At 45.7% G+C, this 57671-nt stretch carries 53 protein-coding genes and 1 tRNA gene (1 of these 54 only partly in view); 39 read left to right on the top strand and 15 right to left on the bottom strand.

Going from position 1 to position 57671, the window contains the following annotated elements; all coding sequences use genetic code 11:
* The 9 genes from Q4E40_RS08715 to thpR all read right to left on the bottom strand — a co-directional run.
* A protein-coding gene (locus Q4E40_RS08715; RefSeq protein WP_303411466.1) for an ABC transporter ATP-binding protein crosses the window boundary here: on the bottom strand, positions 1-103 show its beginning. It extends 1718 nt beyond the left edge of the window; only the first 103 of its 1821 coding nucleotides appear in the window; it begins with the start codon at positions 101-103; the stop codon falls past the left edge of the window.
* Between the two features lie 321 nt (positions 104-424).
* On the bottom strand, positions 425-1876 hold the full coding sequence (locus Q4E40_RS08720; RefSeq protein WP_303411468.1) for a sodium:solute symporter: 1452 nt from the start codon (positions 1874-1876) through the stop codon (positions 425-427).
* 50 nt (positions 1877-1926) lie between these two features.
* Positions 1927-2943, bottom strand: a complete 1017-nt coding sequence (locus tag Q4E40_RS08725; RefSeq protein WP_303411470.1) for an MBL fold metallo-hydrolase — start codon at positions 2941-2943, stop codon at positions 1927-1929.
* A 158-nt stretch (positions 2944-3101) separates the two neighbouring features.
* Positions 3102-3755: a hypothetical protein gene (locus Q4E40_RS08730; RefSeq protein ID WP_303411471.1), complete on the bottom strand. Its 654-nt coding sequence runs from the start codon at positions 3753-3755 to the stop codon at positions 3102-3104.
* A 253-nt stretch (positions 3756-4008) separates the two neighbouring features.
* Entirely contained in the window at positions 4009-5838 is a 1830-nt protein-coding gene (locus tag Q4E40_RS08735) for a M61 family metallopeptidase (RefSeq protein ID WP_303411473.1), read from the bottom strand.
* Positions 5839-5896: 58 nt separating this feature from the next.
* Positions 5897-6550 (bottom strand): class I SAM-dependent methyltransferase, encoded by a 654-nt coding sequence (locus Q4E40_RS08740; RefSeq protein ID WP_303411475.1) that lies wholly within the window; start codon positions 6548-6550, stop codon positions 5897-5899.
* Positions 6551-6779: 229 nt separating this feature from the next.
* The gene (locus Q4E40_RS20410; protein ID WP_368411165.1) at positions 6780-6899 is read right to left on the bottom strand and encodes a GIY-YIG nuclease family protein; all 120 of its coding nucleotides are present in this window, start codon (positions 6897-6899) and stop codon (positions 6780-6782) included.
* Positions 6900-6954: 55 nt separating this feature from the next.
* Positions 6955-7446, bottom strand: coding sequence for a CinA family protein (locus Q4E40_RS08750; protein ID WP_303411477.1), 492 nt, complete (start codon positions 7444-7446; stop codon positions 6955-6957).
* A 33-nt stretch (positions 7447-7479) separates the two neighbouring features.
* Positions 7480-8052: an RNA 2',3'-cyclic phosphodiesterase gene (thpR, locus tag Q4E40_RS08755; RefSeq protein ID WP_303411479.1), complete on the bottom strand. Its 573-nt coding sequence runs from the start codon at positions 8050-8052 to the stop codon at positions 7480-7482.
* Between the two features lie 90 nt (positions 8053-8142).
* Between thpR and Q4E40_RS08760 the strand changes: the two genes are divergently transcribed.
* From Q4E40_RS08760 to Q4E40_RS08780, 5 genes are all read left to right on the top strand, one after another.
* Positions 8143-8850, top strand: coding sequence for a phosphatase PAP2 family protein (locus tag Q4E40_RS08760; RefSeq protein WP_303411480.1), 708 nt, complete (start codon positions 8143-8145; stop codon positions 8848-8850).
* A 124-nt stretch (positions 8851-8974) separates the two neighbouring features.
* Positions 8975-9056: transfer RNA gene (locus Q4E40_RS08765), tRNA-Leu, on the top strand.
* 884 nt (positions 9057-9940) lie between these two features.
* A complete protein-coding gene (locus Q4E40_RS08770; RefSeq protein WP_303411482.1) occupies positions 9941-10651 on the top strand; it encodes a phosphatase PAP2 family protein in 711 nt (236 codons plus the stop codon).
* A 468-nt stretch (positions 10652-11119) separates the two neighbouring features.
* Positions 11120-13996, top strand: coding sequence for a tetratricopeptide repeat protein (locus tag Q4E40_RS08775; RefSeq protein ID WP_303411483.1), 2877 nt, complete (start codon positions 11120-11122; stop codon positions 13994-13996).
* A gap of 168 nt (positions 13997-14164) precedes the next feature.
* A complete protein-coding gene (locus Q4E40_RS08780; protein ID WP_303411484.1) occupies positions 14165-14725 on the top strand; it encodes a SixA phosphatase family protein in 561 nt (186 codons plus the stop codon).
* 3 nt (positions 14726-14728) lie between these two features.
* Here Q4E40_RS08780 and Q4E40_RS08785 read toward each other — a convergent pair whose 3' ends face one another.
* From Q4E40_RS08785 to Q4E40_RS08795, 3 genes are all read right to left on the bottom strand, one after another.
* Positions 14729-15160 (bottom strand): RDD family protein, encoded by a 432-nt coding sequence (locus Q4E40_RS08785; RefSeq protein ID WP_303411485.1) that lies wholly within the window; start codon positions 15158-15160, stop codon positions 14729-14731.
* A 96-nt stretch (positions 15161-15256) separates the two neighbouring features.
* On the bottom strand, positions 15257-15760 hold the full coding sequence (locus tag Q4E40_RS08790) for a methylated-DNA--[protein]-cysteine S-methyltransferase (protein ID WP_303411486.1): 504 nt from the start codon (positions 15758-15760) through the stop codon (positions 15257-15259).
* Between the two features lie 104 nt (positions 15761-15864).
* On the bottom strand, positions 15865-16872 hold the full coding sequence (locus Q4E40_RS08795) for a c-type cytochrome (RefSeq protein ID WP_303411487.1): 1008 nt from the start codon (positions 16870-16872) through the stop codon (positions 15865-15867).
* A gap of 411 nt (positions 16873-17283) precedes the next feature.
* Between Q4E40_RS08795 and Q4E40_RS08800 the strand changes: the two genes are divergently transcribed.
* The 4 genes from Q4E40_RS08800 (at position 17284) to Q4E40_RS08815 (ending at position 20801) form a co-directional block, all read left to right on the top strand.
* On the top strand, positions 17284-17739 hold the full coding sequence (locus Q4E40_RS08800; protein WP_303411488.1) for a MarR family winged helix-turn-helix transcriptional regulator: 456 nt from the start codon (positions 17284-17286) through the stop codon (positions 17737-17739).
* A 166-nt stretch (positions 17740-17905) separates the two neighbouring features.
* Positions 17906-18565 carry a YceI family protein gene (locus Q4E40_RS08805; RefSeq protein ID WP_303411490.1) on the top strand — a complete coding sequence of 220 codons (660 nt, stop codon included), beginning with the start codon at positions 17906-17908 and terminating at the stop codon, positions 18563-18565.
* 508 nt (positions 18566-19073) lie between these two features.
* Positions 19074-19736 carry a YceI family protein gene (locus Q4E40_RS08810; RefSeq protein WP_303411491.1) on the top strand — a complete coding sequence of 221 codons (663 nt, stop codon included), beginning with the start codon at positions 19074-19076 and terminating at the stop codon, positions 19734-19736.
* 303 nt (positions 19737-20039) lie between these two features.
* Positions 20040-20801, top strand: coding sequence for a DUF6503 family protein (locus Q4E40_RS08815; RefSeq protein ID WP_303411492.1), 762 nt, complete (start codon positions 20040-20042; stop codon positions 20799-20801).
* A gap of 221 nt (positions 20802-21022) precedes the next feature.
* Here Q4E40_RS08815 and Q4E40_RS08820 read toward each other — a convergent pair whose 3' ends face one another.
* A complete protein-coding gene (locus Q4E40_RS08820; RefSeq protein WP_303411493.1) occupies positions 21023-21913 on the bottom strand; it encodes a flavin reductase family protein in 891 nt (296 codons plus the stop codon).
* Between the two features lie 340 nt (positions 21914-22253).
* Between Q4E40_RS08820 and Q4E40_RS08825 the strand changes: the two genes are divergently transcribed.
* The 30 genes from Q4E40_RS08825 (at position 22254) to Q4E40_RS08970 (ending at position 55592) form a co-directional block, all read left to right on the top strand.
* Positions 22254-23042 carry a polysaccharide biosynthesis/export family protein gene (locus tag Q4E40_RS08825; protein WP_303411495.1) on the top strand — a complete coding sequence of 263 codons (789 nt, stop codon included), beginning with the start codon at positions 22254-22256 and terminating at the stop codon, positions 23040-23042.
* A 21-nt stretch (positions 23043-23063) separates the two neighbouring features.
* A complete protein-coding gene (locus tag Q4E40_RS08830) occupies positions 23064-25421 on the top strand; it encodes a GumC family protein (RefSeq protein ID WP_303411496.1) in 2358 nt (785 codons plus the stop codon).
* An 88-nt stretch (positions 25422-25509) separates the two neighbouring features.
* Positions 25510-26820: a nucleotide sugar dehydrogenase gene (locus Q4E40_RS08835; protein WP_303411497.1), complete on the top strand. Its 1311-nt coding sequence runs from the start codon at positions 25510-25512 to the stop codon at positions 26818-26820.
* A gap of 110 nt (positions 26821-26930) precedes the next feature.
* Positions 26931-27926 (top strand): SDR family oxidoreductase, encoded by a 996-nt coding sequence (locus tag Q4E40_RS08840; RefSeq protein ID WP_303411499.1) that lies wholly within the window; start codon positions 26931-26933, stop codon positions 27924-27926.
* A 66-nt stretch (positions 27927-27992) separates the two neighbouring features.
* Entirely contained in the window at positions 27993-29042 is a 1050-nt protein-coding gene (gene rfbB, locus Q4E40_RS08845; RefSeq protein ID WP_303411501.1) for a dTDP-glucose 4,6-dehydratase, read from the top strand.
* Between the two features lie 15 nt (positions 29043-29057).
* On the top strand, positions 29058-29621 hold the full coding sequence (rfbC, locus tag Q4E40_RS08850; protein ID WP_303411502.1) for a dTDP-4-dehydrorhamnose 3,5-epimerase: 564 nt from the start codon (positions 29058-29060) through the stop codon (positions 29619-29621).
* A gap of 105 nt (positions 29622-29726) precedes the next feature.
* The gene (rfbA, locus tag Q4E40_RS08855) at positions 29727-30590 is read left to right on the top strand and encodes a glucose-1-phosphate thymidylyltransferase RfbA (protein WP_303411504.1); all 864 of its coding nucleotides are present in this window, start codon (positions 29727-29729) and stop codon (positions 30588-30590) included.
* An 18-nt stretch (positions 30591-30608) separates the two neighbouring features.
* The gene (locus tag Q4E40_RS08860; RefSeq protein WP_303411506.1) at positions 30609-32051 is read left to right on the top strand and encodes a lipopolysaccharide biosynthesis protein; all 1443 of its coding nucleotides are present in this window, start codon (positions 30609-30611) and stop codon (positions 32049-32051) included.
* A complete protein-coding gene (locus Q4E40_RS08865; RefSeq protein WP_303411509.1) occupies positions 32048-33115 on the top strand; it encodes a DegT/DnrJ/EryC1/StrS family aminotransferase in 1068 nt (355 codons plus the stop codon). The genes Q4E40_RS08860 and Q4E40_RS08865 overlap by 4 nt, the downstream gene beginning before the upstream one ends.
* A 17-nt stretch (positions 33116-33132) precedes the next feature.
* Positions 33133-34449, top strand: a complete 1317-nt coding sequence (locus Q4E40_RS08870) for a polysaccharide pyruvyl transferase family protein (protein WP_303411510.1) — start codon at positions 33133-33135, stop codon at positions 34447-34449.
* Positions 34450-34454: 5 nt separating this feature from the next.
* On the top strand, positions 34455-35156 hold the full coding sequence (locus Q4E40_RS08875) for a WbqC family protein (RefSeq protein WP_303411511.1): 702 nt from the start codon (positions 34455-34457) through the stop codon (positions 35154-35156).
* 68 nt (positions 35157-35224) lie between these two features.
* On the top strand, positions 35225-35626 hold the full coding sequence (locus tag Q4E40_RS08880; RefSeq protein WP_303411513.1) for a GNAT family N-acetyltransferase: 402 nt from the start codon (positions 35225-35227) through the stop codon (positions 35624-35626).
* Between the two features lie 3 nt (positions 35627-35629).
* On the top strand, positions 35630-36517 hold the full coding sequence (locus Q4E40_RS08885; protein WP_303411515.1) for a glycosyltransferase family 2 protein: 888 nt from the start codon (positions 35630-35632) through the stop codon (positions 36515-36517).
* A gap of 83 nt (positions 36518-36600) precedes the next feature.
* Positions 36601-37485: a glycosyltransferase gene (locus Q4E40_RS08890; RefSeq protein ID WP_303411517.1), complete on the top strand. Its 885-nt coding sequence runs from the start codon at positions 36601-36603 to the stop codon at positions 37483-37485.
* Between the two features lie 189 nt (positions 37486-37674).
* Positions 37675-38742 carry a glycosyltransferase family 2 protein gene (locus Q4E40_RS08895; protein ID WP_303411518.1) on the top strand — a complete coding sequence of 356 codons (1068 nt, stop codon included), beginning with the start codon at positions 37675-37677 and terminating at the stop codon, positions 38740-38742.
* Positions 38743-38769: 27 nt separating this feature from the next.
* Positions 38770-40308, top strand: a complete 1539-nt coding sequence (locus Q4E40_RS08900; RefSeq protein ID WP_303411519.1) for an aldolase catalytic domain-containing protein — start codon at positions 38770-38772, stop codon at positions 40306-40308.
* A complete protein-coding gene (locus tag Q4E40_RS08905; protein WP_303411521.1) occupies positions 40305-41003 on the top strand; it encodes an acylneuraminate cytidylyltransferase family protein in 699 nt (232 codons plus the stop codon). Before Q4E40_RS08900 ends, Q4E40_RS08905 begins: the two co-directional genes overlap by 4 nt.
* Positions 40981-41619 carry an HAD family hydrolase gene (locus Q4E40_RS08910; protein WP_303411523.1) on the top strand — a complete coding sequence of 213 codons (639 nt, stop codon included), beginning with the start codon at positions 40981-40983 and terminating at the stop codon, positions 41617-41619. The genes Q4E40_RS08905 and Q4E40_RS08910 overlap by 23 nt, the downstream gene beginning before the upstream one ends.
* Positions 41616-42356, top strand: a complete 741-nt coding sequence (locus Q4E40_RS08915; RefSeq protein WP_303411524.1) for a glycosyltransferase family 29 protein — start codon at positions 41616-41618, stop codon at positions 42354-42356. Before Q4E40_RS08910 ends, Q4E40_RS08915 begins: the two co-directional genes overlap by 4 nt.
* Before the next feature lie 20 nt (positions 42357-42376).
* Entirely contained in the window at positions 42377-43636 is a 1260-nt protein-coding gene (locus Q4E40_RS08920; RefSeq protein WP_303411526.1) for a glycosyltransferase, read from the top strand.
* 3 nt (positions 43637-43639) lie between these two features.
* Positions 43640-44746, top strand: coding sequence for a glycosyltransferase (locus Q4E40_RS08925; RefSeq protein ID WP_303411528.1), 1107 nt, complete (start codon positions 43640-43642; stop codon positions 44744-44746).
* A gap of 59 nt (positions 44747-44805) precedes the next feature.
* Positions 44806-46002: a glycosyltransferase gene (locus Q4E40_RS08930; protein ID WP_303411530.1), complete on the top strand. Its 1197-nt coding sequence runs from the start codon at positions 44806-44808 to the stop codon at positions 46000-46002.
* A gap of 135 nt (positions 46003-46137) precedes the next feature.
* Positions 46138-47100, top strand: coding sequence for a GNAT family N-acetyltransferase (locus Q4E40_RS08935; protein ID WP_303411531.1), 963 nt, complete (start codon positions 46138-46140; stop codon positions 47098-47100).
* Positions 47101-47205: 105 nt separating this feature from the next.
* Positions 47206-48327, top strand: a complete 1122-nt coding sequence (locus tag Q4E40_RS08940) for a hypothetical protein (RefSeq protein ID WP_303411532.1) — start codon at positions 47206-47208, stop codon at positions 48325-48327.
* 90 nt (positions 48328-48417) lie between these two features.
* Positions 48418-49401 carry a polysaccharide deacetylase family protein gene (locus tag Q4E40_RS08945; RefSeq protein WP_303411534.1) on the top strand — a complete coding sequence of 328 codons (984 nt, stop codon included), beginning with the start codon at positions 48418-48420 and terminating at the stop codon, positions 49399-49401.
* Positions 49402-49437: 36 nt separating this feature from the next.
* Positions 49438-50607, top strand: a complete 1170-nt coding sequence (locus Q4E40_RS08950) for a glycosyltransferase family 4 protein (RefSeq protein ID WP_303411535.1) — start codon at positions 49438-49440, stop codon at positions 50605-50607.
* Positions 50594-51217: a sugar transferase gene (locus tag Q4E40_RS08955; protein ID WP_303411536.1), complete on the top strand. Its 624-nt coding sequence runs from the start codon at positions 50594-50596 to the stop codon at positions 51215-51217. The genes Q4E40_RS08950 and Q4E40_RS08955 overlap by 14 nt, the downstream gene beginning before the upstream one ends.
* Positions 51218-51573: 356 nt before the next feature.
* Positions 51574-52182 (top strand): acetyltransferase, encoded by a 609-nt coding sequence (locus Q4E40_RS08960; RefSeq protein ID WP_303411538.1) that lies wholly within the window; start codon positions 51574-51576, stop codon positions 52180-52182.
* A complete protein-coding gene (locus tag Q4E40_RS08965) occupies positions 52179-53312 on the top strand; it encodes a DegT/DnrJ/EryC1/StrS family aminotransferase (protein WP_303411540.1) in 1134 nt (377 codons plus the stop codon). The genes Q4E40_RS08960 and Q4E40_RS08965 overlap by 4 nt, the downstream gene beginning before the upstream one ends.
* Before the next feature lie 348 nt (positions 53313-53660).
* A complete protein-coding gene (locus Q4E40_RS08970) occupies positions 53661-55592 on the top strand; it encodes a polysaccharide biosynthesis protein (protein WP_303411541.1) in 1932 nt (643 codons plus the stop codon).
* A gap of 136 nt (positions 55593-55728) precedes the next feature.
* Here Q4E40_RS08970 and Q4E40_RS08975 read toward each other — a convergent pair whose 3' ends face one another.
* Positions 55729-56094, bottom strand: coding sequence for an endonuclease domain-containing protein (locus Q4E40_RS08975; RefSeq protein ID WP_303411542.1), 366 nt, complete (start codon positions 56092-56094; stop codon positions 55729-55731).
* Positions 56095-56268: 174 nt separating this feature from the next.
* On the bottom strand, positions 56269-57540 hold the full coding sequence (gene fahA, locus Q4E40_RS08980; RefSeq protein ID WP_303411543.1) for a fumarylacetoacetase: 1272 nt from the start codon (positions 57538-57540) through the stop codon (positions 56269-56271).
* Between the last annotated feature and the right edge of the window lie 131 nt (positions 57541-57671).

Raw genomic sequence — 57671 nt, forward strand, 5'->3', positions numbered from 1 at the left:
AGCTAAAGATCCTGATGCCGCGACGAAAGCTGTCCTTACTGATTTTCTTTCTGCCTTCTTTCTCCTGTGTGCTGTCGTTTAGCCCGATTCCGCGTTTTGCCATTAATGAAATCTATACTTAATAATAGGGGGTGCTGGCTTATAACAGCCAGACAGCACTAAAAATGCCACGTACCCGAAAAATCTTCCAAAGGTAAGCAAAGTATAGGATATAAACGTCAGAATCGGGATTTACAGGATTTAAGAACGCTCCTGGCCACGGATTATCAGGATTCTATTTGGCCTTTGTCAGGATGTTGTAAGAACAGGTCGCGACCTACCCGAATCATTCCCTTTCAATCCTGCCTGTTTGAGCACCAGAGTAACACCCGAGTATATATGCAGGTGCCGGATACCAGGTGAGCGGACAGATTACGAACTGTCCCTACACATGAACCACTCTTTTATACGACACTGCCCATAACCCCACAAACGTCAGAAGTCCGTTCAGGATCAGTACCTCAAAACCGAACTGATAGCCATTGAACCAGGCGGCGGAGTTGGCGCTGATGATGTAGGTGAGGAGCGGGGCCGCAAGGCAGATCGCCGGCACAAAGCGGTCGCGTACCTGGCGGCGGGTAAAGAGGCCGAAGCTGTAGAGCCCCAGCAGAGGCCCGTAGGTATAGCCGGCCACCTGCAGCACCGTCGCAATCAGGCTCTGGCTGTTGAAGGCGTTGACAGCGATGATGACCAGACCGATCAGCAGGGAAAACCCGATATGTACCATGTAACGCTGCCTAACCCGTTCGTGCTCACTTTTATCCTTGAAATTGAGGAAATCTACGCAGAAAGAGGTGGTGAGCGAGGTGAGTGCCGAGTCTGCGGAGGCGTAGGCGATGGCAATGATGCCGAGGATGAACGCAATGCCTACCACTGGCGGGAAATGGTTCAACGCCAGGTATGGGAATACGTCATCACCCCGCTCCGGCAATGCTATACCTTTGGCGGAGGCGTACAGGTAGAGCAGGGCACCCAGCGAAAGGAACATGACAATGACCACCGTTAAAATGCCAGTGAACCAGAACATGTTCTTCTGTGCTTCCCCGAGGTTCTTGCAACTCAGGTTTTTCTGCATCATGTCCTGGTCCAGGCCCGTCATGGCGATGGTGATGAAGGCGCCTGCGAAAAACTGCTTCAGAAAATACTTGTCGTCCTTAAAATCCCAGGTAAATACGTTCGAATAATCGCTGGCAGCTATCGTGTCGACCATCCCCTGAAAACCGAGATTGAGTTCGTCAGATACCACCCAGATACTTACCCCGACTGCCGTAAGCATGGCCGCGGTTTGGAAAGTATCGGTCCAGATAATGGTTTTCATGCCACTCCGGAAGGTATAGACCCAGATCAGCAGGATGGTAACGGCCACGGTTACGGCGAACGGAATGCCGATTTCGTCGAAGACAGCCAGCTGTAATACGCTTGACACCAGAAAAAGGCGGATGGCCGTGCTCAGTGTGCGTGACAAGAGGAAGAAAGCAGCGCCGGATTTATAAGACCAGAAGCCAAAGCGCTGCTCCAGGTAGGTATAGATAGAAACCAGGTTGAGGCGGTAATACAGCGGCAGTAGCACCGTCGCGATCACAATATAGCCGGCTATGTAGCCCAGCAACAGCTGCAGGTACGAAAACTGCGCAGCGCGCACCATGCCCGGCACCGACACAAAGGTCACACCCGAGAGCGTAGCGCCGATCATCCCGAAGGCCACCACGTACCAGGGCGACTTCCGGTTTGCCAGGAAAAAGGTATAGGAATCCGTATTCTTACCGGTGAGGAAAGAAATCAGGACCAGGATGAAGAAATAGCCGACAATGAGGCTGAGGATGAGCGTTGCAGACATGTGAAATGCGGAAAACGCTGCAAATATAGCACAGCCTGCCGGTTTTCGGGCTATACCAGTTCCCCCAGCAGCACCGGTTCGCCAATGGCAGGTATACGCAGACCCTGCATCATACCCGAGGCCGCTATCTGCTCGAGCAGGCGCACCGGCTCACCCGCCGGTTCATCCGACAGGTCGAAGGTACCGTAGTGCATCGGTATAAAGGTGCCACCGCGCAGCACATTGTAGGCCCGTACCGCTTCATGCGGATTCAGGTGGCTCTTCTGCATCAGAAAGCTCGGGCGGTAGGCACCCACCGGCATCAGGCACACATCCATCGGACCAAACAAGGACTCTATTTCCTCGAAATGCCCGTTATAGCCCGTGTCGCCGGCAAAGTAAAGCTGCATGGTCGGCGTCTTGATCAGGAAACTTCCCCAGAGCACTTTGTTCATGTCGAACATGCCACGACGGTGCCAATGCGAGGCCGGTAGAAAGTAGATCTCTATACCTTCCGGCGTGAGGTCGAATTTTTGGTACCAGCCCGCCTCCTGGTAGGGCAGATGCGGCTCAGCGCTTCGAAGCAGGTCGCCGGCATGCAAAGGTGCAAGGGCCTTCATATCCGGATTCTGGCGGTAGAGCGTTTTAATGGAGCGTTCGTCGAGGTGGTCGCGGTGGCCGTGCGAGAACAGCACGAGGTCTATACCTGTGAGTTGCTCCGGCGCGCAGGGCAGCCCGATGCGGCGCTTGATCATGGGCAGGTCGTAGAACACGGGGTCGGTGATCATGGTTAGGCCGTTTACCCGGATCAGGAACGTGGCGTGCCCAAGCCAGACCACCATATCTTCCTTCGATTGGATGAAATCGGTGCCGTAAAGGACGGGCGGCACATAAGTATCGGCCTTTTTCTCCTCGCGCTGTGGATTGCGGGAGGTTTTCCAGCGCAGTACCTTGCTCAGTTTAGGGTTAAAGAGCTCGTCGCCGTTCACAAACTGTCCGTTAATGGTCTTGTTGCCGCGGAAATCTGGTTTCACCACGGGCAGTTTGTCGTTTTTCAGATGTCTTACTGTTTCGTTCTTCTGCCTCAAAATCTGAATAAGCTTGTTTCAGGGATTATTAACACGATAACGCGCACGAAAGTTGAAACGTGTGCGGGTAATTAATTTAAATACGCCAACAGGCATTAAAAAAACGCCTTCTCCTTACGGAAAAGACGCTTTGTGATTTTTTATCCTACCCCGGTAGTCTAGTACCAGAAACCTCCGCTTCGGCCCACAGACACCGGGTGGTGAAATGGACTATAGAACGGGGAGGCGCCTTTGGAGTAGCGCATAGCACCGGTCACCGAAAAGTGCTCGGTAATTTTATAGGTCGCCCGCATGTCCATGCCCTGACGGCCCGGGTTCATAAAGTTCATGTAAGCCGGGTTCTGAGCCGGGATGTCCGAGAAATCTTTCCATACGCTGCCACTCAGGATCAGACGCTCGTTTACCAGGTAATCGGCACCCACGTGCGCAATGTAATGACTGCTGGGGTTGGTGCGCATGAGGGTGGTGCCACCGTCAGAAGTAGGAGCGGTATAGTGGCCCGGCATCACCGACATATAGGTCAGGCTGCTGAAAACGCGCAGGCGTGGATTGAGCTGGTAGCGCACGGTTGGTTCGAGGTAAGTAGCGCCAAAGCCGCTACCAAAGCTGGCGCCGGCTGAAAGACTGTAGCTGAGGCGCTTGGCCGGCATCTCAAATTTTGTAGGCCTATCTTCCTCATTGGCTGGGGCTGCTCGCTCCTGCCGAGCCGGGGCGGGCGCCGTTTCCAGACTGGCTTTCTGGCCTGTCTGTGCCATGGCGCTCCCTGCGAAAAGCAGGCTGCAGGTCAGGAAAGTGCTCAAAAATATTTTCACGTGAAAAAAATCAGTTGAATGTGGTACTAAGTTACAGCGCAATTGCTTCAGAAACAAGCCGGTGTCTCTTTCCAAACGGGCACACAGGCCTTTTGTTGTCACCAGCTATGAGCTTGTTTTTGCTCCACAAGCCAGGTATACGCTTGCTCAAAAAGCCAGCTGAAAGCTCAAGCCCGGTAAAAACAGTCAGTTTCAGGTATAGGCTGTCATCATTAAAGCTGAAACGAGCCTCCGCGAGCAAAAAGGAGGGAGACTACTTTGCCTTTGACCCCAACCAGGCTTCCCGGAAGGTTTTCATGGCAGGTGTGAGCTCTTTGCCTGCGCTCTCAAAATGTTCGATCATCAGCTCCGGCATCTCCTCCAGCACAATCTGGGTACTGATGATCGGGGCCTGTTCGTTGCTTCGGTAGGTGATCGGCACACTGTGCGTTGGCTTTAGTTTGCTCAAGATTTTCTCCAGATCTTTCTCGCTGGTCACTTTCTTGCCATTGAGCGTCAGGAGGATGTCGCCCCGGTCCAGACCGGCTTTGTAAAGTGGTGAGGTCACATAAGTGCCGCTCATAAGTTTCGCGCCGTTCTTGCTGAACTCGAATTGTGCAGGTCCCAGGCTGGCTTTGCCGGGTTCGGCTTTGCGCAGCTGCAGACCGGCTTCGGCCAACAGGGCGGCGTAGTCTGGCAGTTCGCTGCCGTATACCTGCCGTCTGAAAAAGTCGGCTGCCCAAGCGGTGTCTTTGGTCACTTCAGCCAGCGTGCGCTCCAGATCAGCCATCGTGTAAGGCTTTTCGGTTTTGCCATACTTCTGCCAGAGCGCCTGCATGTAAGTGTCGAGAGTGGAGTTGAAGTCTCGGCGCAATGTCAGGTCCAGCCCCATGCCCAGCATGCTGCCATAGGTATAGTACGAAATAAAGGTGTTGTGGCGGTTATTGGGATCCACGGAGCGGGCCGCATCGACAAAGGGCGCCTGCATGCTCATCTCCACCAAGCTATGGTAGTGTCTGCCCGGTGTGAGCAGCACATAGTTCAGGTCGCGGGCAACGTTTTTAACATCATTTATACCAAGGCGGTACATGGTCAGGGCACCATAGTAAGAGGTGAAACCCTCGGCCAGCCACAGGGCCTCCGTCATGTTGGCCCGTTGAAAATCGAAAGGTTCGAGACTCTTCGGGCGCAGGCGCTCCACGTTCCAAGCATGGAAAAACTCATGCGACACGGTACCGAGCAAGGCCGGGGTAGAAGTGCCGAGCGGACGGGAGCTCGACACGATGGTGGAGTTGCGGTGCTCCATGCCGTCGCCGATGGCCTGCGGACCGTAGCAGGCAATGAAGGTATAGCGGCCGAAATCAAAGTCGGGCAACTCGCCGAAAACCGCTTGCTGCTCGGCCACAATCTGCTTGGTTTTCGCTACGTACTCATCAAACTGCGCCTTGTTGCCGTGGTGGTGCATGGCTACCTGTATGGTTTTGCTTTTGCCGCGGTCCTGCACGGTCCACTCTGCCAATTCGAAGTTGCTCAGTTCGGTAGGGCTGTCCATGAGGTACTGGAAGTCGGGCGAGGTGAAAGTAGAGTCATTTTGAGGTTTCAACTGCGTGGCTACTTTCCAGTTGCTGCCCTCAGGTATGCGAAACGTAACACGGGCGGGCACTTTCTCGAAGCCTCGGGCATACATGAGCGTGGCCGGCATGTTCAGGTGCGCGTGCGTCTCGTCAATGCCGGTATAGGTGCCGTCGGCGTGGGCGCCAAACAAGGTATAGCTCAGCGTGATCTCTCCCTGATGACCGCTCACATTCCACTGATGCGGATTCGGACGGCTGATGGTAAGCGGCTTGCCTTTGCTGTCGGTCGCTTTCACGCTGTACACGTTTTTGGCAAACTCGTGCAGGGCATAGCGCCCCGGCGAACTGCGGGGCATGAGCACCTGTAGGGTGTCGCTCTTTATACCTGTAAACGTGACGCTGATCTGTGCCTCGTGGTGCACGGCGTTCGGGAAGGAGAGGTGGTAGCTAACTTGCTGTTCCTGCGCCAGCAGCGGTGTAAACGACAGCGACAGGGAGGCACACAGGGCGCCAAAAAGTCTCATGGACATAAGGGAGTGTTTGGTTCGAAACTAAAAGTAGGAATTTTACAGCTACCGCGCAAAGTGGCTATACCTTTCGGAAGGCCCTGGCCTGTACCAAGCCGCCGTAAAAAGCTGCGGAGGCCTGCAACTGCAGCGGTTGTCTGGCAAAATGCTCACTAAAGTCAGGTAGTCGGGAGGCTTTCACGTCGCTCACCAATCCGAAAAAACCATACATGCTTTTGAGCAGTAAGCGCTGCCAAACCGGGGCCGGCGCTTGGGCTGGCCATAAATCACTGAAAAGCCAGAGCCCCTGCGGGCGCAATGCTGCGCACAACCGATCCATCAGGTATAGCAGACGCTCATCCGGGAAAAGATCGAGCAGGAAAGGCGTGAGGATCACGTCGAACCTTTCATTGGGCTGCAGGCCATTTTCGTCGCCTAAGCGAAAGTCTATCCTGGGGAGATCAGAAGTTTGATTCGCTACGCGCCGCTGGGCCAGTTGCAGCATTTTAGGCGAAACTTCCAGGTAGGTCACTTTCACCAGCGGCTGCCGTTTCAGCAACTGCTCCAGCAGCCACCCGGAGCCTCCTCCGATCAGCAATACTTTTGCCTGTTCAGGTATAAGAGACAAGTGTTCTGTCTGAGCCCGCCGCAACGCATTGCCAAATACTAGCCGCGAAAGGCCATCGTAGACTGGGGCAATGCGATCGAAATTGGTGTTGCTTGCGGTCCTTGTCATTTCGAACGCTAGTGAGAAATCTGGGAGGATAAAAAGTTATTCATTCCAGTCTTTAACTTCATCATTTAGCTGAGTCCATTCAGGATTGAAACTACGAATTAATTCCTCCTTTTTCCTTCTACCCCATTTCTTTAATTGCTCTTCACGATCAATGGCATGTTGCACATAGGTGAAACGTTCATAGTAGACAAGATGGTAACAAAAATAACGTCCTGCAATAGAATTTGGATTACTGGCACGTCAAAACGTGCTCATCCATTCTACGTGGGAGATCATTGGTCATGCCTATGTAAAGCGCAGTCTTCTTGGGGTTTGTAGTAATATAAACAAAATAATTGTGGCTAATCATGCACTTGTTTTTCACTGCAGATTTCTCACTTGCGTTCGAAATGACAGAAAAACGATCAGCGATTATAATGCTCCTCTACAATTCCTTTGAGCTTTTCGAGCACGTATTCGGTAAATTGTTTCAACATACTTTGGCCGTTGCCTTTGAACACTTCCCGGAACTCCTCCGCTTTGCCATCATACAGGAAGGAAACGAAAATGGTGCCCACTGGCTTTTCCGACGTTTCGGAGCCTCCGGCACCGGCAAGCCCCGTAGTGGCGACACTGATATCAGCATTCAGCGCTTTCTTCAGCCCCATCACCATCTCGTTGGTTACCTGCTGCGACTCGGCGGTGTAAAGGTTGAGCGTGTCCTGCTTTACGCCCAGGAGTTTTTTCTTGGCTTCGACATTGTATACCACCAGGCTACCGATCAGCACATCGCTGCTGCCTTTGGCTTTTACCAGTTCAGAGGACAGCATGCCAGCGGTGCAACTCTCGGCAAAGGCGACGGTCAGGCCATTGTCTTTCAGCATCTTGGTCAGTTCGGTGAGATCCGTTTGATTCATAGGGTTATATTGACTTCAGTTTAGGGGTGATTCTCATACTGTTTTGCCGTCCGGGGGGTTACCTGTCAGTGGGTAGCGCTGCAGGATGCTGTAGCGGGGATGCGGCGATCCTAGCTCTGAGTGCCAGACTGCGATTTCGTCCACCCGCAGCGTGATTGGTTCATCGGGGCTGAACGATTCGAGGGGATGGGGCGCAGGACGGTCCTTGCGAAAGCGGGCGAGTGTGATGTGCGGTTTAGGCTCACGGTTGAGGGGCGGCTCCTCAGAAAGTGCCACCGTGAGGCTACGGCTCAGTTGGGCGAAGGCATCATGGCTCTTGAACCTGGCCCAGATGAGACGTGGGGAGCGGGGTTTGGGGCCCGGCTCTATGGCCTCGAGGTGCAAGTCAAACGGGGCGAACTGCCTGGCTATGTGGGCGGTGACATTTTGTATAGCGGCTAGCTGGCTGGCAGGTACGTTGCCGATAAAGTAAAGCGTCAGGTGCAGGTTCTCCGTGGGAACTTGCCGTATGGCATCACTTTTATACCTGTTGGCCTGCTCGGTTAAATACTGCTGGAGCGCGTCAGGAATTGGCGCCGCAATGAATAGTCTGGTGGTTTGGCCCATGCGCTGTCGTGTCTATACTGTATGGCTTCGCATACGTAATTACAGGGCAGGCGTATACTTAGCCTAAATCTGAACCAAGACCCAGTCTATATGATACGAAACTTCTATAAAAAGCTGGCAGCGGGCTTTGCGTTGTTCACCCTCGAGCTGCTCTTTGTGATGGTGGTTTTCCTGGCCTGTGTGCTGGTCTTCCTCTATGTGAGCGCACAGGTGGTGGAAGCGTCCGGCCCGATCAAGTTCGACGAAGCAGCCTTTGCCGTGGCTGCCGACCTGCGAAGCGATGGCTTCACCCAATTTATAGAGTTTATTACCTTTTTCGCCTCCCGCCACTTCATGACGGCAGCGGGACTGTTGCTTATCGCTTATTTTCTGTTCGTGCGGCGGCACAAGTGGTATTCGCTTAAAGTGCCGGTGGTGGCGCTGGGCAGCATCTCGCTCAACCTGGTGCTCAAGTTCTTTTTCGACAGGGCACGGCCCACTATGCCCTTGGTCGATGCCTCCGGCCTGAGTTTCCCGAGCGGCCACTCCATGATCGCCGCCTCATTCTACAGCTTGCTCATTTACCTGACCTGGCGACATGTGGAATCGAAGCCGCTTCGAAATTTTTTAGTAGCCCTGCTCGTTATTTTTATTCTGCTCATCGGGTTCAGTAGAATTTACTTGCGCGTGCATTATGCGACGGATGTGGTGGCAGGTTTTGCTGCTGGTATTCTGTGGGTTATCATCGGTATCTGGCTGCTGCGCCGTATCGAGAAGTATACCCGCAAAGAGATTGCACCGGTGGTAGAAGAGGAGTGATTCTTTGTGAGAGGAATTTTTTTTCGGGTGAGGTATTGCAGATAATAATTTCTGTTATACCTTTGCAATCCCAATCAACAAGGGTTAAAGGGTTTTGGGAAACACATTTTGAATAATACCAAATGCGCACGTGGCGAAATTGGTAGACGTGCAGGTCTCAGAAGCCTGTGCCTTCGGGTGTGGGAGTTCGAGTCTCCCCGTGCGCACTGATTCAAAATGTAAAAAAAGCCGGCTGCAAAGCCGGCTTTTTTGTTTTTATACCTTTCAGGAGTGAAATTCAATTAAGTATTGAAGGGTATGATGGCGCGAGCGTCATCTCTAGTGTTTGCTAAGTGGGGCCTCTGGCCCAGGCATAGGTATCTGGGGCTATACCTAAACTTGTAGTAGCTTAAGCCTTCCTATCCCTAACCATTTCTGTTCTATAGCTTGCCCTGGCCGGGCGGGCCCTACTTTTTTCCTTGATGAAAAAAGTAGGCAAAAAAATCAAGACGCTCCAAACTCGCTGACCGCTCAAACAGTGGAGCGCCGAAAAGTGCACCGGGCACCGCTTTCTGCTGCGTAGTTAGCGTGCAAGTTAGTCTTGCTATACCTGCCAGTGGTATGTGAAAGTGACTATAGGGCTTATACCTTGAATTGGCAGTTATAGGTTCCCCGCCTTGGATAAGGAGGGGTCAGGGGTGGTTGGACCCGGTATTGTTTAGAAAGTCACAACGAAGCTTATTCCTGTGAAGTAGTAGCGGCTGCAATTCCCCTCTCAGGAGGGGCAGGGGTGGGTATAATCCATGGGAGTAATTAAAGACTGTTGCTGAGAAGCTATACCTAAAAACCGACAGTAACGGAGAGTCCCACTCCGTAGGGTGCAGGTGGATGACAATCGTTCCCCAAATCCCTTAAGAATAAGGATCCTCTACGGAGAGAGCAGCGGGAGAATGTTGATTGTGTCTCTATATTCTGCAGCCACAACAGCTATACCTGTTGAATGGCAGCAAAAGACTCTCCTTCGAAAATCACTGAGGGTTAATACTCAACAAACCCACCAAATGCACACCAGCGCTACATTTTCCCGTAAAGTGGGCAAAATGCATGCGCCATGAAAAGCCTTACCAAGCGGTTTCTGAAACTTCTGACGCTTCTGTCGGCCGAAGCGGTGCTGGTGGCGCTGGCTTTTATTGCCTGTCTGCTTGTGTTCGGCTACATGACCCGCGAAGTTTTCATTCAGCAGGACACCGATTTTGACCATGCCATGTTTCGTTATGCCGCGACGCACCGTTCCGAAAGCATGACCCGCCTGATGCGCTTCTTCTCTTTTTTCGCATCTGCTGACTATTTGCTGGTCGCGCCTGCCCTTATCGTGCTGGTCATGGCTTGGTTTCATCATCTGCGCTGGTATGCCCTCAAGGTGCTGGTGATCGCCTTCACCAGTACGATGCTCAATCAGTTGCTTAAGCGTTTATTCGAGCGACCCCGGCCTATGACGGCTATGCTCGAGCAGTCAGGCCTCAGTTTCCCCAGCGGACACGCTATGATTGGCAGCTCATTTTACGGACTACTCATTTACATCGTGTGGCGTGAAGTGAGGAGCCCTTTCTGGCGCTGGTTATGGGTAAGTCTGCTTTCTGTCTTGCTGTTGCTCATTGGGTATAGCCGCATATACCTTAACGTGCATTACACCACCGATGTACTCGCAGGCTATGCAATGGGTATTATCTGGTTATTGATTGCTGTTTGGCTGATGAAAAAACTGGAGCGATGGTATTTTGGGGGGTTAGAAAATATGGAAGGGAGGAAGTTAGAAAGTTGAAGTTCGTTGTGTGGTCAATTTGCTACTTCATGCAGTCAACTTTAGCAATTAGAAGACGCTGATCCGCGAATATTTATCAGAACCCGAAACAGGGCCTCCAAATCCGTATCTGTCAGCGCGTGGGTATGTGGACATCCCCAGCAGTCAACTTACGGATCTGGAGATCCGGAAGAGCGGTTAGGAAGTGCACGAAGAGGAATTTGAACTATAACCAATGCGGGAGAATAATTCAGATATCTCATGATATTCGAGATGACAGTTTAGCCCTTATCCATGGAGTTGCATGTATCATGTTACAACCTGCCTAATCGTGCACCGGTAACAATTAACAATCAGCAATTAACAATTCAACCAATTAACAATTTAACGATTCAACCATCCAACAATCAACAATTAAAAATTTCCCTTTGTCTTCAGAATAAGGCAGCTTAATTTAGGGTGATCAATCGCCTTGCCAAAACAGAAACTATGCCGCGCCTCCTGATTGCCTGCCTTTGCTATACCTTGTTGTGCCTTTCTATACCTGCCCTCGCCCAACAGCCCGACCAGATTGCCGAAGTGAAGGCCAGATTGGAGAAAGAGAAAAGCGCCCTCCGGGAGAAAGGTACAAGACCGTTGCCTGAGAGGGCAGACCGCATGCTGGACCTGGGGATGTGGCAGGAGGCCGAGGCGCTGCTGAGATCAGCTACTCCCTCTACTACTGTTAACTTAGCGAAGGCCCGGCTTGCCATGTTGCGCCATGAATACCAGGCGGCCGATGCGTTGGTGGGAGGGGTACTGAAGCAGGAGCCCGCCAACAGAGCAGCCCTGATATTGCATGGCAAATTGCAGATTCAAGCCTGGGAATTGAAGGAGGCGCTGGCCACTACTCAAAAACTGCTGCGTGTCAATCCGAAAGATGAAGAGGCTACCCTGCTGGCAGGACGCATCCTGATGCTGCAGAAAAAGTACAACGAGGCCTTGGCGCAGGCACTGAAAGTGCAGCGCTGGAACCCCAGCAATGCGGCCGCTTACCTGCTGGAGTCTGATGTGCTATTCTGGGACCAAAAGCCCGAGGAGGCCGAGAAGCCCCTTGTCAAAAGCCTGACTCTTGACCCATTCGATGCGGATGCCCGTTTCAACTACGGCTATGCCATCTGGCGCCGGGTAGACGCCACGCAACTGAACGCCATGGCTGCGCAGTGGGAACTGGCACTGGAACTCAACCCACTGCACTATGTTACGCACTGGCACTGGGGCAATGGCCACACCAACCTCACCTATGCCGATTATGCCCAGCCGGAAGACGAAGCTGTTCGTAAAGCCCTGCAACCCGCTGATCAACTTATTTCTCAAAACAAACTGCAGGAAGCCCTGGCTGAGATCCGCAAAGTGCAGCAAGCCTACCCGGCTTCGGTACTGCCCGACATGCTGCGCGGCTCTGCCTATTACATGGCCTTCGACTTGCCGCGCCAGCCGCGTCTCGACTCGGCGGAAGTTATTTTCCAGCGCATCCTCCGCAATAAACAGCACTATGGTCCGGCGCACAATGCCCTGGCTGCTGTCATCAAGCAAAAACAGCTCGTATACCTGGCCGCTTATGATTCACTCTCGCAGGTGATCTGGCAGACGGAGGTCAAGGACCCGGTCAACTTTGCCCGCGTTTTTCCGGATGTAACCTACTATCCCGGAGAGACCGTGCAGAAAATGGTCTGGTCGCAGCTCTACGCCAGCACGGTGTATTTCCCTTTCCTATCTCGGCAGGGCGAAAAGTTCGTGATCCCGCCCCTGCACATCGACCTGGCCATTGCCATGAATTCGCCTTACTTCCGGCAGGCCACCACCTTCGACAACCGCCAGTGGATGGACATCCGGGGAGTAGGAAGCGGGGCGGCCGCCATTGAGTACGTGATCCGGGGAGCTTACCTGGAGCGGAACGTGGTGCTGCACGAGTATGTGCACCTGTTTCACGGACGTGTGTTTACAGACGCTGAAAACCGGGCTGTGCGCCAGCTTTACCACAATGCCATGAAAGAGGGGCGCACGCTCGATTATTACTCGGCCAACAACGAGCATGAGTACCTGGCCCAGACCTATCCGGCTTATTTCGAGCCCGTGAAAGTGCATCCGCTCAACCACAAGTCCATCAACACCACCGGCGACCTGAAGGCAAAGGATCCGGCGCTCTATACCTTCCTGGACGAGCTTGTGAAAAGGCAGCAAGCCTACCTGGCCGGCAACAAACAGGCCATGGCCAGCAACTGGGCACAGGTATATCTGAACCTGGCCGATCGCGAAACCAGAGCACAGAACTACCCCAAAGCCGCCGCACTTCTGGACTCAGCTCTCACCTGGGATGCCAGCTACCAACCTGCCCTGATAGCCTATGCCGGTCTGAAGCAGAGACAACTGGCCTTCGACGAAGCGCAGCAGTGGCTGCAGCGGGCACAAAAAGTAAACAAGGACTATGCACCGATCTATACCGCAGAGGCAGATTTGTTCGAAGCGCGCCGCAGAGCCGGACAATTGTCGGTTCGCCGGGCAGTGCAGGAGCAGCAGTCGCGCTACGACCAGGCCCTTTTGCTCGAGGATGACCTGCTGACCCGTGCCCGCATTAACCAAGCTTTCCGGGAGATGTATGCATCCTATGGACGTCTTTCAGAGGCTATTGCGGTAGGAGAGCGCTACGTGCAGGAAGCACCGACCATCTCCACCTATCTGCGCGATCGTCGCGACGAGGCACAGGCTTATACCAGCTGGCTGCGCGGCACAGCCGCCCCATCGCAGGAGGCGGAGCGTACGTTGGCGACACTGGTCGCCCGCAAGCCGCAGCATTACGAACTGCGCCAGCAGTATGCAGAAGTTTTGGCCACACAGGGCAAGTATACCGAAGCCATCGCTACCCTCGCAGAAGCGCAGCGCATCCTCACGGCTGCAGGTACGCCCCGACCGGGCTACATGGTGCGCATGGCGGCCTGGCAGTTGCAGTTGGGAGATAAAGCCGCCGCCCTGCAATTGCTGGAGCCAATCAACAACGGTAAAATGCGTGCCCGCAGCGAAGCCACCTTGCTAGCCAGGGTATACGCCGGACTAGGAGACACTCATAAGGCACAGGAAGAACTCAAGAAGCAACCCGTACAAAACACGCCTGCCGAATTAGCTAATTTCCTGTTCGCCTCCGGCAAGGTATGGGAAGCGGAAAAAGAACCCAAGCGCGCCCGGAAAGCCTACGAAGCCGCCCTCCGCGAAAACCCATACCTGTACGAAGCCCGCCAAAGCCTGGTCCGACTGCTGCTCGAAGAAGGGAAAAACAGCCAGGCCGAACGTTTGCTTACAGAAGGGATAGAGTTGGGGTATAAGTTGTAGGGGGTAAAGTACATTTTCCAATGTGGGGGTATCTGCCTTCTAATTCAAAAAAAGCTTAAGTCTCTTTAAATCACACTGACAATTATATTGTAAAAATCAAAGCTTGAAATTCCGTTTAACTTCTTAACTTTCTACATCTAAACACCCCCTCTTCCAAATTCTAAACTCATGAAAAATCTCTTCCGACTCAGTTTCTTTCTTTTATTCCTGGGCCTTTTCAGTGCCTGTAATTCCAGCACCTCAACTTCTGATCAGCAGATCGAGGAGATTGAGACCGCTACGGAAGTGACCACCGTATACCTGGTGCGCCACGCCGAGAAGGATACCACCGATGCTTCCAACGAAGATCCGGAGCTGACAGAGGCGGGACATGCACGGGCTGAGGCCTTGCGGGCTTTGCTGGAAGGGCAGGAGGTGGATGTTTTGTATGCGACGAAGTATATGCGCACCGGTCAGACGCTTTACCCCCTGGCCAAGGAACGTAACTTGGAGGTGGTGCAGTATGAGGGGCATGATTTCGAAGGGCTGAAAGCACGTATACTGCAGGAGCACCGCGGACAAACGGTTGTAGTGGCCGGGCACTCTAATACCCTCTTGCCGATTATCGAAGCGTTTGGGGCGACAAAGCCCTTTGAGGAGATCGCTGACAGCCAGTACCGTTATTTGTTTAAAATGACTGTTCGTCCGGACAGTACGGCTAGTGTGGAAGTAACTGAGTTCGGGGCCTAAGTTTTAAGACAGGACCCTGGTTTTGCAAATACGGTCGTGAAACAAGCGGGAATGGGAGGAAGCTTTCGTTCCTGTTAACGCCTGCATGAGCAGCACAAAAATGCTGATTGGCCTGAAAAGGTAGCGGAGGCTGGCGCATCGGAACGAGATGCGGTCACCAGATTGCCCTACGACGCGGAGTCCCAGCAGATGTTTGCCCACAGAACCCTGCCAGGCGGCACTTTCGGTACCGGCAAAGTATAACCAACCCATCAGGAGGTGCAGCAGCCGCTCTGACTTAAGTAGGAACGCCTCTTCGTTGCTGCTAATGGTAAAGTACTCGATCAGTCCGATAATGGTAAGCAGAAATAGAGTGTCCAGGCAAAAAGCAAGTGCCCGGGTTCCCAATTGGGCTTCGAGCAGGTTCGGTTTCGCTTTCTGATAAGACAATTGCATACAATAAGGGAGTAATAGCACCTTAACATAGGGTGCTATTATGTTATACTACATACTGTCAGGTGGGTTGCAGTATTTTATTTATAATTTGAACTTTTAAAAGAGAGAGGTTTGTGTAACAGTTTGCAATGCCCCTTCATGGCGTAAAAGCCATTCTTTCCGCCACAATCCTCCAGCATAACCCGTCAGGCTTCCGTCGCTGCCGATTACCCGGTGGCAGGGTACCACAATACAAATTGGGTTGCGGCCATTGGCAGCCCCTACGGCTCGTATCGCCTTCTCACCCGAAACACCTCTCGCTATAGCCAGGTAACTGGTCGTTTTGCCGTGCGGTATACCTTGCAGTGTGTGCCATACCTGCTTCTGGAAAGGGGTACCTGCAGGCGCCAACGTTAAGTCAAAATCCTGGCGCTTTCCCGCAAAGTACTCTTCGAGCTGCAGTGCGCAGGCGCTGATGCAGGCGGGCATTACATGAGTCTGCTCAGAAGGTGCTCCCTCCGCATCACAGAATCTGACTTCTGTTATACCCTGGTCTGTGCCGCTTATTCGAAGCAGCCCAAGAGGCGACTGCATATAGGTAGTGTAGGTTCTGCTTTCCATGTTTTGCGCTTGGCTATACCTCAAATATAGAAATAGTATAGCACGTTTGCCACCATACCTCTGAAAGCATAGTAGCAAATAGGCGGGGCAGGTATAGGATAGAACTAGTTGCTCGCTACTGCAGCTGGCGGGGTGTAGCGCTCTACCTTGTTGGGGTTCGCTTCTACTGACATGAGGTATTTGTAAATGGCTTTCAGGTCAGCTTCCTCCATGCCGGCATACATGGTCCAGGGCATAATGGTGTTGAAGGCATCCGGCGCTAACTTAGCAGCAGTAGCTTCAGATATTTCATGGCTTTTGAAGCGTTTTACAAAGGCCTCTTCTGTCCAGCTACCTATACCTGATTGTTTGTCTGGTGTAATGTTAGCGGAGCGCAACACAGCTCCGTTCGGTGCTTTAAACTCAAATCCGCCGGCCAGGTACTTCCCTTCGATAGGTGCTCCTTTCTCCTGAGGTGTGTGGCATTCAGCGCAAGCTGCTATTGTAAGCAGGTACTTGCCGCGGACCAGTTCATCCTGCAGCGCGTGCTCGTCGGTGGGAGTTGGCTTGCCTGACGGGATGGTGCGCAGAATTAAACTCATTGGAAAATCGGGTTTTGATTTCGGTACCTCGTGCCTGATGGGGTCAAGTGACCGGATGTAGGAGACGATAGCGTAGGCATCGTTAGTAGTCATATTGGCATAAGACTTATAAGGCATCACCGGGAAGAGCGGGTCTCCATTGCGGCTCACACCGGTTGTGAAGGCACGGTATACCTCGCCGTCAGTCCAGTTGCCTATACCTGTCTCGTTGTCGGATGTGATGTTGCGGGCATAAAATATGCCGGGAAAGCCCATCGAATGATCAAATACATCGCCTCCCTTGCCCTCGGTGCCCGGTATAATCGGGCCTGAGAAGCGGGAAAAGTCACGGGTAGAGTGGCAATCGATGCAAACAGCCACATGATTGGCCAGGTAAGCGCCCCGCTCAATTAGCTCCGGCGTTTTATTAATGGTGATAGCAGGCGCTGCATCCACCTTTGGGAAGGTATAGCGTAGGTATAAGACTCCTGCCGCCGCAATCACCACCAGCGCCACAAGCAGCATACCGAGGATCCTAAATGCTTTTTTCATACAAGTGAGGGGTATAAGGTATACTATAGGTTTCTGAATCAACTATAAAGTGTAATATTTTAAATAAATATCTTTATAATCAAGTCGTGCTACAGTTTACCTGTCTTGTTTTGAGTATAGTGAACCAGGACCTATGTGAAACGCCAAATAAATTAAGTAAATAATCGAACTATGTTTCTGTATTAAATGTATGTACATATATTTGTGAGGAGTTTTTTCCTTTATTGTCATCCTGACACTATAATGGATCCGGATTTCACGAGAACTTGAGCAATACTTCATATTTTTCCCGCATAAGGAGCCCTTACTCTCTAATTGAAATGAACTAATAAAGCTTAAGTTGAGGGCACTGAGCAAGGAGATGGTTTTAGCATCCTGAAACCAAACCAACTTATCAAGAAACCACATAAAATGAACATAGAAGAAGAAATCAAGCAGCCGGTTTTTAGGAGTCCGCACCAAAAAGCGTACATTAACCTGGTGTATACTGCAGGGTGGGTGGAGCAACAGCAAAGCGCGCAATTCAAACCATTTGGTGTAAGTTTGCCACAGTATAATATTTTGCGTATCCTGCGCGGACAATACCCAAAGCCCACTACCGTTAGCATGCTGATTGAGCGTATGCTCGACAAGACCTCTAACGCTTCGCGGATCGTTGATAAGCTGGTAGCCAAAGAACTGGTGACTCGGCAGCAGTGCCCAAACGACCGGCGTACGGTCGATGTGCTGATCACTGACAAAGGCCTCGACCTGCTTAAAAAAATGGACGAACTGGAGGGAGGGAAGGGAACAGGTATAACCAACCTGTCAGACGAAGAGGCCCTGCAACTAAGCAAACTTCTAGATAAAGTGAGGGGTGGGAGTTAGGAAGGTAAAAGGTTAGAAAGTTTGGAAGAGACAAAGTATGTACCGACGTTATACCGTCACGTGTCCAAATCGTGTTCTTAATAATTAACCATCAACAATTTAACAATTTAGTTATTAAACCATTTAACAATATAACCATCCAACCATTCAACAATTTATAAATCACATGAAGAAAACCGCTATTCTGGCATCGCTCGCAGCTGCGCTGATGCTTTCTGCCTTTACCGGCACCTCCCGCACTGATTTGAATGCAACTGAAGCAGCCGCTCCTGCCAAGGCTCGTACGTTTGCTGTGGAGACTGCTGCCAGCGAAGTGAACTGGAACGCCAAAAAAGTGACCGGTGAGCACTACGGCAAAATATCCATGAAAAGCGGTCAGCTGCAGGTTGACAAAAACCGTGTGACGGGCGGCACCTTCGAGTTTGACATGAGCTCCATCACAGTAGAGGACATCAAAGATGCCGGCATGAATGGCAAGCTGGTTGGTCACCTGAAGTCAGACGATTTCTTCGGTGTTGAAAAGAACCCGAGCGCTACTTTTGTGATTACAGAAGCCACCCCAATTGCCAAAGCTGCCGCTGGTCAGCCTAACTACAACGTAAAAGGTAACCTGACCATCAAAGGCATCACCAATCCGGTTAGCTTCCCGGCTACCATCACGGTAAAGGACGGCGTAGCCACTGCCAAAGCCGATGTAACCGTAGACCGCACCAAATACGACATCCGCTACCGTTCCAGCAACTTCTTCGAGAACCTGGGCGATAAGGCGATCTACGATGAGTTTACAGTGAGCTTTAATGTAAAAGCGAAGCAGAAGAATAGCTAAGGTATAACTGAAGAAATTCCATTCGAGCCCTCCCCTGAAAATAGGGGAGGGCTTTTTGTTTCTTGTCTGAATCAGGATTTGCAGGATTTAGGGATTAACAGGATTAATTCCTGCACACCCTCGCTCGCGTCCCGCGAGTGTGGGCTATCTGCCGGACTCTGACCGCTATAATATGTGTCTCCGGCACAAGTGGCGAGACACCACTAAATACATCACACTCGCGGGACGCGAGCGAGAGCAGTATATACAATTCATGATTAATACTTTCTTGAGCCTCAAGAGCCTTATTAACCCTTTAATCCTGTGAATCTTGTGGGTAGAAGTACTCGACAAGATTCAGGTAATTTACCCGTGTACGATTCGGACAGGTCGCGGCCTGTCCCTACAGGCTCTTTTCATTTTTCAATAATTCAACAATTTTTTCTGAACTATGTTTGTACAATTAATGTATATACATTAGATTTGCAACTCAAGTTCAGAAAACTATTATTATCTAAATTAGAATTACATGAAAAAGACAGCAATCCTTGCTTCTATGGCCGCAGCGCTTTTCTTCACTGCCTGCACCGACAGCAACACTGCAACTGAGAACACAACTGCCGTAACAACTGAAGCCACTGCTGCTGCAGAGGGTGAAGCTTATGCCGTAGATACGGCTGCCAGCGAACTGACCTGGAATGGTAAAAAAGTAGGTGGCGAGCATTCTGGTAACATCGGCCTGCAAGGTGGCGAACTGGTAGTAACTGATGGCCAGTTAGTAGGTGGCGAGTTTACCATCGATATGGCCTCCATCACCAACACTGACTTAACAGATGCCAAGTACAATGCTGACTTAGTAGGTCACCTGAAGTCAGACGATTTCTTTGGCGTAGAGCAGCACCCAACAGCTAATTTCAAGATAAATAGCATCAACCCGATTGCTGACGCTGCTGCCGGTCAGCCAAATTATAACGTAGAAGGCGACCTGACGATCAAAGGCAAAACCAACCCGGTAAGCTTCCCAGCAACAGTTACTGTAGAGAATGGCACAGCCACTGCGAAAGCTGATGTGATCGTTGACCGTGCCAAGTATGATGTGCGCTACGGCTCTAAGAGCTTCTTCGATGACCTGGGCGACAAAGTAATCGACGATAACTTCACCGTAAGCCTGGATATTACAGCTAAAAAATAATTGCCTCTCGTAGGTAGACTTCACAAAAGCCCTCTCCTAATAACAGGAGGGGCTTTTTGTTTTTAGGAGGAGCAGGTTCCTGTTTATCATCTCGACAGTAGGAGGGATCCGGATCATTTCAAAGCCTGTACAACAGTTCAGATTTCTCACTGGCGTTCGGAATGATAAAAAAATACTTTCTGCGAGTGTTAGGATCGATACAGATTACTCGTGCACGATTCGGGAAGGTCGCGACCTATCCCAACAATGAGATTGGATTTGAAAAATGATTAACTTGCCCTTACAAATTAATCTCAATATGCCATGCCGCACAAAGCACTCTATACCTTACTATTTCTTTTGCTGATCACCATCACCTCCTGCCAAACAGAGAAGCAGCCAGATGCGCAGCAGATCGTGGACCAGGCCATAGAAGCACATGGCGGTGAACGTTTCCTGAAGAGTGCAGTCAGCTTTCAGTTTAGGGACCGGCAGTATAGGGCTTTGCGCGATGGTGGGGCTTTTGTGTATAGTAGAACTCTTACGGACTCTACGGGGCAGCAGGTGCGGGACGTATGGCGCAACAGTGGCTTTACCCGCACCGTCAACGACGTGGAGGTAGAATTGCCAGAAGAAAAACAGAAAGCTTATACTGCTTCCGTTAACTCAGTAATATACTTTGCGCTCCTGCCTTATGCGCTGAACGACGAGGCCGTGCGCAAGGAATACCTGGGAGAGGCTACTATCAAAGGTGAGCCCTACCACAAAGTGCGGGTGACCTTTGCGCAGGAAGGCGGTGGCGAAGGTTACAAGGATGTCTACGTCTACTGGTTCCATCAGCAGCGCCACACTATGAACTACCTGGCCTACTCATTTCAGGAAAACGACGGCGGCACCCGTTTCCGCGAAGCCTTCAACCCCCGTACCATCGGCGGCATCCTCTTCCAGGATTATAACAACTATACCTTAAAAAACGAGACTATTCCCCTGGAAGCCTATGACCAGGCCTTCGAAGCTGGTAAAATGGAGAAGGTATCAGAAGTTGTGTTGGAAGATATTGAAGTGAAAGAGTTAGAAGGTCTGTAGGGACAGGTCGCGACCTTTCTGAATCGTGTACGAGTATATACCTGCTATATATAGTGCGTCATCCCCCTGCCCCCTTCAAAGGGGGACACTCAATATGTGAGAATCATTATTGAAGTACGCATTGAGAAAAGTCGCCCTTTGAAGGGGCAGAGGGATGACAATCGTGCACAGAATCCCCTCTTGGGAGGGGCAGGGGTGGGTTAGGAGTGCACCAACAACAATTAAACCATCAAGAACACCTTCCAAGCCTTTAGCACCTGGTGGTCATCCAGCAGCTTCCTGCCAAGTTTCTCCAATTCCTCCCGCAACTGCGTCTGGTCTCCTTTATACTTATTTAAGGTATAAGCTACTATCGGATCAGCTTTAAAAGCCTCTACCTCCTCAGCAGTAGGTATAACCTCTGTATTGCCGAGACGAGCCAGGTGGTTGCCTGTCAGGATACTGCTGTAGCGGATATGCTCCGGTAGTTGATCTATGCCAATGCCCTTGTTGCGCACGGGCTTAGGTAGTTCGAAGATGCAATCGCCATTAGCTCTGAGGTAATAATCACCACCCATACGGGCCACAGCATCGAGTTTGTAAGGATCTATCTTGCCTTCCTCGTTCAGTATGTTTTCATTCACATGAATCAGCAGCACCTCGCAGATCACCAGGTTACCCGCGCCGCCTTCCGGCCCCAGGCTGATTATTTCATTCACACGGCATTCCATGGCCACAGGGGCTTCCTTCACACGTGGGGCACGTACCATCATCGACGGCTCGGGTGTCAGGCCTGATTTGATAAACTCGTTAATGCCCTTGTCATACTCCGTGCTGGCCAGCGACATCTGCTCTACGATATCATAGTTGCCGATATTGATCACCACCTCACGGGTTGTTTCTACATTTTCCAGGGTATGCTTGCCTGTATTGTCACGTACCCGGCGGGCAGGGGAGAAGACCACAATGGGCGGTTTGGCGCTGAACACATTGAAGAAACTAAACGGGCTTAGGTTCACATTCCCCTCCTCATCCACCGTACTGGCAAAGGCAATCGGCCGCGGCGCAATGGCTCCTAACAATAAAGCATGCACTTCCGCCGTTTTGGTTTCTTTCGGGTTTATCGTTTTCATGGTGTGTCTAGTTCAGGAAGTGGTAAAAGTCTGCAAGTTACGAAATGTATGAATATAGAAATTACTGTTGTGAGACTGAAAGGGATAAACTTACCTATCAATGGAGGGGAGTATCTTCAGTGTATATCCCCTCCTTGGAGAGGCAGGGGTGGGTTAGTCTTTGTCCTCCAGTCCCCTCCTGCTTTTAGGAGGGGACTGGAGGAGGTATAATTAACCACATATATTAAATGTTTTCAAAAACATTTTGCGTAATTTTGCTTTCTAGCGACAATGAGTTTGCGTCACTGAGACTTAGCTGTGTCCTTTAGCTTGTTGCATTAGCAAATGCTATTTACCCTATATGAAAATTAAACTAGTACTCTTCCTGAGTCTTCTCTTCCTGGCCTCCTGCAGTTCACTGCGCACCCGTAACATCGTCTATTTTAGCGACCTGGAGCAAAAGCCCCTTCTCACAGAGTCAATAGAAATAAAGCGTCTGACCATTAAGCCGGGTGACTTATTAGCTATTGAAGTGCTTACTCCAAACATGGAAACGAACCTGCTGTTCAATAGAGGCATTATTATGGAGGAGGGTGCCAGTGGCGGTGGACAGATGATGCGGCAGCAGGGTAACCAAAACGAAGGCTATTTAGTAGATACGCGCGGCACTATTGACTTTCCTATATTGGGCACGATGCCTGTCAATGGGATGACGACGGAACAACTTCGAGACTCCATCCTGTTAAGGGTAAAAGAATATGTGCAGGATCCAATCGTAAAAGTAAGGTTGCAAAATTTCAGGTTTACCATGATGGGCGAGACCGGACCTTCAGTAGTAGAAGTTCCAGCCGACAACGAGGATGTGAACCTCCTTGAAGGACTGGCAATGGCAGGCGGCATTTCAATATACGGCAAGATGGAAAACGTGCTGGTGATCAGAGAGCAAAATGGTGAACGTACTATGGCTCGCTTAAACCTCAATAGTAAGGAAACGCTTACTTCGCCTTACTTTTATTTGCAGCAGAATGACATTGTGTATGTTGAGCCAGATAAGGCTAAGGTAACAGGTACCAGCTTTATCCGCCGTAACTGGGGCTTTGCAGCAGGCATTGTGTCTTCAGCCTGGGTACTCTACCAATTGTTAAAATAATATAACGCTTCCTTCTATACAATGTCCGAACTCGATTTTCAGGAAGATAATTCTGAGTCTTTAGATATAAAGGGACTGGTCATGCGGTACCTTCGCTATTGGTACCTCTTTGTGATCGGTGGAGCCATTGCTCTCACCGCGGCACACCTTTACCTGCGTTATTCTACCCCGGTTTATAGTGTGAAGGCTACTATTCTCATCAAAGATGAAAGTGGCGCTGACCTGGCGAATAGTGGCGTGTTTGGCGACATGGGTCTATTGAAATCGAACAAGTCTTTCTCAAACGAGGTGCTGGTCATCAAGTCGAAAGGCTTGATGGAGCGCGTACTAACGGAGTTGGGAATGGAAGTGTCGTATTTTGGCGAAGGACGGATCAAGTCACCAGAGTTATACGGTGGGCGAAGCCCAATTAAGGCGGTTATTGCACAACTTGACTCAGCAGGGCTTGGTAAGAGCTTTGTGGTAGAAGTAGAAGATAACAACACTTTCAGTATTTATGAAGGCGAGAACAAAGTCTCCACCCACAAGTTCGGTGAGCAGATAAAGAAACATTACGGGACTTTTACTATTGTGGCAGATTCGGATATCACCAATGATAGGGGTCGTCGTGTATTAGTGCGTTTTAATAACCTCGGTAAGCTGGCGAACAGCTACAGCAAACAGCTGGGGGTGAAAAGCGTGAACGAGTACGCTACGGTAATGGAACTCAGCCTAACAGACCCCGTACCAGCCAAAGGGAAAGACATTCTGAACAAGCTGATTGAAGTATATAATCGTGAAACAATCAATGAAAAGAACCTGGCTGTTTCGAAGACCATACAGTTTATTGATGACCGTTTAGTATACCTCACCCGGGAGCTGACAGATGTTGAGAAGGATGTAGAGCGCTATATGCAGGATAACAAATTGATAGATCCTGCTGCCAGTGGAGGGATATATCAAAGTACTGCACATGCTTACAACCAGCAGATCACAGAGAATGAAGTTAAGCTCGAAATATTAAAGTCAGTTGAATCTTACCTCCAACAGGAAGAAAATAAATATGAACTGGTTCCAACCAGCCTTGATATTGCTGACCCAACCTTAGGAGGGCTAATTGCTAACTTCAACGTCCTGCAAAACCAGCGTCGGCGCCTGGGACGTTCTGTTACGGAAAGCAATCCGGTACTGCGTAATGTAAACGAGCAGCTGGAAATTCTGCGTTTGAATATTCTGGAAAATATTCGAAATATCAGAGAAGGCTTATTGGTAGTGCGCCGGAACCTACAAGCCAGCGCCCGGCAGTTTGAATCTCAGGTTCGACAAGTACCCTCCATGAAGCGCGAGCTCACCGAAATTGAGCGACAGCAGGGTATCAAAGAGGGTTTGTACCTCTACCTACTCCAAAAGCGTGAAGAGGCCGCCTTGTCACAGGCTATTACGCCCTCCAATTCCCGTGTTCTTGATCCGGCAGCGGCCAGTGGAAGCCCCATTGAGCCTCAATCCACCAACATATACCTAATGGCTTTGTTAGCCGGACTCGCTATACCGTTCGCAGGTATATTCCTGCGCGATATGCTGAACGATACGATACAGGAGGTGCGTGAAGTTGAGAAGGCTACATCTACACCCATCCTTGGTGAAATCGGACATAATGATTCTGGTCAAATGTTGGTTATCAGCCAGGAGAGCCGTAGTTCCAGTGCTGAGCTTTTCCGTTTATTGCGTGCAAATATGCAATTTGCTGCAGGAGGCAAAGAAAATAAGGTGATTCTAGTAACTTCCAGCATGAGCGGAGAAGGTAAAACCTTTTTCAGCTTGAACCTGGCTGCCAGTTTGGGGATGACTGGTAAAAAAGTAGTTGTACTGGGTTTTGACTTAAGGAAGCCTAAGTTGACACAAGGGGTGAACTTGCCAAACAATATTGGCATTACCAATTACCTGATCTCAGACAGCGTTCAGATTGAGGATATGATTCAGTTTGCACCCGAGATGCCAGATTTAGCTATCATCGGCTCAGGGCCTATTCCACCAAATCCTGCAGAACTGATGTTGTTGCCGAAGATTGGAATGCTAATTGAAGAACTCAAGAATGCATTTGACTATATCATCCTAGATTCATCACCTGTTGGGCAAGTGGCTGATACCTTAGCATTAGCGCCCTATATCGATTCGAGTTTATACATAGTACGCTATAACTACACGCATAAAAAACAGCTACAAATTGTAGATGACCTATATAAGTCACGTAAGCTCAAGCATCTGATGATTGTGCTCAATGATGCTAAAAAGAGCAATAGTTATGGTTATTCATATGGTTACGGCTATGGGTATGGTAACTATTATGAAGAAGAGTCGAAGGGTCTGGGGAGTAAGTTGAGGAAGTTGGTGAAGGGATAAAACCCCACCCCAGCCCTCCCCTAAAAACAGGGGTGTGTTAAATGAACCCAATAAATTAGAGCATACAAAGAAAAACGAACATAAAGAAATGTCAGTTACAGAGATGACAGCTATAAAAAATGCCAAAATTGCCGTAATCGGTTTGGGGTATGTAGGTTTACCACTAGCCGTTGAATTTGCTAAGAAATTCTCTACTGTCGGATTCGATATAAACGAGGGTCGGGTGCAAGAGTTGAATGATGGGTATGATCGCACTTTAGAGATTGAAAATGATTATTTAAAATCAGTTTTAACTTCAAGCTCTAATGGACAGATAGGTTTGTATTGCTCCAATAACCTGACAGACATTGAATCCTGTAATTATTACATCGTCACTGTGCCTACCCCAGTGGATAAAAACAACCGCCCCGACCTTACTCCGCTCTACAAAGCGAGTGAGACTGTAGGGAAGGTACTAAAGCGCGGAGATACAGTGATCTATGAATCTACTGTTTACCCTGGTGTAACAGAAGAAGAATGTGTGCCGGTACTGGAGCGTATGTCTGGGCTAAAGTTTAATGTAGACTTTTTTGCAGGCTATTCTCCTGAGCGCATTAACCCGGGAGATAAGGAGCATACTGTTGCTAAAATACTAAAGATCACTTCCGGTTCTACTCCTGAAGCTGCTGAGAAAGTGGATCAACTGTATAGAACAGTGATCACAGCCGGAACTCACAAGGCAGCTTCCATCAAAGTAGCAGAAGCAGCAAAGGTAATTGAGAATGCGCAGCGCGATATTAACATTGCCTTCGTGAACGAACTTGCCAAGATTTTCAATCGCCTGGGTATTGATACTGATGAGGTGTTGGAAGCAGCCGGAACGAAATGGAATTTTCTCAAATTCAAACCTGGATTAGTAGGAGGGCACTGCATCGGCGTAGATCCTTATTACCTGGCACAAAAAGCCCAGGAAGCAGGTTATCACCCGGAGATTATTTTGGCTGGTCGCCGATTAAATGACGGTATGGGAGAGTATGTAGCCCATGAAGTGATTAAGTTGATGGTGAAAAAGGATATACCTGTGAAGGGGGCAAAAATCCTGGTGCTCGGCATAACATTTAAGGAGAACTGCCCGGACGTGCGCAATACTAAAGTAGTAGACATCCTGCGCACGCTCAAAGATTACGATACCAATATCACGATCTACGACCCATGGGCTGAGCCAGCGGAAGTGAAGCATGAGTATGGTTGGGATTCTGTTAAAGAATTGAATGGTGTAACTGATTGCGATGCCATTATCTTAGCCGTATCTCACGATGAGTTTAAGTCAATGAACTTAAGCAAACTCTGTAGAGAAAAAGCCGTTATCTACGACGTGAAAGGCGTATTGCCTAAGGAATTGTCTGATGCCCGATTGTAGGTAAACTAACTGAGTCTAAAATTCCCTTCATCGGAGGGACTAGGGGTGGTTAATTGTTTGAAGGTAATAAAACTCTTAACTCATCACTTTTAACTTTTAACTAATTAATAGTGTACGATACTAAATATCACACGACAGATCTAAGCCAAAATAGCTTCCTCATTACAGGCGGAGCAGGCTTCATCGGCTCTAATATCGTCGAATACCTACTCAAGTTTGGGGCAGGAAAAGTGCGTGTACTTGATAACTTTTCTACCGGTTCTATAGCAAATATTGAAGAATTCAAAAGCAAGCCGGCTTTTGAACTAATAGAAGGTGATATCCGGGATCTGGAAACCTGCAAAAGAGCGCTGGAAGGTATAAACTATGTGTCGCATCAAGCTGCACTAGGCTCGGTACCCCGCTCCATTAACGACCCAATAACGAGTAATGAAGTAAACGTAAGCGGTTTTCTGAACATGCTGGTAGCGGCAAGAGATGCAAGAGTAGAAAACTTTATCTATGCTGCAAGCTCTAGTACTTACGGTGACCACCCGGGTCTACCTAAAATTGAGAGCCAAATTGGCAATCCGCTGTCTCCGTACGCCGTGACCAAATACGTGAACGAACTTTATGCAAGTGTCTTCTCCAAGACTTATAATTTTCACACAATAGGTCTGCGCTACTTTAATGTGTTCGGACCGAGGCAGAATCCAAAAGGACCATATGCAGCAGTGATTCCACTCCTTATTGAGGCAGCAATTGAGAACAAGCAGCCTTATATTAACGGGGACGGGGATACGAGCCGTGACTTTACTTTTGTTGAGAATGCGGTACAAGCAAACATCAAAGCCCTGCTAGCTGGAAAAATAGACAAGCATGAGGTGGTAAACATTGCATATGGCGAGCGTACTACCCTGAACCAACTATGGCAAAGAATAACTGAAACCGCAGGAATAGAACTTAACCCGGAGTATCGGGAAGAGCGACAAGGTGATGTGCGTCACAGTTTGGCGGACATCAGCAAGGCAAACCAACTAATAGACTACAATCCTCAATTTTCTGTGGCGGAAGGTTTAGATATAGCTTTCAACTGGTATAAGCGAAACAGCACTGTAGTTCAGTAATTGCCCTCCTCAAAAAGGCGGGGTTAGGGTTGGTTGAACAAACTACCATGAGAAAAATTTAACAATATGAATTTACTGATCACTGGTGGTGCCGGCTTCATCGGCTCGCACGTGGTGCGGCTTTTTGTGGAGTCCTACCCCACCTATAACATTTTCAACCTCGACACGCTCACCTATGCGGGCAACCTGCAGAACCTGCGGGACGTGGAGGAGAAGGGGAACTACACCTTTTTGAAGGGCGACATCACGGACGCTTCCTTTCTGGAGCGGCTCTTCGCTGAGCACCACTTTGACGCGGTGGTGCACCTGGCGGCCGAGTCGCACGTGGACCGCTCCATCGCAGGACCCATGGCCTTCGTGCAGACCAACGTGATGGGCACGGTCAACCTTTTGGAGGCCTGCCGACGCAGCTGGAATGGCGACTACGCGGGCAAGCTCTTCTACCACGTCTCCACTGACGAGGTGTACGGCTCGCTGGGCGCAGAGGGGCTCTTCACAGAAGAGACCCCCTACGACCCGCGCTCGCCCTACTCTGCATCGAAAGCGGCCTCGGACCACTTCGTCCGGGCCTGGCACCACACCTATGGCCTGCCCATCAAACTCTCCAACTGCTCCAACAACTACGGGCCCAACCACTTCCCCGAGAAGCTCATCCCGCTCGCCATCCACAACATCAAGGAAGGCAGGCCCGTGCCCGTCTACGGCAAGGGGGAGAACGTGCGCGACTGGCTTTACGTGTTAGACCACGCCAGGGCCATTGACGCGATCTTCCACCGCGGAAAGGTGGGGGAGACCTACAACGTGGGGGGTGTGAACGAGTGGCGCAACCTGGATCTGATCGAGCTCCTGTGCGACGTGATGGACGAGAAGCTGGGCCGCGAGCTGGGAGAGTCGCGGAAGCTGATCACCTTTGTGAAAGACCGCGCCGGCCACGACGCCCGCTACGCCATCGACTCCTCCAAGCTAATGGAGGATTTGGGCTGGGAGCCTTCGGTCACCTTCGAGCAGGGCCTAAGGAAGACTGTGGACTGGTACCTGGAAAACGGGACCTGGCTGGAGGAGGTCACCTCGGGCCACTACCAGCAGTATTACGCCCAGCAGTACGGGGAAAGATAAGGGAAGAGAAGAGACATGAAAGTGATAGAGACATACCTGGGGGACTGCCAGCTGCTGGAGCCGGCCGTCTTCGCAGACGAGCGGGGCAACTTCTTTGAAAGCTTCAACGAGGAGAAGTTCAACACCCTGGTGGGAAAAGAAGTGCGTTTTGTGCAGGACAACCAGTCCCTCTCCACCTACGGGGTGCTGCGGGGGCTCCATTTCCAGCGCGGGGAGCACGCGCAGGCCAAGCTGGTGCGGGTGCTGCGGGGTGAGGTGATTGACGTGGCCGTGGACCTGCGGCCGGATTCGCCCTCCTTCGGGAAGCACTTCTCGGTGGTGCTCAGCGCCGAAAACCGGCTGCAGCTTTTCATCCCGCGCGGCTTCGCCCACGGCTTTGCGGTGCTGAGCCGGGAGGCCGAGTTCTTCTACAAGTGCGACAACTACTACAACAAAGAGAGCGAGGGCAGCCTCCTCTACAGCGACCCGGAGCTGGGCATCGACTGGGGGATTGACCCGGCAGAGCTGATCGTGTCCGCAAAGGACCGCGAGAGCCCCCTCTTCGCGCAGGCAAGGGCGGTGATAAGGGGCGCCCGCTGAAACGTGGTCAGATTCCCAGGCCGGGAGGGTGAGAGCAAAAGATTGCATACCTTTGCCGCCGAAGCGACACAGTAAGTATAACGTAAAACACCAAAAAGAAAACAAATGAAAGGCATCATCCTGGCCGGGGGCTCCGGCACGCGCCTGCACCCCCTGACGCTGGCCGTGAGCAAGCAGCTCATGCCCGTCTACGACAAGCCCATGATCTACTACCCGCTCTCCACTTTGATGCTGGCGGGCATCCGGGAGATCCTGATCATCTCCACGCCGCACGATCTGCCGATGTTCGAGCGCCTCTTGGGGGACGGAAGCCGCATCGGTTGCCGCTTTGAGTACAAGGTGCAGGAGGTGCCCAACGGGCTGGCGCAGGCCTTCGTGCTCGGTGAGGAGTTCATCGGGGATGATAAAGTAGCCCTGGTGCTGGGCGACAACATCTTCTACGGGGCCGGGATGAGCAAACTGCTGCAGGCCAACGCCGACCCGGACGGGGGCGTAGTTTACGCCTACCACGTCCAGGACCCCGAGCGCTACGGCGTGGTGGAGTTCGACGAGCAGGGCAAGGCTGTCTCGATTGAGGAGAAGCCGAGTGTACCAAAAAGTAGCTACGCCGTGCCGGGACTCTATTTCTATGACAACGAGGTAGTAGAGATCGCCAAAGGCCTGGAGCCCAGCCCGCGGGGCGAGTACGAGATCACGGACGTCAACCGCGAGTACCTGCGAAGGGGAAAGCTGAAGGTAGGCGTGCTCAACCGCGGCACGGCCTGGCTCGACACGGGCACGATCCAGTCGCTGATGCAGGCGGCCACCTTCGTGCAGGTGATCGAGGAGCGGCAGGGCCTCAAGATCGGGTGTATAGAAGAAGTGGCCTGGCGCATGGGCTTCATCAACGATGAGCAGCTAAAGGCCGCAGCGGAGCCGCTGCGCAAAAGCGGATACGGCGAGTACCTGCTAAAAGCAATAAAGGGGTAGTAAGAATAATATTTAATTTTGAGCTTAAAACAAAAAACCTTATCGGCACTATTTTGGACGTTTAGTCAGCAATTTGGTGTGCAATTTATTAATTTCTTTGTTTCGGTTTTGCTTGCAAGGTCGCTAATGCCTGCTGAATTCGGCTTGATAGGTATGCTTTCTATCTTCATAGGAATAGGATCAAGCTTAATTGATAGCGGGCTCACCTCTTCTTTAATAAGAACTCCCCAACCAGATGAACGTGATTATTCAACGGTCTTTTTTATTAATCTCGTAAGTAGCATCATTATTTATATTATCTTATTTTTTAGTTCTCCTTATATTGCTGCATTTTATGAGCAACCAATACTTGAAAGTATTGTGCAGATCTATACTTTATCATTCATTATTAATGCCTTTGCTAGCGTACAGCGCACCAAATTGACAAAGGAAATGAATTTCAAGATTCAGATGACAATACAAATTCCATCTATTATTTGCAGTGGTTGTATAGGTGTTGCATTGGCTTATACCGGTTATGGTGTATGGAGTTTAGTTTTTATGAATTTATTTCAGTCACTTATTTCTACAATACAATTGTGGGTACGGAGTGGTTGGTATCCAAGCTTAATATTTGATATAGAAAAGTTTAAATATCATTTCAATTTTGGTTATAAGCTAACTTTGTCTGGTATATTAGATACTGTTTATAGCAACATATATAATTTAATAATAGGTAAATTTTTTTCCGCAGCTCAATTAGGTTTTTATACAAGAGCACAATCACTTAAAATGTTGCCTGTTAAGAACATATCCTCTGCGTTAAACAAAGTAACTTATCCGTTATTTTCCTCAATCCAAAATGACAATATTAAACTGAAAGAAGTTTACAGAAGATTAATGCAACAAGTAGTCTTTTGGTTAGCACCTACAATGATTTATTTAGCTGTAGTAGCCGAACCACTTTTTCGTGTTTTAATAGGTGAAAAGTGGATGCCTGCAGTTCCTTACTTTCAAATATTGTGTGCTGTAGGTATTATGTATCCGATCCATTCTTATAATTTAAATATTTTAAATGTTAAAGGAAGAAGTGATTTACATCTTAAGTTAGAAATAATTAAGAAAATCATTATCACTATTGGTATAGCCTGTGCCATCCCTTTTGGAATTTATGGGTTGCTCTACTTTCAACTTATTTCCTCTTCAGTTTCACTATTTATCAACTCTTGGTATAGTGGTAAATTAATTAATTACCCGATAATTGATCAATTTAAAGATCTTATACCAGAAATAATAATAGCATTAGTAACTGGAACTACTGTTTGGAGTCTTGATAATTATGTTTTTAATAATATTTTCTTACATGACTTGTTTAGGATTTCTACTTTAGGTATTGTGTATTTCACTATGTATTTAGTCATTAGCTATATCTCTAGTATTCCAGCAATTATCGATTTTAAACAACTTGTTTTAAAAAAATGATACCTGTTACAAAACCGTTTTTGCCTCCTATTGAGGAGTATGATGTATTCGTAAAGCAAATTTGGAAACGCCAATGGCTTACAAATAATGGACCATTAGTTAACGAATTAGAGTTAAAGTTAAAAGAGCATTTAAATCTACCGCATTTGCTTTTTGTAACTAATGGCACTATAGCTATACAATTAGCAATAAAAGCTTTAGGTTTAAAAGGTGAAATTATCACGACACCTTTTAGTTATGTAGCAACTACAAGTTCAATAGTATGGGAAGGTTGTAAACCTGTGTTTGTAGACATAGATAAAAATACATTAAATATTGATCCATTAGCAATTGAGTCTGCAATTACACCTAGTACATCTGCAATTCTAGCAACTCATTGTTTTGGAAATCCTTGTGATATTGATGCTATACAAATTATCGCAGAGAAACATGGGTTAAAAGTTATTTATGATGCGGCTCATTGTTTCGGTACCAAATATAAAGGAAAATCAGTTTTTGAATATGGAGATGTAAGTACTACCAGTTTTCATGCAACAAAATTGTATCATACTATTGAAGGAGGTGCTGTTTTTACGAAAGATAGTAGCGTTTTAGAACGAATTGCGTACATGCGTAATTTTGGTCATTCAGGTCCTGTAAGTTTTAATTGTGTGGGAATTAATGGTAAAAACTCAGAGTTTCATGCGGCTATGGGTTTAGCTAATTTAAAAAGCGTAGGTAATATTATAAAGAAGAGAAAAGAGCTTTCAAGGATTTATGATGCATGTCTTCCAAAGGAATTTATGAGGCCATCATTACAAAAAAACACTGATTACAATTACTCTTACTATCCAGTCATTATAGAATCAGAAGAGAAGTTATTAGTTCTAATTGAGATACTTAATAGAAATGAAATCTTTCCTAGGAGATACTTCTATCCTACACTTAATAAATTACCATACATAGGAAAAGTAGAAATGCCTGTTTCCGAAGATATTTCTAAAAGGATTATATGTTTACCTTTATATTTTGATTTAACGGAAGAAGAAGTTCATCTAATTTGTAGAACAGTAAATAGAGCATAGAATTTAAATATATAAATATGAAAATTTTACTTATAGGGCAGTGTACCCTTCACTGGGGAAGAATGGAATATGGTAACATTGGTAATTTCTACATAATTGAGCCTTTCATACGTGAATTACATAAGACTTTTGTGGGTGCCGAAATAAGCACCACTTTCCAAATGTCTGATGATTTTTGTGAAAGAGAAGGGTTAAAATGCTTGCCAATGAATTGGTACTATGCGTGGGATGAAAGCGATTTAAATACTGCTTTATTAGAATATGGTGCTGCACTAACCTATAATAAAACGGGCTACCTTCCTAAAAGTACTCCATTTATAGAAGAAGTTTTAAATAGTGATTTAGTAATAGATTTTAGTGGAGATATATGGGGAGATAATGCCAATTTTCTTGGTAAGGATAGGTTTTTGGTAGGGCTTTATAAGGACAGAGTCGCACAGCTTCTAGGCAAGCCAGTAGCAATGATTGCAGGCTCACCTGGACCTTTTAAAAATCAAGAGACATTAGCTTTTGCAAAAGAAGTATTCGAAAATTTTGATCTAGTCACGAATCGTGAAGCAGTTAGTATAGATCTTTTAACAGAAGAAGGCTTTAATGTATCTAAAGTTAAAAGCTTAGCTTGTCCTGCGTTTTTGTTTGAACCTAACTCTGGCGAGGAAATTACAAATCTACTAAAAGAAGAAGGTTTAAGCGGCAGAGAAAAACCAATAGTTGGCTTTGTATTATGTGGCTGGAACTTTTTGACAGGACCTTTTGATAAATGGCCGCGAGAAAATGAAGAATACATTCTTTTTGCCGAAGTAGTAGAGTATCTTACAGAGAAGTTAAACGTCAGTGTTTGTTTAATGTCTCATTCTAATGGATTTGATGTTCCTCCTGCACCATTTAAACTTACTCATGGTAGGGATTATCCTGTGGCAAAACAATTGGAGGAGGTATTAATAAAAAGAGGTATATCACAAGATTTCTTTGTTTTAAATAATATCTATGATACTTGGACAACAAAGGCTATTATAGGAAATTTTGATATGCTTGTTAGTGGAAGAGTTCATGCAGCTGTAGCAGGTCTTTCTCAGTGCGTTCCTACAGTAGTTATAGATTATGGACATGAACCAAAGGCTCATAAGCTGTTAGGTTTTGCTAAAGTTGCACAGGCTGAAAAATATGTCGCAGATCCTGCTCAAGTTGGCGATATGATTGCCAAGGTAATAATGTGTTGGAAAAATAGAGAGACATATAAGCAACACTTAGAACATGTAATGCCTAAGGTAAAATCAACAGCTGTTAAAAATTTCTTAGCACTTAAAGAGATAGTTGACAATACTAAAGATTAGAAAGAATGCGCGTAGCAATAATGCAGCCCTATTTTCTACCTTACATAGGGTATTTTCAGTTAATGAATGCTGTAGATACTTTTGTCGTGTACGACAATATTGAATTTTCAAAGAAAGGATGGGTGCAACGTAATAGATATTTGCAAGGAGGGAAAGACCAACTTTTTTCATTACCATTAAAGAAAGACTCTGATTATTTAAATATTGTCGATAGGTGTTTGGGTGATGTTTACATATCAGAATCTGAGAAGTTGCTGAGGAGGTTAGAATCTTCTTACAGGAAAGCACCATATTTTTCTGATGCTTTTCCAGTAATTGAAAAATGTGTGAAACACCAAGATAGAAATCTATTTAATTTTATATTTCATTCTTTAAAAGTTATAAGAGAGTATATTGATTTAGATTCTGAGTTGATAGTTTCTTCAAGAATTGATATTGAAAATGGCTTGAAGGGAGAAGAAAGGGTTATAGCAACGTGTAAGGCTTTAGGAGCAAAACATTACATTAATGCTATTGGTGGTATAGAGTTATATAATAAAAGCAGGTTTCTCAAAGAAGGAATAGCACTGTCATTCATTAAATCTGAACAAATTATTTATCAACAGTTTGGAGATAATTTTATATCAAACCTATCAATCTTAGATGTTATGATGTTCAATGATAGGGAAACTATAAAGCAATTTTTAAAAAGATATAATTTGATCTAACAGTGGAGCGATTAAAGTCCATAGATATAATTTGTTTAAAACATAATAGTCAATCAAGGAAACGGCTATTGAAACTATTACAACAAATTGACAAATCCTATATCCCTAAAATTAGTTCACAAGTTAATTTATCCGATTATTGTGACAAATTAATTTCAAAAGCAACAGTATTTGTTGCTAATATAAATAAAAAGGATGTGGGGCTACTTGCTATTTATTTGAATAATATTGAAGCTAAAACGGCATTTATAAGTTCTATTGGTGTACTAACAGAATATAGAAAATATAAAGTTGGACAGCTTTTGATCGAGCTTGCAATAACACATACAAAAAACAAAGAGTTTTATAGTATTAGTCTTGAAGTTAATCGTCAAAATATAAGAGCTATACGCTTTTACGAGAAAAATAATTTCGTTATAAATCAGGCTTCAATAGATAATGAATCATTTTATATGACACGAAGGATTTAATCTATGGAGTCTCAATTAATAGAAAGTGATTTGCCATTAGTTAGTATATGCTGTATTACATATAATCATAAGGATTTTATAGCAGATGCACTTAATGGTTTTATCTCTCAACAAACCAATTTTCGCTTTGAAATTATTATTCATGACGATGCTTCTACAGATGGAACTACAGAAATAGTTAGGCAATTTGAATTAAAATATGCTGGTATCGTAAAGCCTATTTATCAGTTAGAAAACCAATTTTCTAAAGGAAAAAAAATAACAGCGATAACTCTTTCTGTTGCAAAAGGTAAATATGTTGCACTTTGTGAGGGTGATGATTTTTGGATTGATCCATTTAAGTTGCAGAAGCAAGTTGATTTTTTAGAAAGTAATCCTAACTATGTTATATGTTTTCATGGAACTAAAATTAGCAGAAATGGGGAGATCTTAGATGATTATATAACAAAGACTAGATTAGATGAAACCAAAACTACCTATGATATTTTTGATTTATCATTAGGGAATTTTATACATACACCAACAATTGTGTTTAGAAATATCCCTAACATTTATAATGACCCTTTATTTGTAAACTCTCCAATAGGGGATTATATTTTATTGTTGTTATTATCAAAACAAGGCCTCATAAAGAGGTTAACTGGTGATTGGGCAGTATATAGAGTACATGGTGGTGGTATTTGGTCAAGTATTAATAGAACTACTAAAAACGATAATATAATTAAATATCTCATTATATTGTCGTTAGGCTTTAAACACCCTGCAGTAAAAAATATAAAAGCGAGACTAAATAAATTATTACTTAAAAGAATTATTGATAATACAAAAAGTTTAAAATGTAAAAGAATATTTCAAGATATTCAAACATTTTATAGAGTTAACAAAAGCTAACTCTTAGAATTAATTAACCACTTATTTTACATTTGTTTTTATCAGGGTTGTTATAACAAAACTCATTTACTATCATAATAAAAATGAAGCTAGTATACTGTATTATAGTAACGTATAATGGAATAAAGTGGGTTGATAAATGTTTCACAAGTTTGAAGTCAGCAGACATTACTTTAAAAACAATTGTTATTGATAATGGCTCTACCGATGGTACACAAGACGCTATCAAAAAAGGATATCCTGAAGTAGAATTAATTCAATCTGAAATAAATCTTGGATTTGGTAAAGCAAATAACATTGGTATACGAAAAGCTTTGTCAAATGGAGCCGATTACATTTTTTTATTAAATCAAGACGCCTATTTGTATAAAGGTTCTTTTAAGAAACTATTGGCTTCGTTTGAATTAGAACAAAGAATCGGAATTATTTCCCCTATACACTTAGCAGGCGATGAAAGGAACCTTGATTATGGTTTCCAAAAATATGTAAGGGCAGAAAATGCTCCTAACTTGTTGGGTGATACCGTTTTAGGTAATTTAAAGCCTCTATATTCCGCTAATTTTGTTAATGCGGCAGCTTGGATAATTAAATCAGAAGTAATTAAAGAGATTGGTGATTTTCATCCAGCTTTTGATCATTATGGCGAGGATAATGAATTTGTCTTTAGGGTAACTAAAAACAATTATAAAATCTGTATTAAAACAGATTTTATAATTGTTCATGATAGACCTCAGAAACCTATTATAGATAAAACTGATAAAAATTATGTTAATAAGTTTAAACAAATTATGCTTTTAAGATACTTTACAGGTGAGTTAAATAAAAGGCAATTTAATATTTTATATATTAAAACTATAATGTACAATTTCCTGAAATTTAAAATGAAGTATTCTATTGATAGTTTTTACTGTTGGCGTGATGTTTCTTTAAAGATTAAGAAGTATAAGAATTATCAATTTTATATTTAAAATATATTGCTCTACTGAGACACGATGATGAATTATTTTTCTAAACAAATCATCTTTAGTAAATTCCTTGGATTCTGGTAGAGGATTTTTAATTTTCAGTGGGTTAATCAATAATTTCAGTGCAAGATTAATTGAATCGAATTGTTAGTGATTTACGAATTCTTAATGATTTATTAGAGTATAGACTTGATGAATAGTAATTCAAAGGTAAGTATAGTAATTCCTTTATATAATAGAGAGAAGTTAATTATTGAAACAATTCAAAGTGTTCAAAACCAAAGTTATGAAAACTTTGAATGTATAATTATTGATGATGGTTCTAACGACAATTCATTTGCTGTTGTAAGGGATCATCTTAGAGATGATGCTAGATTTATTGTTCTGAATCGAAAAAGTGAGTTAAAAGGAGCTTGTGTTTGCAGAAATGAAGGTGTTGATCTGGCTACCGGAGATTACATCATGTTTTTAGACTCTGATGATTTATTAGGTAATAAATGCTTGGAAGGCCGTATAAATTTAATAAATGAGCATCCTAATTGTGATTTCATTGTAAAACAAACATTAATTTTTGATGGTAACAGTTATGAAGGGTTGTATTACTGGAGTTCTCTTAAGCATAAAGATGACCTAAAGGCTTTTATCGAATCAGAAGGATGGTTAATAAACAGTACATTCTTCAAAACTAGTTTTTTGAAGAGTTTTAGGTTTGACGAAAATGCAGAAAGTTGGCAAGATGTAGATTTTCATGTTAGAATTTTATTAAATAAACCTACATATATGAAATTCTCATCCAAAGAAGCTGATGTTTATGTAAGGAGATCAAATGAAGTACGCATTTCGAATACTAACACTAATTTCAAAAGAATCGAATCACGTATCAAATTATATTTAAAACTCGAAAAAATATTTGCTAATAAAAACGTAAGCTATTACAAATTTCCTTTTCTTATTTACCATTTCAAATACCTTGAAATTGCAGCTTTAACATTAAGCTATAAGGAATTTATGGACTTATATAAATTGTCTTTAACTTCAGAAGTCTATTCCTTAAGCGTAGCAACATTTTATAAAAAATATTTAGAGTTGCAAAGTTTCTTGAATAAATATGGACTAAAAGCTATGTGCTCAATTTTATATAGGTTAAAGTGGGTCTTTGTTCCCAAACGGTATGTGTATGCTTCAACCAGACAAGTATCTATAAAAGAAAAAATTAATATAGGTGATCATGTAGTTTACACAAATAAAATTTGTTGCTAAAATATTGCTAGAATAAAAATTAATTTAATGAAAATACTTGACTGTACACTCCGTGATGGAGGTTATTATACAAATTGGGATTTCAGTAAAGAGCTCGTAAGTACTTACTTGGAATCAATGAACAAACTTCCTGTTGATTATCTTGAAATAGGGTACCGCAATAACCCAATGAAGGATTATTTAGGAGAATATTTCTATTGCCCTTCCTACATCCTAGGCCAAGCGAAGCAGGCATCTAATAAGAAGTTAGTGATTATCCTTGATGAAAAGAATGTGCTACCAGAGCATGTTGATGACTTGCTGAAGCCTTGTAAAGGGATAATCGACATGGTAAGGATTGCATTAGATCCTCAGAAGTTTGGCAGAGCACTAAAACTAGCTGAGAAGATCAAAGCCATGGGATTTGAAGTAGGTTTCAATACTATGTACATGTCCAAATGGCGTGAGTTTCCTGAGTTTTTGGAGGATTTAAAATTAGTAGATGATGTAGCCGACTACTTTTATATGGTGGATTCCTTTGGTGGAGTTTATCCACAGGATGTAGTTGATACTATCAATCTCATCCGGGAAAAGACAAGCATCAAACTTGGTTTTCATGGACACAATAACTTGGAATTGGCTATTATCAATACGCTTACCGCTATAGAGCATGGAGTTGAGATTGTGGATGCTACAATAACAGGAATGGGACGAGGCGCTGGAAACCTAAAGACGGAGCTACTATTGACAGCTTTAAATGCTAAAGGTGAACTCGATGTAGATTTTAATGCTCTCAGTAAAACTGTAGATGAGTTTACTCAGTTGCAGCAGTCTTATGGCTGGGGTACTAACCTGCCTTATATGGTCTCTGGTGCAAATTCGCTCCCTCAAAAAAATGTAATGGAATGGGTGACACAGCGTTTCTACTCTTTTAACAGCATTATCAGAGCTCTAAACAACCAAAAGCAAAAGTTGAAAGACAACTACAAGCTGCCCTGCTTTAAATCATTGAAGAAGTACGATAGTGTTGTAATAGTAGGAGGAGGTACGAATGCTGTTAACCATGCTCAGGGGCTGAGAGAGTTTATTGCTGATCTGGATAATGTGTGTATTATCCATGCTAGCTCAAAGAATGCAAATTCTTATGAGGATCTGGATGTAGATCAGGTCTTCTGTCTTGTGGGCAATGAAGGTCATAGATTAGAAAAAGTTTTCCAGAACTTTAGAAACTTCAGTGGCAGTTGTGTCCTCCCCCCTTATCCAAGAGAAATGGGAACTTACATTCCTGAGGCAGTTGTACCAAATAGCTTTGAGCTGGAGCGCATTGAGTTTAGTAACAAACTCAACGATACACATACAGCACTTGCATTACAAGCTGCATTAGAACTTGGGGCTCAAAATGTATATGTGGCAGGATATGACGGATACATACAGGCAAGCATTTCACCAAAAGAAAAAAGCCTGACAGATGAAAATGAATTTCTGTTTAGCTCATTTGCTCAACATACAGGCAAACCTTTAGTTTCTTTGACTCCAACCAACTATAAATCGGTTGTTGTGAAATCTGTCTACTCCTTGCTGGCATGAAAAGGGATATTAGTTTTTTCTTACCTACCAGAAAAGGTAGTCAGCGGGTAAAGTCGAAAAATACGCGAAGATTTTCAAATATCGAAGGTGGAATACTAGAGCTAAAACTAAGACAGTTACTTGCCTGTGAATCTTTAGCTTCTATCATACTGTCCACTAATGATGAATTGTCGGTCGATATAGCTCAAAAAATTGATCCTACAGGAAGTAGAATTCAGATAATCATTAGACCTGAGGAGTTGTGCTTGGACACGACACCTCTGTCAGCCCTAATAAGCTATGTGACTGAAATCGTTAGTGAGAGTCATATCATTTGGGGACATACGACAACTCCATTTATAGATGGAAAAGAATATGATATGGCTATCTATGACTATTTCGAAAGGATTGAGTTAGGATATGATTCTCTGATTACAGTAAGTGCATTGCAGAACTTCATATTGGATGGTAATGCTAGGGGTGTAAACTATGATTCCAGTCAAAAGCAATGGCCTCGAACTCAAGACTTGCCATTGCTCTATGAGATCAATCATGCCATGTTCATCACTTCTCGCGAAGTATATACCAATTATAGGAACCGTATTGGAACAAAACCTTATCTTTTTCTACAGGATAAGATAAAATCATTTGATATCGACTGGGAGGATGATTTTATAATTGCAGAAGCTATATATGATAAACTTTTCAAAATATAAAGCAATACTATGGGATTTTGATGGAGTAATAATGGATTCCATGTCTATCAGAGATAAAGGATTTGAAGTTACGCTATCAAATTTTCCAAAGGAGCAGGTTCAACAACTATTAGATTTTCACCGGTTGAATGGTGGCTTATCACGCTACGTGAAGTTTCGATACTTTTATGAAGAAATTCTGAAAGAGCCGATCACTGAAGAAATAGTAATGTCGTATGCTTCACGATTCTCAGAAGTTATGATGGACCTACTAATTGACGAGAAGCTTTTAATAAAAGATTCGCTAAAATTTATACAAAAATATCATCAACAAGTTCCAATGCATATTGTCTCAGGATCTGATGGTAGAGAGTTAAATAAAATTTGTGGGCGACTAGATATAGCAAAATATTTTGTTACAATTCAGGGTTCTCCAACTCCTAAGAAAGAGCTTGTTAAGAATTTGCTTTTAGATTTCAAATATGAACACAGCAATGTAGTGTTTATTGGTGATTCTATAAATGATTTCGAAGCTGCTAATGACAATAGTCTAGAGTTTTTTGGATATAATAATTTTTATTTAAAGTCAATTGCAAATAATTATATAGAATCATTCAGTAACCTTGTAGCGATATGACTTTTATAAATAAGCTTGGTAATGCAGTAATTGGTCTGCTACTAATGAGCCGAAATCTAAAAATATTTGACTCAAGTGTTTTAACTAATAAAAGAATTGCTGTTGTTGGACCTGCTAGCTCAGCATACAATACTAATAATGGAAAGTACATAGATGGTTTTGACTTCATAGTACGGATAAACAAGGCTCCTGATATTATCAAAAGCGGTAGGTTTCAGAATGATATTGGAACTCGAACAGATATATTATTTCATAGCTTTTTCGAGAATGAATTCTCAGGCGGAGGACCTCTTAACTTTAACTTATTTAATGAGCTAGAGATAAAGTATGTAATCAATCCTATTCCTGGATATTTTGGCAGACGAACAGTTTTTAATTTCTATAAAAAATACTTAAAGGCGCAAACAACTTATCTCTTGCCAAAAAAAGATTATGATGAAATAAAACCAAAATTCGGAGCATTTAGGCCTACCACAGGTTTCAGTGCCTTGCAATTCTTAATGAATTCTAATTTTAAAGAGCTATATATTACTGGCTTTACATTCTTTAAAACTGCTTATGGAGATGGTTATCGTGATGAGTTAAAAGATGTAAAAATTAATACAAACTTTATTGCTTCAGAAAAGCAGCATGATCCGGATATTGAATTTAGAGAATTTAAGCGCTTGTTGCAGGAGAATGCTTATAAGAATATCAGGATGGATAGCGAATTAGTAGCTATTTTAAATCATGACTAATCTTTTAATACGTTAAGATAATGGTGAAAGTGAAATCATCTGGAGCACTTTTTATTATGCCGAGAAGCAGCGAGGCATGGTACGGTGCGGAGGCTCTCTGGATAACTGTAGCTGGGTGGGCAGCAGCAGCCGAGATGAAGTATGGGAAAGCTTGGATTGCCACTACAGATAGAGTAGCATCACCTCAGGAAGTTCTACATTATCCAATTGTGAAGGGTGAGAGAAAGGTTGATCTTACAAAAACTAAATGGTATTCCGGTATTATACCCACAGTTTTTAAAACAGGAATCAAGGATTGGTTACTATACAGGAGGCAGCCAGTAAAGTGGCCGCTTGAAAATGATGGGGATTGGAATAAGCCAGGTTCGGACATTAAGTTTGTTTGGGAACAGCATGACCTATTCCCAGGACCAGGACAGCGAATAGCTGAGAGTTTAAATGTTCCTTTTATAATTTATGTGCATGCTCCAGTCGTATGGGAGTTAGAAAAGTGGGGAGTAAAAAGACCAATTTGGGGTAAATACTTAGAGCAGCATGTTGAAGCATCATCCTTGAAGAAAGCTGATTTAGTGGCATGTGTATCTGAGGAAGTACGTTCTAAAGTAATCGAAATGGGTGTAAGTCCAGCAAAGGTGTATGTGTCACCCATGGCTGCGGATAGTCTTCTTTTTTTACCAAAGACAAAAGACAAAGAATTAGTTTCCCGCTACAAGCTAGATGGAAAATTGGTTGTTGGGTGGACCGGTAGTTTCCGCTCTTTTCATGGCCTTGATATAGTTGTAAAAGCATTTTCACAGCTCCAGAGAAAGATCGAGCATGCTTGTCTCTTATTAGTTGGGGAGGGATCCGAAAAAGCTAAAATAGAAGCATTAGTTAATGAACTCTCTTTACAGGACTCTGTAGTTTTTGCTGGTAAACAGGCTTTTGCTGACATCCCAGATTATGTTTCAGTTTTTGATGTAGCTTTAGTAAGTGCTAAATCAGCTGAAGGATTTCATTACTCTCCTCTAAAGCTTCGGGAATACTTAGCTGCTGGCAAAGCAACTATAGCTCCAAATGCGGGAGAAATTCCAATTAAATACCAAGACAATGAGAATGTACTTTTATATGAGGCAGGAAGTGTAGATGATTTATATAACAAGATGTATAGGCTGATAAGTGACGAAGATTTTAGGCTTAAGCTTAAGTCTGGAGCAATAAGTAAAAGTCAAGAATCAGGTACATGGGTTCATGAGTTAGATAGAACAATCAGCAAAATAGAAGTACTATCAAAAAACTAAACTTTGAAAATAATTCAACTTGTTCAAAAGCCTCAGCTTAGAGGTGCCGAAATATTTGCCTCACAACTTTCAAACCATTTGCAGAAATCAGGTGTAGATGTACACCTGATTTCTGTGTTTAGTGGAGCCTCACATCTGCCCTTCAAGGGCAAGATAAGCCATTTGAATAGACCAATAAATAAAAGGCTGTGGGACTTTAAAGCTTGGAGAGCTTTTGCCGAAATAATAAAACGAGAACGGCCGGATCTAATTCAGGCAAATGCTGGAGATACACTAAAATTTGCCATTCTTAGTAAGCTCTTTTACAAGTGGGATACTCCTATCGTATTTAGGAATGCTAATAAAATGGGTGATTTCATAGATTCGAAACCCAAATATTTATTGAATCGCTTTCTTGTAAAGAAAGTAGATGCGGTCGTTTCAGTGAGCAAGCTATGTGAAAATGATTTTAAAGCGACATTTGATTTTCCTAGTTCTAAGATCAAAACAATACCAATAGGTGTAGAAGAATATGAAATTTCACACGAGCCACCTACGGATTTGCAGGCCATTTATAAGAATTACAGGGTACTAGTAAATATTGGTAGTTTGGTGCCTGAGAAAAATCATGAAGCACTTTTAAATATATTTGAGGCTATAGCCAAAAAAGATTCATCTGTCTTTCTGATTATTATCGGGGACGGTCGTTTACGGTCAGAATTGGAGAATAAAGCTAATAATTTATTAAGTAAGAATCGCATACTTTTTGCCGGCTACCGGAATGATGTAATGAAGGTCTTAAAGCATGGCACTGCTTTCTTGATGCCAAGTTTAATTGAAGGATTACCAGGTGTTATTCTAGAAGCGATGTACTGCCAAATACCAGTTATTGCAAACAATGTGGGAGGTATCAGTGAGGTGGTAAACGAGAGGACAGGATGGTTAATTGAAAAGAACGATACATCTAGTTTCATTAATGCTGTTAATGAGGTATTAGCTGGCAGTGAGAATATAAGATACAAAGTAGGCAATGCACAACAACTTGTTATAAGCGAGTATCTAAATTCTCAGATAGCGGCAAGATTTAAGAAGGCTTATATGAGTGTGATTGCTGGGGGCAGTTTGTCTTAATTTTTACATAGCCAACCGCTCCGAGGAAGAATTTTGAAAAAAAAGTTAACTAGATTTTCGTGCATAATCATAAAGTAAAAGTCCTCCACTTAATAAAATCATTGGGCAGAGGTGGAGCTGAAATGTTACTGCCCGAAACGCTTAAAGTGCACGATCGAGATCAATTCGATTTCCATTTTGCTTACTTCCTGCCTTGGAAAGATCAAATGGTGCCTGCTATTGAAGAACAGGGTGCTAGGGCCGTGTGCTTCAAGGCGAATAATAATCTGCAGATGTTTCAGCGGGTTGGGGATATCAGCCGCTATGTGAAAGAACACCAGATTGATGTAATCCATAGCCATTTACCTTGGGCTGGCGTGATTGCCAGGCTAGTTGGTAAGAAAACAGGTGTGCCTGTGGTTTATACTGAGCATAACAAGTGGGAGCGTTATAATAAGATCACGTACTGGCTGAATAAATTTAGCTTTGGCTGGCAGAACGCCGCAGTGGCGGTATCGGATGACGTGCAGAAATCTATCCGAAAAAATGCCGGTACAAAATTCCGCGAGCTTGCTCTGCCTGCTATGCAGGGAACCAGGATCAATGGAAAAGCACAACAGCCATATCTGCTCAACATTTTAAATGGTGTTAATACAGTACACTTTGATCGGGACGAGCAGGCGGGCCTGCAGATACGGCAGCAGTTGGGTATACCTATTAATGCCCATGTAATTGGAACCGTATCTGTCTTCCGTTTTCAGAAGCGCCTGGATGTGTGGATGGAGATCGCTGCTGCTATACTGAAAAGAATACCCGAAGCACATTTCATTCTCGTTGGGGATGGACCACTGAAAGAAGAGCTGCTAGCCAAGAGAAAAGCTTTGGGTATAGAGGAGCGCTTGCATATGCCAGGCCTCAAAACTGATGTGAAGCCTTACTTTAGTATGATGGATATTTACATGATGTCCTCCATCTTCGAAGGCTTACCAATCGCTTTACTGGAAGCCATGAGTTGTAGCTGTGCCGTGATCAGTACCAAGGCAGGCGGTGTAGGAGAGGTTGTCGAGCATGGGAAAAGCGGCTTACTGTGCGAAGTAGACAATTATACCAAGCTTATCGACTATGGCGTGCAGCTGATCCAAAACCAGGAGCAGTGTGTCGCTCTAGCAGCTGGAGCCCGCAAGCGGGTACAGGCCGATTTCAGTATCAATAAGATGGCGAAGCAACTGGAAGATCTATATTTGTATTTGAAAAAGGAGAGGGAGAACACAAAATAATCTACTCTTTCCCCTTTCCAAAGAGGAGCTTCTTGAACGAATATCATACTCCTGCTTCCTTCCAAGGGGTATATTATTGTACTAGACTTCCTCTTGAAAGGGGCAGGGGTGTGTTAATTATACGAAGGCAAAGCCATGCAAATAAGAAAAGGAACAGAAGCTGATATACCAGCTATTGTAGAACTACTCAAATCTTCTCTGGGAGAAGGGCTAATACAGAAGTCAGAGCGCTTGTGGAATTGGAAGCACATGGAAAACCCACATGGTGTATCACCAGTGCTGATAGCTGAGGCTGACGGACAAGTAGTAGGTGTGAGGGCGTTCCTTCGTTGGCAATGGAAGTATAAAGGGCAGGTATTACGGGCAATTAGGGCTGTTGATACAGCAACTCATCCTGAATTTCAAGGGAAAGGCATCTTTAAAAAGCTGACCCTGCAAGGGCTCAAGGACGCAAAGATGCAAGGTATAGACCTTGTATACAATACGCCTAATGATAGTAGTAAGCCAGGTTACTTGAAGATGGGGTGGAAGGAGATGGGACGAATGGCTTTAAAGCTGAAAGTAAATCTATTGGCTTATAAGCATCACTCCTTACCAATACTACCTGAGCAAAATTGGACTAAGTTAGCAGAACTACTACCCAAGCTGTCAAATCCTTCTGATTTGGCAGATCAGGTACAAACACTTCTGAGCCCGGTTTATATTCAATGGCGTTACCAGGATAACCCTTTATTCGATTATTATTACCTTTCGGACTATCAGTCCTACGTACTGTTCTTTCGCTTTAAGTCACATAGTTTTGGACAAGAATTGCGGATTGTTGATTTACTAGTTGATAAGCAAAAGTTTAATAAAGAGGCGAATAAAGAGTTATCACGTACTTTTCAAAAGCTTAATAAAGCATGTTTTTTAGCTTCCGCTTCTGGCAGGCACTTTCAATTAGTACGAAGTGTTTATCCTGGCATGGGAATTATACCCGTTATAGATAAAGGGCCTATTGTGACATTGCGCAATGTTAATTTGCAAGAGAAGGTATTTGCTGAATTGAGTAAACAAGAAAACTGGGGATATGCAATTGGTGACATGGAGTTGTTTTAGTAGAAGATGGTCGGAGCGGTTATTCTAATTTTTGTATTTTATTTTTTAAATCAGCCTCTTCTGAAATCTTATCAAAAGAAGTTTTCTTTCTTTTCGATAGCATTGATGAACAAGCTATACTTTTATCATCTGCTATTTTGGGGTGTTTATTATACCTACACAGTCTTTAATCGATCTGATTCGAAAAATTACTTTGTCAGGTCAGCGGAGTATCCTGGAGAATGGACCGAGTTACTAGTATCCGGTACACGCTTTATTGAGTTTGTAGCTTATCCATTTACTAATACTCTTGGATTTAGTTATGAAATGACTATGCTTCTATTCGCTTGGTTTGGCTATATTGGATTTATTCATTTCTATATTTTTTTTCTAGAAAATTTAAAACTGAAGCTTCAACTTTGGGGATATGATTTATTAATCGTCTTGCTCTTTTTGCCAAACATGCACTTCTGGACAGCTTCTCTAGGTAAAGGTGCTATTATATTTATGGGTATAGGGTTATTTGCTTATGGCATGCGCTTTCCCCAAAAACGATTTTTTGCCCTTGTGTTAGGCTCCACTATTGTCTATATGGTAAGACCGCACATGTTTATGTTTTTGGGTATTGGAGCTGTGATAGGATATTTCACGGGTCGCGAGAAAGTGCCCCTCTATCAGAAGATATTAGTTTATTGCGCGTTTGCCGGGGGTATTTTTGTCATGTCTGATCAAATATTAGCTATGGCAAATATCAATGAAGAGGATGTGGTTGGAAGTTTTCAAGATTTCTCTCAAGTACAGGCAGGTAGACTGCAAAGTGCTGGTTCTGGAGTAGATATAACCAGCTATCCCCTACCACTTAAACTTTTCACCTTCTGGTTCCGTCCCCTCTTTGTGGATGCACCTGGGGCACTTGGCCTATTTGTCTCTTTCGAAAATCTGCTTTATGTTATACTCGCTTGGAAATTAGTTGATAAAGATTTTATTCGTTTCTTAAAAAAATCTACCTCTTTGGTGAAGATGAGCCTAGTGATCTTCATCTCTTCTTCTATCGCGCTGTCATTTGTGATGTCGAATTTGGGGATTGCTATGCGGCAGAAGAGCATGGTAATGTATTTTCTATTCTTTGTAATCATCTCTTTTCTAGAGTATAAGAAAAAGAAGAAGATTGCCTTGTTTCAGTTGAAAAAGAAGAAGATGGAGGAGCAGGAGCGGTTGGAGGGCTACGCTTCTCCGGCTATATCTTAAGGTCTAAAACCCATCCCTGCCCCTCTTGGGAGGGGGATCCGACTACCCTTAACCCCTCCTTAGCCAAGGCGCAGAATTTTAACAAGAGTTATGATCAACGATATACCTGTTTTCACGATTTCCCTTGATTTTGAACTCTATTGGGGAATTTTTGATAAAGTACCCTTAGTAGAGCGTAGGCAGTACTTCCAAAACACACGCAGAGTGATACCTGAGATGCTGGCACTTTTCGAGCAGCAAAAAATAAAGGTGACCTGGGCGACCGTAGGGATGCTTTTTGCGAAAGACTGGACCGATTGGACAACTGCTATACCTGCACTTCGGCCCTCGTATCATAACGATCAACTGTCAGCTTACAGGCTTAAAGAGGAATTTGGTAGGGATGGTAGTCTACAGGATTACTTTTTTGCGCCCGAGTTAGTTGAACTGATTAACCAGACACCTTACCAGGAGATTGCCACCCATACCTTTGCACATTACTACTGCCAGGAGGTCGGACAGACGGTAGAGCAGTTCCGACAGGACCTGCAGGCAGCGCAAGGTATAGCAGCTCGACAAGGGATGGAACTGCAATCGCTGGTATTCCCTCGCAATCAGTTTAATGAAGCTTATCTGAAGGTTTGTCTGGACGAAGGCATTAAAACTGTTCGCTCTAACACAAGCGATTGGTTTTGGGAACAGACAGTGGAAGATAAATTGTCGAAACGCATCTTTCGAACTGGCGATGCCTACCTGCCCCTTGGTAAAAGAACCTCTTTCCCGCTCTCTTCCCTTAAACTGAAAGAAGGTTTTCCTTTGGCTATACCTGCCAGTCGCTTTTTGAGGCCAGTTGATGGGAAAAGAGATATACTAAATAAACTGCGCCTACAACGCATTCTCTCTGAAATGACCGTAGCTGCCAAACGCAAAGAATGCTACCACCTCTGGTGGCATCCGCATAACTTCGGCAGCTACCCTGAGCGCAGCATGGCGGATTTGAAAGTAATCATCGAGCATTATAAAAAGCAAGAGCAGCAATATGGAATGCGAAGCTTGAGTATGCTAGGTATTTATGAGTATGTAACCGGGAGGTAATTTGTTACCTTTGCACCCGAAAACAAATTTTACCCCATGCCCCCAGTACTTATCCGCATCACCACGGTACCGCTTTCTCTTCAGAAACTGATTACAGGCCAGTTACCGTATATGCGATCCAAAGGCTTTGAGCCGGTCATGGTATCTGCAAATGGGCCAGAGGCGGGAGCGGTGGTACGTGAGCAGGAAACGCCTTTGATTGAGATTGGGATGACGCGCAAGATAACGCCGGTGCAGGACCTGAAAGCACTTTGGAAATTTTACCGCCTCTGCAAAAAACACAAGCCTTCTATAGTGCACTCCCATACCCCGAAAGCGGGCATCATTGGCATGTTGGGCGCTAAATTAGCGGGTGTTCCGGTGCGACTGCATACAGTGGCAGGACTTCCGCTGATGGAAACACAAGGCAAGACACGGAGGCTATTAGAGGGTGTTGAGAAACTTACCTACGCCTGCGCTACCAAGGTATACCCCAACTCAACCGTGCTCAAAAACTTTATTTTGGAAAGCGGCTTCTGCGATCCTGAAAAAGTGAAAGTGATCGGTAACGGCAGCAGTAACGGCATTGACACCGCTTTCTTCAGCCGGGAGCAGTTAGATGAAACAAAACTACAGGAACTGAAAGCTACCTTAGGTATAGATCCTGATGATTTTGTCTTCGTCTTTATAGGCCGGCTCGTAAAGGACAAAGGGGTACAGGAACTGGTACAGGCCTTTGTAAAAGTGCAGCCACAGTATCCACACCTGAAGTTACTGTTGGTAGGGCCGTTTGAACAGGATCTTGACCCCATCCCAGATGATGTATTGCAGGAAATAAAGCAGAACCCCGCTATCTTATCAGTAGGTTTCCAAAATGATGTGCGTCCTTACTTAGCCATCAGCCAAGTGCTGGCTTTCCCGTCATACCGCGAAGGTTTTCCGAATGTGCCCATGCAGGCTGGTTGCTTCGGTCTTCCCGCTATCGTGACCGATATCAATGGCTGCAACGAGATCATACGTCAGGGTGAGAACGGCCTGATCGTGCCGCCGAAGTCGATGGAGGCTTTGTATGCGGCGATGGAACGTTTGATTACCGATAAAGCAGCTTATGCCCATATGCAGGCGCTGGCGCGCAAGATGATCGTGGCGCGTTACGAACAGACCCAGTTCTGGGAGCTTTTATTACAGGAATACAGATCCCACTTAAAACAACATGAAGGTATATAGCCGTTTATTCAAGCGCCCGATCGACTTTGTACTTAGCCTGGTGGCTTTCATCGTGCTGCTGCCCGTTTTCCTGGTGGTCACGCTGTTGCTGGCGATTGCCAATGACGGCAAACCATTCTTCCTGCAGCCACGCCCGGGTAAGGAAGGCCGCCTCTTTCGGGTGATTAAGTATAAGACAATGAACGACCGCCGCGACGAGCGAGGCGAACTGTTATCAGACGCTGAGCGCCTGACGCCAATCGGCGCCTTTGTACGCAAGACCTCCCTGGACGAAGTACCGCAACTGCTCAACGTAATCAAAGGAGATATGTCACTTATCGGTCCGCGCCCTTTGCTGGTGGAATATCTGCCCCTCTACAATGAAATTCAGCGCCGCCGCCATGAAGTGCGCCCCGGCATCACCGGCTGGGCCCAGGTCAACGGCCGCAACGCCATCAGCTGGGAGCAGAAGTTTAGCTATGATGTGTGGTACGTCGACAATGTTTCTTTCCTGTTAGATGTGAAGATCATCTTCATGACGATCGTGAAGGTGTTTAAGTCGGAGGGAATTAGTGCCGAGGGAGTTGCTACAATGGAGCGGTTTAGAGGGAGTAACTTCGTGAAAGATTAACCTGCTCCTGCCCCTCCGAGGAGGGGAATCGGGAATGCGTATTATCCTACATACTTCTCTGTCAAGGGCCTCTTCCTTAAAGAGACAACAGAAGCTTTAATGCCTTTGATTAGAATCTGATGAAATAAAGCAGTTAGCGGTTCTACGAAGGAAGAGCTTACTAAGGCGAACTGCGGAATTCCCCTCCTCAAAGGGGCAGATCAATCGTTCATAAGAATCCTGTAAATCTGAAAATTATTGGGGTAGGGGCTCCTATATAAAAATTCAGGCAACTACGTTTCCAGATTTCTCATTACATTCGAGATGAGAAATTGAGAATTCTTACCTTTGCACAACACCATACCACTGATTCAACCATGTACCTATACGGCGCAAGTGGACATGCAAAAGTGATCATCGATATCTTGCGGGATATGGGTATACCTGTTTTGGGGGCCTTTGATAAAAACCCTTCCATAAAAGAGATAAGTGGTATACCTGTGATCGGCGCTGAAATAGAGCAGGAGCTTGAACAGCCGGTCATCATCAGTATCGGTGACAACAGCATCCGCCGACGGGTAGCCGAAAAAAAACTGGATGTAGCATTTGGGAAAGCCTTTCATCCTTCCGCAATCATCTCGCCCTCCGCTACCATCGCTGAAGGTGCCGTGGTGATGCAGGGAGCTATTATACAGGCCGACGCGCAAATCGGGCGGCATGCAATCATCAACACAGGAGCGAGCATCGACCATGACTGCCAGATCGGGGATTATGCTCATATCTCGCCGGGAGCAGTGCTCAGTGGGAATGTGCAGGTAGGTGAAGGCACGCATATAGGCGCTGGAGCCGTAGTTATCCCGAACCTGAAGATTGGGAAGTGGTGCAAAATAGGGGCAGGTGCCGTTGTAATACGCGATCTGCCGGATAGTGTAACAGCAGTGGGTAATCCGGCCCGAATCATAAAAGAACATCAGACAAACATATGAATACGAAGATCTGGCTCTCTTCCCCTCACATGGGAACAAACGAGTTTAAAAATGTCAAAGAGGCGTTTGATACTAACTGGATCGCACCGCTCGGTCCGCATGTAGATGGTTTTGAGCGTGACCTGGCGGAGTTTCTGGGTGAGGGCGTGCATGTAGCGGCCCTGAGTTCCGGCACGGCGGCTTTGCACCTGGCGCTCATCATGCTGGGGGTGCAGGCAGGCGACGAAGTGATCTGCCAAAGCATGACCTTTTCGGCCTCTGCCAACCCCATTGCCTACCAGGGTGCTACGCCGGTGTTTGTAGACAGCGAAGACCGTACCTGGAACATGTCACCGGACTTGCTGGAAGCGGCGATTGAAGACCGTATCAGCAAAGGGAAAAAGCCAAAGGCGATCATTGTGGTGCACCTCTATGGTATGCCGGCTGAGATGGATCGTATTATGGCCATCGCCGACCTCTTTGCTATACCTGTGGTGGAAGACGCTGCCGAGGCGCTGGGCTCGACCTACAAAGGTCGTAAATTAGGCACCTTCGGGGCTATGAGCATCTTGTCTTTCAACGGCAACAAGATCATTACAACTTCGGGTGGTGGTGCGCTGGTATCGAACAACGAAGCACATATCAAGCAGGCTCGTTTCCTGGCGACGCAGGCCCGCGATGCGGCTCCGCACTACCAACACTCACACATCGGCTACAACTATCGCATGAGCAACGTGTGTGCTGCCATCGGCCGTGGGCAAATGGACGTGCTGCTGGACCGTGTGCAGCAGCGCCGGGCCAACTACAGTTTCTACCGGGAAGAACTGTCTGCTATACCTGCTATTCAATTTGCCGAGGAGCCCAATGCAACATACTATTCTAACCGTTGGCTTAGTACAGTGCTTGTAGACGATAGCCAGGGTGTGAGTCGTGAAGACATTCGACTGGCTTTGGAGAAAGAGAACATCGAATCGCGTCCGCTTTGGAAGCCGATGCACCTGCAGCCGGTGTTTGAAGGTGCGCCCTACTACGGTGATGGCACCAGCGAGCGCCTGTTTGACCAGGGACTGTGCTTGCCATCAGGCTCCAATATGACGGACGAACAGAGGCGAAGAGTAGTAAACTGCATCAAAGCCTGTTTCACCCAATAGAATACGGTGATTTATAATTAAAATCCGCCTGTGCCTTAGCGTGATACGCAAAGCAAAGGCGGATTTTTACGTATAGGCTAATAGCTGTGTCAATTGAGAAACAGCAAGTTAATATCTGAAATTTCAGTTTTTTTCTTTAATTTTGGACGGCACCTGTATCTTTTAAGAGTGTGAAAGATATAATTATGCCGGTGAAGCTGCGTTAAGGTTTAGTTAACGTTTGAACTGTCAGCGAAATTATGATGTGGACAGGGAACTTTTGACAGGACAAAACAGGTATTATTTTTACTTAAAACGAACTTCAGCGTTTCTCCGTAACCTAAGCTCTTCTCTTCTCGAGACTACCGTATGAAAACATTTTTACAGAACAAAGCTTTACCAAAATGGATCATTCTGATCATCGATCAAGTCATCTCTACCTGGTCTTTTGCTTTGTCCTTCTTCATCATCCGCCAGTTTGATTTCGAAACCATTCTGCGTGGTCACTTCTTCGTGTACAGCGGCATCTACCTGGCGATTTCTGTCATAGTATTTTACGCGATGCGCATCCATACCGGCCTGATCCGCTACTCCAGTACCGACGACATTTACCGCATCTTCACTGCCGTGTTGATGTCCAGTTTGCTTTATGGGGCCATTATAGGGTTTTGGGTCTCACCTGAACTGCACATCGACTCAGTGAACATCTACGTCGTATTGCTGGTCAACTTCTTTATCAGCTCTTCGGTGCTGATCATGATGCGCTTGGGTGCCAAGGCCTTGTTCTACTACATCAAGCGTGGTGCCAGCGGGGATAAAGAGTCAATACTGATCTATGGGGCTGATAGTTTTGCTATCTTAGTAAAGCAGGCATTGGAGCTCAGTAATGCCGGTCGCCTGAACATTGTAGGATTTGTGGATGACAACCCGAACAAGATTGATAAGCACATTCAGCAGAAGCGGGTGTACCACATCAATGATATCGAGAAACTGCAGCGGAAGCTGAGAATCGATAAACTGGTTATTCTGAGCGAGGACCTGAAATCGGATGCACGCAAGAATGCCATCGAAACCTGTGTGGAGCTGGGTATAAAGGTGGTGACTGTGCCACCGACGGAGCAGTGGATGTCAGGCCAGTTGCGCATGAGCCAAATCCAGGATCTGCGTATCGAGGATCTGCTGCAGCGCCCGCCGATCGTAATCGAGAACGACAAGATATCAGCTGACCTGGCCGGCAAGCGCATCCTGATCACAGGTGGTGCCGGCTCAATCGGCTCAGAGATCGTGCGCCAGGTGCTGTCCTACAAGCCAGAAATGGTGATCATTTGCGATCAGGCCGAGTCTCCCTTGCACGAGCTGCAGCTGGAGATGGAGGAACACTATCCGGATGCTAACCTGAAGCTTTGTATTGCCGATATTCAGAACTTCAACCGCATGTATGCCCTTTTCAAGGAATATAATCCGCAGATGGTGTACCATGCCGCCGCTTACAAGCATGTGCCGATGATGGAAAGTAATCCTTCGGAGGCCATCCTGACGAACGTAATGGGCACCAAAAATCTGGCAGATCTTTCAATGACTTTCGATGTCGATAAGTTTGTGATGATCTCTACGGACAAGGCCGTGAATCCAACGAATATTATGGGGGCATCGAAGCGCATTGCCGAGATCTATATTCAGTCGCTCAATAACATTAGTTCGCAGCCTAAGCTGCAGGACAATGTAAAAGGCACTTCGCTGCAGCAGACGCGTTTCATCACGACCCGCTTCGGCAATGTGCTGGGATCCAATGGCTCCGTTATCCCACGCTTCCGTTCCCAGATCGAGAAGGGAGGTCCAATCACAGTGACGCATCCGGATATTACCCGCTACTTCATGACGATACCGGAAGCGGTACAGCTGGTGCTGGAGGCCGGCACGATGGGCAGGGGCGGTGAGATTTTTGTCTTCGACATGGGACAGCCTGTAAAGATTGTGGACCTGGCCCGCAAGATGATCAAACTGGCCGGCCTGACCTCCAACGACATTGAGATCGTCTTCTCAGGCTTACGTCCAGGCGAGAAGCTCTACGAAGAGCTCCTGAACCAGGAAGAGCTGACCATCCCGACTCACCACGAAAAGATCAAAGTATCAAAAGTACGCGAGTATACCTACAACAAGGTCCTAGCTAGCATCAACGAGCTCCTTAACCTTAACAAAGACGGCGACGAGCTGGATACTGTCAAGCAAATGAAAAAGATCGTCCCCGAGTTCAAGAGCAAAAATTCCAGATTCGAGGAGTTGGACTCGATGGTGCAGTAAGACCTCACTCAAATAAAACACCAAAGGCCCGGGATATCCGGGCCTTTGGTGTTTTATGATTATAAAGCTCAAAAGCAGTGGAAAATCATCTTGTGGTAATTCCCCTCCTCGGAGGGGTAGGGGTGGGTTTCATGTACTATCTATTCTCCAATACCCAAGCTTCAATTTCCCGTAATACATTAGAAATGTTTTGCTTCACCTCAATGTCTTCGAATCTCAAAAATGAAACTCCTAGCTTTTCAAGAGTATCTTGTCTTGATTTATCAGTTTCAAAGGCGTAGTCATGGCTACTGCCGTCAACCTCAATTGCTAACATCAGATCCTTGCAATAGAAGTCCACAATGAAATTATCAACCGGTTTCTGGCGATCAAAGTCTAAACCTAGGAACCTCCTTCCCTTAAGTTCATCCCAGAGTAAAACTTCTGAAAGAGTACTATTTTCACGAAGTTGCTTTGCCAAAGCTTTTAAATGTGGTTTGTAGGGTATAATTTTTCGTCTCATTTGTGAACGATTAACCCACCCCTAACCCCTCCGAGGAGGGGAATTGTTCCTCTCTTAATAAGTTTAGTGCATATAACTTTGTTTTTGTGGGTTTCAAAGCTGGGAACTCCTCCAAGTTTGAACTCTCCCTCCTGTTTTTAAGGTGTCAGAAGGAGGGGAATATTTAGCGTCCTTCTACAACGCCGGCAGCACCTTACTTTTCACTTCCCCAAACCCAATTCTAATTCCATTCTTCTCAGCGAAGCCGCGCATGATCACCGTGTCGTAGTCGTTGATGAACTTGCGCTCGGTACCATCGGATAGCTGGATGGGTTGTGTGCCGCGCCAGGTGAGTTCTAGCATGGAGCCGTAGGAGGTTTTGTCAGGGCCACTGATGGTGCCGGAGGCGTACATGTCGCCAACCTGTATGTTGCAGCCGTTACTGCTTTGGTGGGCCAGTTGCTGGTTCATGTTCCAGTACATATACCTGAAGTTGGATCGGCAGATGCTATTCTCATTTCCATCTTCCGGCTTCAGGATTACCTCCAGGTTAATGTCGTAGTTGTGGTCGCCGTGAAACTCCAGGTATGGCAGTGGCTTCGGATGCTGCACAGGGCCTTTCACACGGAAGGGCTCTAAGGCATCTAATGTTACTACCCAAGGCGAAATGGAAGAGGCGAAGCTTTTGGCAAGGAATGGTCCTAGTGGCACATACTCCCAGGTTTGCATATCGCGGGCAGACCAGTCGTTGAAAAGCACCAGGCCAAAGATATAATCGTCCGCTTCGTCAGGGCTGATCATATCACCCAGTTTGGTTTCCCGGCCTGTGATAAAGGCTACTTCCAGCTCAAAGTCGAGTAGGCGCGACGGACCAAAAGTGGGGGCTTCGGCATCGGGCGCCTTGGTTTGGCCATTGGGGCGGCGTATGTCGGTGCCTGATACGACGATAGAAGAGGCACGGCCGTGGTAGCCGATCGGGATATGTTTCCAGTTAGGCAGCAGGGCGTTTTTAGGGTCGCGGAACATGGTGCCTACGTTGGTGGCGTGCTCAATGCTGGAGTAGAAGTCCGTATAATTACCCACTTTCACCGGCATCAGTATACGCACTTCATGCCGCTTAACAAGGCACTCCTGCATCAGTCTGCTGTTAGCGCTGATTTCGTCGTTGTCGTTGCGCAATAGCTCGGACACGCGGTTGCGCACAGCCCGCCAGGTTGGTTTGCCTAAAGCAATGAAATCGTTTAGGTATGGGCGGTGAAAAACAGTCGGGTCGATGTCCAGAAGCTCGAACAGATTGTGCTGTGCGACCGCATAAAGATCCAGCACGTAATCGCCAATGGCCACACCAACACGCGGGTCTTTGGTGGCTGACTCAAAAATGCCGAAAGGAAGGTTTTGTATAGGGAAGTCGCTTTCAGGTGCTATTTCGATCCAGGAATGCAGGAAGGGGTCGTTCGCTTTTATCATAGTGCAAAAGAATCTGGGTTGTTAGACAAAGATAAAGATTTTGAGGGGTATGGGAAAGAAATTGAAGAGTTAAGGATCGGGCAGTTTAGGCTGCATTTTAGCAATGGCGCAATTTGCACAAGATGTGCTGC

It is taken from the genome of Pontibacter coccineus (assembly GCF_030546575.1).
In the GTDB taxonomy this organism is placed as follows: Bacteria; Bacteroidota; Bacteroidia; order Cytophagales; family Hymenobacteraceae; genus Pontibacter; species Pontibacter coccineus.

Bases quoted from the DNA above. Each gene is read 5' to 3' on its own strand.
- Q4E40_RS08720 (WP_303411468.1), bottom strand. From the start codon at position 1,876: ATGTCTGCAACGCTCATCCTCAGCCTCATTGTCGGCTATTTCTTCATC.
- Q4E40_RS08735 (WP_303411473.1), bottom strand. From the start codon at position 5,838: ATGTCCATGAGACTTTTTGGCGCCCTGTGTGCCTCCCTGTCGCTGTCG.
- Q4E40_RS08740 (WP_303411475.1), bottom strand. From the start codon at position 6,550: ATGACAAGGACCGCAAGCAACACCAATTTCGATCGCATTGCCCCAGTC.
- Q4E40_RS20410 (WP_368411165.1), bottom strand. From the start codon at position 6,899: ATGATTAGCCACAATTATTTTGTTTATATTACTACAAACCCCAAGAAG.
- Q4E40_RS08750 (WP_303411477.1), bottom strand. From the start codon at position 7,446: ATGAATCAAACGGATCTCACCGAACTGACCAAGATGCTGAAAGACAAT.
- thpR (WP_303411479.1), bottom strand. From the start codon at position 8,052: ATGGGCCAAACCACCAGACTATTCATTGCGGCGCCAATTCCTGACGCG.
- Q4E40_RS08760 (WP_303411480.1), top strand. From the start codon at position 8,143: ATGATACGAAACTTCTATAAAAAGCTGGCAGCGGGCTTTGCGTTGTTC.
- Q4E40_RS08770 (WP_303411482.1), top strand. From the start codon at position 9,941: ATGAAAAGCCTTACCAAGCGGTTTCTGAAACTTCTGACGCTTCTGTCG.
- Q4E40_RS08775 (WP_303411483.1), top strand. From the start codon at position 11,120: ATGCCGCGCCTCCTGATTGCCTGCCTTTGCTATACCTTGTTGTGCCTT.
- Q4E40_RS08780 (WP_303411484.1), top strand. From the start codon at position 14,165: ATGAAAAATCTCTTCCGACTCAGTTTCTTTCTTTTATTCCTGGGCCTT.
- Q4E40_RS08785 (WP_303411485.1), bottom strand. From the start codon at position 15,160: ATGCAATTGTCTTATCAGAAAGCGAAACCGAACCTGCTCGAAGCCCAA.
- Q4E40_RS08790 (WP_303411486.1), bottom strand. From the start codon at position 15,760: ATGGAAAGCAGAACCTACACTACCTATATGCAGTCGCCTCTTGGGCTG.
- Q4E40_RS08795 (WP_303411487.1), bottom strand. From the start codon at position 16,872: ATGAAAAAAGCATTTAGGATCCTCGGTATGCTGCTTGTGGCGCTGGTG.
- Q4E40_RS08800 (WP_303411488.1), top strand. From the start codon at position 17,284: ATGAACATAGAAGAAGAAATCAAGCAGCCGGTTTTTAGGAGTCCGCAC.
- Q4E40_RS08805 (WP_303411490.1), top strand. From the start codon at position 17,906: ATGAAGAAAACCGCTATTCTGGCATCGCTCGCAGCTGCGCTGATGCTT.
- Q4E40_RS08810 (WP_303411491.1), top strand. From the start codon at position 19,074: ATGAAAAAGACAGCAATCCTTGCTTCTATGGCCGCAGCGCTTTTCTTC.
- Q4E40_RS08815 (WP_303411492.1), top strand. From the start codon at position 20,040: ATGCCGCACAAAGCACTCTATACCTTACTATTTCTTTTGCTGATCACC.
- Q4E40_RS08820 (WP_303411493.1), bottom strand. From the start codon at position 21,913: ATGAAAACGATAAACCCGAAAGAAACCAAAACGGCGGAAGTGCATGCT.
- Q4E40_RS08825 (WP_303411495.1), top strand. From the start codon at position 22,254: ATGAAAATTAAACTAGTACTCTTCCTGAGTCTTCTCTTCCTGGCCTCC.
- Q4E40_RS08830 (WP_303411496.1), top strand. From the start codon at position 23,064: ATGTCCGAACTCGATTTTCAGGAAGATAATTCTGAGTCTTTAGATATA.
- Q4E40_RS08835 (WP_303411497.1), top strand. From the start codon at position 25,510: ATGTCAGTTACAGAGATGACAGCTATAAAAAATGCCAAAATTGCCGTA.
- rfbB (WP_303411501.1), top strand. From the start codon at position 27,993: ATGAATTTACTGATCACTGGTGGTGCCGGCTTCATCGGCTCGCACGTG.
- rfbC (WP_303411502.1), top strand. From the start codon at position 29,058: ATGAAAGTGATAGAGACATACCTGGGGGACTGCCAGCTGCTGGAGCCG.
- rfbA (WP_303411504.1), top strand. From the start codon at position 29,727: ATGAAAGGCATCATCCTGGCCGGGGGCTCCGGCACGCGCCTGCACCCC.
- Q4E40_RS08865 (WP_303411509.1), top strand. From the start codon at position 32,048: ATGATACCTGTTACAAAACCGTTTTTGCCTCCTATTGAGGAGTATGAT.
- Q4E40_RS08870 (WP_303411510.1), top strand. From the start codon at position 33,133: ATGAAAATTTTACTTATAGGGCAGTGTACCCTTCACTGGGGAAGAATG.
- Q4E40_RS08875 (WP_303411511.1), top strand. From the start codon at position 34,455: ATGCGCGTAGCAATAATGCAGCCCTATTTTCTACCTTACATAGGGTAT.
- Q4E40_RS08885 (WP_303411515.1), top strand. From the start codon at position 35,630: ATGGAGTCTCAATTAATAGAAAGTGATTTGCCATTAGTTAGTATATGC.
- Q4E40_RS08890 (WP_303411517.1), top strand. From the start codon at position 36,601: ATGAAGCTAGTATACTGTATTATAGTAACGTATAATGGAATAAAGTGG.
- Q4E40_RS08895 (WP_303411518.1), top strand. From the start codon at position 37,675: ATGAATAGTAATTCAAAGGTAAGTATAGTAATTCCTTTATATAATAGA.
- Q4E40_RS08900 (WP_303411519.1), top strand. From the start codon at position 38,770: ATGAAAATACTTGACTGTACACTCCGTGATGGAGGTTATTATACAAAT.
- Q4E40_RS08905 (WP_303411521.1), top strand. From the start codon at position 40,305: ATGAAAAGGGATATTAGTTTTTTCTTACCTACCAGAAAAGGTAGTCAG.
- Q4E40_RS08910 (WP_303411523.1), top strand. From the start codon at position 40,981: ATGATAAACTTTTCAAAATATAAAGCAATACTATGGGATTTTGATGGA.
- Q4E40_RS08915 (WP_303411524.1), top strand. From the start codon at position 41,616: ATGACTTTTATAAATAAGCTTGGTAATGCAGTAATTGGTCTGCTACTA.
- Q4E40_RS08920 (WP_303411526.1), top strand. From the start codon at position 42,377: ATGGTGAAAGTGAAATCATCTGGAGCACTTTTTATTATGCCGAGAAGC.
- Q4E40_RS08935 (WP_303411531.1), top strand. From the start codon at position 46,138: ATGCAAATAAGAAAAGGAACAGAAGCTGATATACCAGCTATTGTAGAA.
- Q4E40_RS08940 (WP_303411532.1), top strand. From the start codon at position 47,206: ATGAACAAGCTATACTTTTATCATCTGCTATTTTGGGGTGTTTATTAT.
- Q4E40_RS08945 (WP_303411534.1), top strand. From the start codon at position 48,418: ATGATCAACGATATACCTGTTTTCACGATTTCCCTTGATTTTGAACTC.
- Q4E40_RS08950 (WP_303411535.1), top strand. From the start codon at position 49,438: ATGCCCCCAGTACTTATCCGCATCACCACGGTACCGCTTTCTCTTCAG.
- Q4E40_RS08955 (WP_303411536.1), top strand. From the start codon at position 50,594: ATGAAGGTATATAGCCGTTTATTCAAGCGCCCGATCGACTTTGTACTT.
- Q4E40_RS08960 (WP_303411538.1), top strand. From the start codon at position 51,574: ATGTACCTATACGGCGCAAGTGGACATGCAAAAGTGATCATCGATATC.
- Q4E40_RS08965 (WP_303411540.1), top strand. From the start codon at position 52,179: ATGAATACGAAGATCTGGCTCTCTTCCCCTCACATGGGAACAAACGAG.
- Q4E40_RS08970 (WP_303411541.1), top strand. From the start codon at position 53,661: ATGAAAACATTTTTACAGAACAAAGCTTTACCAAAATGGATCATTCTG.
- Q4E40_RS08975 (WP_303411542.1), bottom strand. From the start codon at position 56,094: ATGAGACGAAAAATTATACCCTACAAACCACATTTAAAAGCTTTGGCA.
- fahA (WP_303411543.1), bottom strand. From the start codon at position 57,540: ATGATAAAAGCGAACGACCCCTTCCTGCATTCCTGGATCGAAATAGCA.